Here is a 57671-nt window from a genome sequence, read left to right as displayed (position 1 = left end):
AAAAAGCAAAATATGAGAAACCATAAGAGAGGCGTGGCGCGCATATCGATTTTCAACGCGCCGTAGGCTGCCCAAGCATTGAATGCGGAAACGTTGCCGCGCGTCCCTAACCGAACGCGGCACGCGCGAATGCGAACGCTCGCGCAGGCCAGCGCTCGCGCCGCGGGATGCGGCTGGCCGGGCCCGGTGAGAATGGCTTCGCACGCCGCGTGAGCGGGCATCTCGCCGAAGGCCAACGGACGTCGACCGGAATTTTTACTGTTTGCGCCGGCATATTGTCGGTAAAGACAACATGAGCATTCTTGGGGCGTTCTTTAATGGGCGTTTCGTATCAAATATAAATGATCGAAAAGATCATGAAACGCAGCGGCGTCCGAACGGTGTCGGCCGCCTTTCCGATGGCTCCCGAAGAAGCTCACCTTCGGCGCCCGCAAGCGTTAAAAGTGAGACTTTTCGGGAGTCCTGCGAACAGCCGCGTTCGAACGCATGCCGACCCACCTGAACGGGGAATGTCATCGGGGGAAGGGACGCTGGACTAGGAAAATAGTCGAACGTCACTTTACTTTTGCTCTTACGCCTGCGGCGAGGCCAACGTGCCATCGCCGACTTTCCCGCAAACGCTCACCTATTGCCGCTGAGCGCTCCCGCAAAAGCTCACTCTTGCGGCTGGAGATGAATGGCGTCACGGTATGGCATCGTCGCAGTTCGAACAGGGCTACCAACCGAATCGCCGATTCTTGTCCGACGAGATCGAACCGGCGTTTCCCGGAAAAGCTCACCTTTTGGCTGCCGCGGATAGCATGGCGGGAAATACGCGGATTCGGAAGATCCCGAAGACACTCACCGTTGAGCCTCGCGTCGGAACCTCCCGCATCACGGCCGACAACGGGATGGGCGTAATGTGCCACTCCGGATCCGCACATCGGCACTCTGGCGCACCCCTGAAAAGGCTCACCTATTCCTGTGCGGACCGCAGCGCGAGACGTGGTCCCGAAAACGCTCACCGTAGCTTACCGAGGTGAGCTTTTCCGGGACCAAGGTCGAGCTGAGCGTTACTGAGAGTCGATGCGGGCGGAGCTTGCGAACCCGAGCTCCCGAAAACACTCACCTGCCGGCAAGAACGAGGCCTCGACAGGAGGGGCAATCGAGAAGATTTCGGCCGGCGTAGCACGAGCACTGCGAGCCGATCTGGGCTCCCGAAAACCCTCACCGTCGAGCGATTCTTGCGCCAGCGCCTAGCCTGCTAGAAGCGCACTCTTAGCTGGAATCCGACCGTAAAGGGCAGGTTGTCCGAGGGAATTGGCGGGACCAGGATGAAATTGACGCCCACGCGCTTGTAGCTCGTCATCAGGATCGGCGCGGCAACGGGGCCGATCGAATGGTCATGTCCGAAGCCCCAACGGCCGTAGTTGTACCCGGAAATAAGCCCGCCCATCACCGCCAGCCGCACGAATCCCCAATGCGCGAATTCAGGCGCCCATACGCCGCCGCCATACCAGGACGGATGCGCCAGCGAATTGCGAAACCCACCCGCCGTCAAGGCCCATTGGCCGTTGAGCCAGCATTCCACGCCGAGCCCGGGGTTGAAATCCTCGAACGATTCTTTCGGATGGATATGATAGGAGCCGAGCATCGCGTCGACCCACAGCCCGCCGCTGCACCAATCGGCATGAGCGCTCGTCGAAGCGCTCATGCCCGACAAGGTCGCGAGCAGCAGCGACGCGGCACGCACCGCTTTGCCATACCGATTCCCGGTACCCATCCACGAAAGACGCATATGCTCTCCGCCCACCGGCACGGAGCCGGCACTCTGTCATTGCCTTCGCGGCTCGGTGCCGCTCGCCGCGCACTGTACAGCAATGCCACCACATCATGCGAGGAGGAAATTCTCGGACGGATAAGCCGGCCGCCACGAACCGGGCGGGCGCGACGCTGAATGGATACCGCCAACGGTGTGGGATCGCTCAGAGCCCGAGATCCGACAGCCCCGGATGATCGTCGGGACGGCGACCGAGCGGCCAGTGATAGAGACGCTCGCTTTCTTGTATCGGAAGATCGTTGATACAGGCGAAGCGCCGCGCCATCAAACCATGCTCGTCGAATTCCCAGTTCTCGTTGCCGTACGAGCGAAACCAATTGCCCGAATCGTCGTGCCACTCGTAGGCGAACCGAACGGCAATGCGATTGCCGTCATGCGCCCATAGTTCTTTGATGAGTCGATAATCGAGCTCCTTCGCCCATTTGCGGCGAAGGAATGCGACGATCTCCGGACGCCCCGTAACGAATTCGGCACGATTGCGCCAGAAGCTTTGCGGCGTATAGGCCAGTGCAACGCGCTCGGGGTCGCGAGTGTTCCATCCGTCTTCGGCTGCACGAACTTTACGCATCGCGGTTTCGCGCGTGAACGGCGGTAACGGTGGGCGGACTTGCTCTTGCTGGTTCGTCGTGGACATCGGCATCTCCTTGCGAGTTGGGATGGTCGGTCAGACATTCTTCCGATTGGAGGTTCGCCCTGTCTTCGGGCGGGCGCCCCCGGTTCGCGGTGCCACGGCGCTCGTTGCGTCGAGCAAGCGCTCAGCCGCGGCGCGTGCGTCGCGCGCCGCGCTCGGCGCACCGGTGACCAACGCGACGCCGATCGCACCGTCTATGAGAATCAACCATTGCCGAGCGAGCGCGGCCGCCTCACGTGCATTGCCGCCCCTCTCGGCGATGTGCGCCTCGAATAGCGCCTGAACGAAATGCAACAACTGCGCCTTATGCTCGCGCGCCACGATGCGGATCGGATCGTCGGGCGCGGCGATCTCGCCGGACGCATTGAGAAAAGCGCAGCCATGAAAGGCGGGCGACGAAAACCATTCGCGCAGTACATCGAAGAGGCCCAGCAACTGCGCACGCGGTGTACGCCCGCTTCGCCGCGTGCCCTCGACGAACCAGTTCATCCAGCGTTCGTGCCGCCGCTCGAGCGCCGCGGCGACGAGCGCGTCCTTCGATTCGAAGTACGTATAAAAGCTCTTGCGCGTTGCCGCGGACTGCCGAACGATCGCGTCGACGCCCGTTGCGTGGATTCCGCCAGCATAGACAAGCGCCTCCGCCGCTTCGAGCAAGCGTTCGCGTACGGGCAAAGCGGACGAAGCGGACTCGTCGGGACTGCTAAGTGGATGATCGAGCGTTTTCATGGCGATGAAGGTAGAACGATCATTCTCCCTTGTCAAGTTCAAAGCAGAACGATCGTTCTCCTTCTTCGTCTTTTCGCTCCTTCTCGCACGTTCTCATTCATTCCGCGACCGTTCGCCGCGATCGGCGCTTTATCGGCGAAGCGCGCGCGTATAAGCTACGATTCGCACAACTTCATGGCGGTGGTGAGATGAGAATGTATTGCACGGTGAGGAGACTGATTCCGCGCGTCCTCGTTGCGCTAACGGTCGCCGCGACGTCGGCGCTCATGCCTGCCTGCACGCCGCTGCGTGTCGTCACCCATACCGTAGGTACTGACGAAACGCGCGTACCACCCGGGCAATATTCATTGGACACTCACCACTGGAGCGTCATCTTCGATGTGGACCATCTGAAGTACTCACGTTTCGTGATTCGATTCGATCGGGCGCATGCCATGCTCATCTGGAAAGAAGGCGGGCTCGCGGCAAGCACCGTCGATGCTTCGATCGACGCCTCGAGCGTCGACACGAATGTTCCTTTGCTCGACAAGCTAGTGAAAGGGAAGGACATGCTCGACGCCGAAACCTATCCGACGATTCGCTTCGTCAGCACGCGCTTTACCCCCACGGGGGCCGCCGCAGGTACATTGGAAGGAGAGTTGACTATCCGAGGCGTCACGCGCCCCGTGACGCTGGACGTGACTTTCCATGGCTATGGGCCCAACCCGCTCACGAAGGAGGACACGCTCGGGTTTTCGGCCAGCGGCAGATTCAGCCGCGCGCAGTTCGGCCTCTCCACCTGGTACCCCGCGGTCGGCGACGAGGTGCGCGTGAGGATCGAAGCCGAGTTTGCGAAAAAGAAGGCGGGCGCGGCACAGGTGGACAGCGACGCGCAATGATCGCCTGCGCCGCGTTTCGGCATAGCCGCGCGGCGATCAGGCGGCAGTCCAGTCGAGAATGACCTTGCCGCTCTCGCCCGAGAGCATCGTCGAGAACGCCGTCTGATACTCGTCGACCGGGAAGCGATGCGTCAGTATCGGGGACAAGTCGAGCCCGCTTTGCAGCATGGCGACCATCTTGTACCAGGTCTCGAACATCTCGCGCCCGTAAATGCCCTTGATTTCGAGACCCTTGAAGATGACCTGATTCCAATCGATCGCTGTCTGGGCGGGCGGAATACCGAGCAGCGCGACCTTGCCGCCGTGGTTCATCGCTTCGAGCAGGCTCGTAAATGCACTCGGAACGCCCGACATTTCGAGGCCGACGTCGAAGCCTTCCGTCATATGCAACTCGCTCATGACATCGCGCAGCGATTCGCGGGCGACGTTGACCGCGCGCGTCGCACCCATTTTGCGCGCAAGCGCGAGCCGGTAATCGTTGACGTCCGTGATGACGACGTTGCGCGCACCGACGTGCTTCGCGATCGCCGCCGCCATGATGCCGATTGGCCCGGCCCCGGTAATCAGCACATCCTCGCCGACGAGATTGAACGACAGCGCCGTATGCGTCGCGTTGCCGAACGGATCGAATATCGAGGCGAGGTCGTCCGAAATTTCGTCTGGAATCCTGAATGCATTGAACGCCGGAATGACCAGATATTCGGCGAACGCGCCCTCGCGATTGACGCCGACGCCCACCGTGTTGCGGCATAGATGGCGCCGCCCCGCGCGGCAGTTCCGGCAAAAGCCGCAAGTGATATGCCCTTCGCCCGACACGCGATCGCCGATCGAAAAGCCCCGCACTTCCTGTCCCATGTCGACGATCTCGCCGACATACTCGTGGCCGACGTGCATCGGCACGGGAATCGTCTTTTGCGCCCAGTCGTCCCACTTCCAGATATGAATGTCGGTACCGCAAATCGCCGTCTTCCTGATGCGGATCAGGACATCGTTGTGGCCGACCTCGGGCTTCGCCACGTCGGTCAGCGTGAGGCCTGGTGCGCGTTCGAGCTTTGCAAGTGCTCTCATTTCTTTGTCTCCTCCGTCAACCGATCAAATGACGCCGAGCGTTGCGCCCACGCGCTCGAATGCGTCGACGGCCCGGTCGATCTGCTCCGGCGTATGCGCCGCGCTCATTTGCGTGCGAATGCGCGCACGTCCCTTGGGGACGACGGGATACGAGAAGCCGATCACATAGATGCCCTCGTGTAGCAGCGCATCGGCCATGCGTGAGGCGACGAGCGCATCGCCGAGCATCACTGGAATGATCGGGTGCTCGCCCGGTACGAGCGTAAAACCGGCGGCGCTCATCGCCTCCCGAAAACGCTCACCATTGGCGCGGACACGCTTGCGCAGATGCGCACCTTCTTCGCTTTGCAATAGCTCGAGCACTTTCAGGGAAGCGGCGGCGATACTCGGCGCGAGCGTGTTCGAGAAGAGATAGGGCCGCGAGCGCTGGCGCAACAGCTCGACGATTTCGCGGCGCGCGGCGACGTATCCGCCCGATGCGCCCCCCAGCGCCTTGCCGAGCGTTCCCGTCAGGATGTCGATACGCCCTTCGACGCCGCAATATTCCGGCGTGCCTCGGCCATGCTCGCCAACGAAGCCGACGGCGTGCGAATCGTCGACCATCACGAGCGCGCCGTACCGATCGGCGAGATCGCAGATGCCGGCGAGGTTCGCGATGATGCCGTCCATCGAGAATACGCCGTCCGTCGCGATTAGCTTAAAACGCGCACCGGCGGCATCCGCTTCGCGCAGCTTCGCTTCGAGGTCGGCAAGGTCGTTATTCTTGTAGCGATAGCGCTTCGCTTTCGAGAGCCGGACGCCGTCGATGATGCTCGCATGGTTGAGCTCGTCGCTGATGATCGCGTCGTTTTCATCGGTCAACGTCTCGAAGAGGCCGCCGTTCGCGTCGAAACAGCTCGAATAAAGAATCGAGTCATCGGTACCGAGGAACGCTGCGAGTGCGCGCTCGAGTTGTTTGTGCACAGATTGCGTGCCGCAGATGAACCGCACCGATGCCATACCGAACCCATCGTTGTCGAGCCCTTCTTTCGCCGCCGCGATCAGCCTCGAGTCATCGGCGAGACCCAGATAGTTATTCGCACAGAAATTCAGCAAATCCGCGCCGCTCGCGAGGCGCACCGCGGCCGACTGCGGGCTCGCAATCACACGTTCGGACTTGTAAAAACCGTCTGCGCGAATCTGATCGATCGTGCTGCGCAGATGGGCGAGATAGGTTTCGCGCATCGGAGAGGCTCCTGTAAGAGTCGGATTGCACCGCGTCACTCACCGGGATCTCCGGCGAAAGGCGGCCCTGTTGCTGTTATAGTCGCTTATCGCATCCAGCGGACAATTTCGTTTTGTCGAACGTTAGTTCGATATATCGAACAACTTTAAGCGATCGGAAACCAAATGGCAAGCACCGCCAGCCGGCGTGGCCCGCGCGCGCCGTCGTCCCCGCCCACTATGTCGCCTACGTCGGCGCTCGCCGCGCCGCCGCGCGTCGGCGAACAGATCCAGCGGCTGCGCACCGAGCGCAACATGACACTCGACGATCTCTCGCGGTCAGCCGGCGTCTCAAAATCGATGCTTTCGGAAATCGAGCGCGACAAGGCGAATCCGACGATCGCCGTCGCGTGGCGGCTGACGAATGCGCTGGGGGTGAGCCTCGATCAACTCTTCGCGGCGCAAAAGGCGCCCGAGACGATCAGCGTGGCGGGGCCGCACGACATCCCGACACTCGATGGCCACGACGCCAAATATCAGCTTCGCGTCTGGGGACCCATCGAGCTCGCCGGGAAATTCGAATGGTATGAGCTTACGCTGCAGGCCGGCGGCGCGCTCGTCTCGAATGCGCACGAACCGGGTACACGTGAGCACCTGACCGTATTGCAGGGGACGGTCGAAGTCGAAGCGAACGGCATCGCGAGGCGTCTTAAAGCCGCCGATACGGCGCGGTACGTCGCCGACGTGCCGCATGCCATTCGTAACGCCGGCAAAGGCGACGCGAAAGCGCTGCTCGTCGTCATCCACGGCTGATCCGGCGCACGAATCCGAGGTTTGCCATCGCCCCGAGATGCTGTATATTTGTACAGTACTTCATCTCAAAAACAGGCGCGGGCCATGAAAGAACAAGACCTTGCCGCGCTGCGCTTTCAAGCGGCGGCGCGCGACCTCGAGCAGATCGTCCGGAATATCGCGGCGCGGTACATCGTGCAGGGCGTGCCGTTGACATGGCGCCTCCTGCACGCCATCGAAGCAGAGGCGCTCGCCGACCTGGGCTTCGCCAGCCGGCACGACGGGTTCATTGCCGAGCTTTTCAAACGTCCGGCCGATATGAACTATCCGGAAACGGACGACCCGGCGACGTTCGGGCGATCCAATGCTTTACCCGCGGCGTTCGCATTCGTCGTATCGGCCTATGAGGAGGCCGAGCGAGCCGAGCGATCACGCCAGGCCGCCGAACGCCCGCATCGACTCGTGCGGAGACCGGAGCGGCGCGGCTAGGCGGAGGCGGCGCGGCCGGGCACGTCGCATCGCGGAAACAGCAGGCCACGCCTGCCTGCGATGCCGTTCACACTATCCCCCGCTCCCGAAAAGGCTCACTTTTCAGCTCCCGGGAAAGCTCACCATTAGACGACGCGGAGGAGCCAAAACAGCGACGAGTCCTCCTGCTTCCGGATCGCCTCAGCCAGGCGAGGCGCCCGCCGCATTCAGGAAGCGTGCAACCGCCTCGAGCCGCGAGCAGCCCATGCCCGAGCTGTGCTCGCATTCGGGACACGATAGTTCGTATCGTCCGTCGACCTGAGCGAGCTCGGGTTCCCCGTCGTCGCATTTGGGGCAACGCGAAGGAACGTCGACATGATTGTCGAGGGCCGTTCCCAGTTCGTCGAAATCATGCGCGCCGAGCCGACCCGACCGAGCCAGCGCACAGACAACCGAGGCAACTTCCGGGGACACTGCGGCTCGCGCGCGCAATGCGTTGAGCTCGCGTGTCAGCGCGTCGATCTCGTCGGATTGGTCGCGAACCTGCGCATCCAGTCGGTCGGAGCGGGTTTTGGCGGCACTCAGCTGCTGGATGAAGTCGAATTCCTTGCGGCTCGCGTCGCGAATGCCAGCCTGATAGGTCGATGCCATGCCGCGCAGCGAATCGAGCTCGACGAGCATCGGCTTCACGCGACGCTCCGCTTCGGCAATCGCATCTTTGATCTGGGCGGCATAGTGTTCGGCGTTCTGCCGCATTTCCGCCTGTAGCCCGTCGATGCGTTCGCGCAGCGCGGCATTCGCGGCCGTTTCGGTCTTTAGATGCTCGGTCAGCTTTTTGTTGTCGGCTTCGAGCCGCGTGAGCGCGGCCTGCAACGTCTCTTGAGTCGAGGCGCCTCGCGTGGCAGAGGAGGCCAGTTCCGCTTCCAGCTCGCGAACGCGTGCCCACGCTGCCTCCGCTCGCGCTTCGCTGCGCTGCAAAGCTTCGTCTGACGCCTGACGGCGGATTTCCGCTTCGCGCAGGCGCCGCTCGGTGTCATCCGTCAGGGCATGCAAATCTCGACGTTCCGATTCGAGCGAATCCCGAGCGACGACCAGTGCTTGGCGGAAAAGCTCGCCAAGCAGTTCGCCCGCTTTCTCCTCGAGAGCGGGCGGGATGGCGCCCGATCCGATTCGAACCTTCGATGCCGCGCGAATTCGTTCCCAGAAATGGTCGATGTCTTTCGGGATATCGCTAGCACTGCCGGTTTGCGTCAAGTCTCGGACAGCCGCCATCGATGGTCGTATGCCAAGATCGAAAAAGAGCCGTTTGCAAGCGTGGAGCGAAAGGTCCCGCCGATGAGCGCCGCTCGCCTTCATCGATTCGAGTTCCAGGCGAATCGCTCGCCGCTCGTCGTCTATAGTCACGGAGATGTACCTCGGCGATTTGAATCGTAGCGATCATAACGCATTACGTAACGTACACTACCGACGAGACCATTGGCGTTGCGTTTTGGCGAATCTGTGGACCTTGAACTCCGTTGGGGCGGCTTTCGACAAAGCCGGGGTGTCAACTTCGTGAAACAAAACTAAAAAACGCACCTAATGCCTTGTTGTATAAGGAGTTTGTGTGCCTGCGGGCTGTTCGTTCACTTGTTTCACGGCGACCTTCGCAAGCAGTGGAACGGCTTTTTGGGAAGACACACGGCCTTTGCTTGAGAGTCATTGAAGTAAACACCCTTGAACCTTGTTAAAAGAAGTTAACGACTCCGGGGGGCCTTGCTGGATAAGGGTTTGCCGGCGCCAAGGTGAAGCCTTCCGGGAAAGATCGTGAGCATTTGCGGGACGCATCAGTGATGAGGTTCAGGGATGCGCGTGAGCGTTTGCGGGACAGGACGTGAGCGGATTCAGGACTCGTCGCCGATCTGATGTGATGGCGAGGTGAGCGACTTCGGGAATTATGGGCCTGGCAGGCTTATGCGGGCGACCTGTTCTGAGTCGCTTCGATCTGGTCATCGGTGAGGTTTTGCGGGACTTCTCGGAATAGGCTCTCGCAGTGCCAATTCCGCCTGTTGAGCCGGCATGGTGAAAGCATTCGGGAGCCAAAGCCCAATTTCGGTGAGCTTTTGCGGGCGACGGAGACGGTCGGTGAAGGCATTGAACGTTAAAGGTGAGGTTATCCGGGAACGCGGCTGGTCTCGAGCGGCGACGACGTGTTGTTCGGCCCGAGAAGGTGCGCGCGGCGTCAAAGGTGAGGTAATTCGGGGCGCGGCTGTCGGGCATCGGTGCAGCTTTGCGGGAAGCAAGCCCGTTACCTTAAGGTGAGCGCTTTCGGGACATGCCGCGAAGTACCGTTGCAACTCACATTGGTAAGTTAGTCATTACTTTCGCTGAATCGCGCGTCTGCGTTGTTAGGTGAGTCATCGAACGTATGTCGATTGCCATCTAAGGTGAGGCTTTTCAGGGAGCTGCGATCGGTGAGATGCGGCGGGTCCGTGAAACTCTCCTCTCCGCTAAAGGTGAGGCTCTTCGGGAGCATACTGAAACGTAAGTGATGCGCGAGATTCTCGACGTAAGTGGCCGAAGCAACAGCGAATTTCGCGACGGCTGCGAAGTTGCGGTGAGGGTTTTCGGGAATCGATTGCGACGATGCTTCGGCGGCCGTATCGGCGTCGCTGAAAAGCAATGGTGAGCCTCTGCGGGAGCCGTCAGAGGGGCAACCGCGCGCATCATGACGGAGCTACCCCATGCCGTCTGCGGTTCAGAGACTTCGTAGGTGAGGCTTTTCGGGACCGAGACGCCCTGCCTGTGCATCTACCGTCTTGAGCGGCGCGCTGAGCGGTCCGCAATCGGGCGACGGGCTGGGTATGTCTGGCCTGTGGTGGCCGACGAGAACGCGGGCTCGCTGACTGCCACTCTATTCGTCGCGAAATTGCGACAGCGCCCCTCGGTGAGGGAGTTCGGGAGCCGATGCGACGCGTTCGACGGCACGCTTGCCGGCCGATTCGAACAGGGATCCACGACGGACAACGAATACGGACCGGTGGGACGTGGGCAGCGAGGTGAGCCTTTCCGGGAGCGCTGCAGGTGAGTGGATGCCGAGAAACGACGATCACCCGGAAACGGTGAGAGTGCCGCTATAGACGTGCTTCACCGCACTAGGTATCCTCTTGCGAAAATCCCTTCCGGATCCGATGCATGGTAACGAAGCGCGCAAAGAAAACCGATGTCGTGGGTCCAAGCTCCGCGGAACTGCGCAAGGCCGTCGAAGCGATTGCCATCCAGCCGAAGAGCGGCAAGATCACGCTGCTCACACGCAAGTTGTTCAATGTGTTGTTGGCCGTCGCCCAGCAGGCGGACGAGTCCGGCGACACCTACCGCGCGCTCCTGTCGGACATCGTCGCCAACTCCGCGTTCGATTCGAACGATACCGCGCTCGTCAAAGAGCATCTGCGACGGATGGTGTCCGTGCAGGTCGAATGGAGTCAAGGGACGTCGAGCCAGAAGCCGGGCCGCAAGTGGGGCATCTCGACGCTGATCGCCGATGCCGAAATTCTCGAGGATCCGGCTACGCGCCGCGTATGGGTCGAATTCTCGTTTGCGCCGAAGATCAAGAAGAAGTTGCTGGACCCGGTGCAGTATGCACGCCTGAGTCTTCAGTTCCAAAGTCAGCTGCGCAGCAGCGCAGGTCTTGCGCTCTACGAAATCTGCGTACGTTATCTGACGAATCCGAGCCACCTGACGATGCGTGAGTCGTGGGCCTGGTGGCGGCCGATCCTCTCGGGCACGCCCGACAACGAGGCCGGAGACGAAGCGAAGCGCGAATACAAATATTTCAAGCGCGATTACCTGCGGCCGGCAATCGCTGAAGTGAACGCGGTCACGAACATCTTCGTCGAATTGATCGAGCATCGCGAAGGGCGGCGTGTCGCTGAAATCCAGTTCCGCGTCACCGAGCGTAAGCAGCCGATGCTTGCGCTCGACGAGCATCCGAATGTATTCGACAGCACGCTCGTCGATCGCATGGTGAAGATCGGCATTCCGCTCAAGGAAGCGCAAACGCTCTATGCCGATAGCGAGGAGAACCGGATTCGCGCGGCGCTTCAGATGACCGAGCAGCGCATGCGTAGTACGACGCTGCCCCCCGTGCGCAGCGCGGCCGCCTTGTTCAAGGATGCCTTGAAGAAGGGCTACGCGCCGGCGGTCGAAGTCGTCCAGTCCGGCGGTAACGCCGCGAAGGGCCCGGCTATCGCCGCGCCGGCCGACGAATTGAAGGCCCGCCTGCTCGACGAGTACGCCGCATATCGCCGCAATGAAGCGAGGGCTCTGTACGAGGAGCAAGGCGAATCGGAACAGGAACTCGCGCGGCGCTCATTCGAGGAAGACGCCTTGCCGGCGTTGGGGCCGCATCTGCGCGAGGACTGGCGTCGCCGGGGACTCAATTCGAAACTCGTCGAAACAGCGTTTTTTGACTGGCTCGCTCGCAAAACGTGGGGCGAACCGACCGACGGCGATCTGTTAGCTTTCACGCTGAGCCATTCGCGGGCGGCCTGAGACGCACGCTCGTCGCAAGTTTTCGGCGCGCTGCGCTCCCCTCCCCTTCCCGCTCGCGGACGCAGCCGGCGAATCGTGCCAAAGAGGCACGACCCACATGCGGTTATTTCCGCTCGGATTGCAGGATCTGTTCGATCTGCCGAAGGATGTCGTCGCGCTTTTCGCGCGATAGTCCGCGCAACCGCAACTCGAGCCGATCGTCGCCATATGATTTCAGGTCGCCGACCGAGACGCCGTCGAGCTTGATTTCCATTCGCTGCGCGTAGCGCTGACGGGTCGCGGGCTTCGCACTTTCCTGCGGGCCCGTGCGTCCTTTGACGATGTCGGCCACCTGGCGCGTGCTCAAGTCGTCCGACACAATTTTGTTGATCAAGCGAAGCGTCGCATCGACGCCTCGGGCCGAATGATACCGGCCGACCTGGTAGGCCATGTTCGAGCCGAAGCGATCGGGTCTCGCCACCATTTCCTGCATGATCGTCTCCGGCAGCTTCGATAGTGAAAGCGCCACCGCCACCGTTGACTCGTCGAGTCCGAGATGTTCGGCGAGTTCCTTCTGGCTCTGGAAGTGCTTTTCGTCGAGGAAGCGTCTCCAGACGACGGCATTGTCGAACACCGTCTGCGAATCACGCTGAACGTTGAGATCGTAGCCGAGCTTGTAGCTTTCGATGCCGACTGAAATATCGACGACGACAGCTTTTACCGTCTCCTTGTTGGCTTCTTTCAGTGCTCGGACGCGTCGGCCACCGTCGCTGACGAAGTAGGTCCCCGGGTTGGCGTAATCGGGAATGACGTGTATTGCCTGCTGCTGGCCCTGCTTGGCGAGATTGACGGCGAGCTCGGCGATCGACGATTTCAGATAGAAATGCCGCGGGTTGAACGGGCTTGGTTTGATCGCTTTGAGATCCAGCTCGATGATTTGACCGGGCCTATATCCATGTGCCCGGCGCCACGCGCGGTATTCGGGCGATTCGTTCGACGCTTGTTCGTCATCGGCAGCTGGCGCGATCGGTACTTCATGGAGAGACGCCGCCGGCTTGGCCGCCGCGGGCGCGTCATTCTTCACGAGGTTGTCGATGGCATTGAGGCGATCGAGCGCGGTTCGCTTCTCGCTACTCGTCGTGTCGGGGCGCGTTTGAAAGCCTTTGGCGAACTGGGAAGGTTTCATGGGGGTGTCCTTTATGCGCATAAACTCATGGGAGCAAGGCGGCGATCTCGTCGGCGCACGCTCGAATTTCGGCGGCGGCGAGCTTCGCACCGCGATCGCTCATTTGCAGCACGGTTTGTCCAAGCGCCATCGCCTGCTTGTAGGCTTCACGGGTGGGAATCTGTGTCTTCAACAGCGGGAATCCGAGGTCCTCGAGTGCGCGCTTCAACTCGCGCGTCAGCATTCGCTTTTCTTCCGTCTTGTTGAGGAGGAAGACGGCGCGGAGATCCTCGTTCATCACCTTTGCTTGCTGAACGAGCTTGACGAGGCCGACGCTCGACCAGTAATCAGCCGGCGATGACGACGTAGGGATCACTGCGATCGAAGCCGCCAACAAGACGACGCCCGAGACCTTCTCGGTAATGGAGGGCGGACAGTCAACGACGATGACGTCGTAGTCGCCGATGAACTTCTTGATCTCGCGATGGATCTGCCCGCCTGCTTCGGAGAGATTGACGACCGGAAACGGAATGCCCGCTTCTCCATCGTTCGATGCGCTGGCCCAATGGATCAGCGTGTTTTGACCATCGGCATCGACCACGAGAACCCGCTTCCCTTTTTCGTGGAAGGCCGCGCCGAGGTGCATGGCGATCGTGCTTTTCCCGACTCCGCCCTTTTGTTGAGTTACCGCGACGATTTCCGCTGCCAATTTATTCACTCCTTAAGAGGTCGAGGAATTCTACCTTGAAGGATTTCTATTTCAACGTTTTTCTGTGGCGAGCTGACGACACTCGGCCATTCGGCAGTGGTTTATGCGCATAAACCGAGGGCGACGGAACGCTGGGTGGCCGGCGGGCACTTCGACAGTCAGGTCTTCATCGATAGACGGCGAATCGCCGTCCAAAGACAACGACCCGCGATCGGCGTCAAGAGCCGATCGCCGGAATGCGGTTTTTGGGTGCGGGCACACCGGAGGCAGTCTCAAGATGAGGTTCATCGACGAGACGCGCTTGCCACAGCAAGATCATCCAAGCAACCGAACCTTGCCGCGGTCAATTGCCGGTAGCAGTCGGGCCGGACAGTTCGCGGACGGTACCTTCCGCGGAACAGTGTCTGGCCTTCGCATCTGCCTCGGGGGCAAAGATGGTCAGTCAGCGCATCCGTGCGTCGGTAATCTGCTCCGGAGGGAGCTGCTCGTCGCGCTGGTTTATGCGCATAAAGACGGTTGCTGCAACCGTGGACATGCCACCGGGCCAGTAGGATTGCGGCGACGTCAGACTAGTCGACGAGGTAACTCGGACACGTTGGAGCGATAGTTTCATCGCGCGTCATTCGCGAATGCGGACAAAGGCGCGAAATTGCATGCTAACCATCACATCGCACTACTGACCAACGTTGAAAAAGGAACCTCAAAACGGATTGAACTTTTTATATTTCCAATACCAATGTCATCGAGTGCAACACAGGGTAGGCCAATAGACGAGAAGTGAAATGAATTTGTCGCCCGGCGCGGGTTCGCCGTTACGCCGGCGGAGAGAATTGACGCTGTTTCCCAAACGCGTCCTCATCCGCGCGTGGCTTTCTCAGAGCTCTTGCAGCCCGTAGAATCGAGTTGCTCGAACATCGAAGCAGACATCCAAGAACCGCAATACACGATGATCACGATTTATCACAACGCCCGCTGTTCGAAGTCGAGAGCGGCATGCGATCTCATCCGCGATGCGCTCGCCGCATCCAGCGAGTCAGTCCGTATCGTCGAATATCTCAAAGAGCCGCCGACCGTCGCGGACCTCGAGCAACTGCATCGCATGCTCGGTGGTCCGGTGCGCGACATGATGAGAGACACCGAGTCGGTGTACCTTGACCTGGGTCTTGCCGACCCCGCCTTGTCGGATGCCGCGCTCTATGAGGCGATCGCCGAGCATCCGATTCTGCTGCAGCGCCCGATTGTCGTCCGCGATGGGCGAGGCGTGATCGGTCGCCCTCCCGAGGCGATCCGAGCGTTGCTCGATTGAAGCGGTCGCGCGCGCCTCGTACGAAGATGGACGCATGCGCATCCATCCCGCTCGCCGCGCGGGCAAGCGGGGTACGCTCGTTGCGCCTTCGCGCCATGCTGTCAAACCAATGACACACATGTGACCATTGGTAAGCGCCAACAGCGGGAGACAAGTTATCCACAGTTTCTGTGGAAAAGCTTGTGGAAAGTCGGATCAAAACCCGCAACGGGCCGACGCCGGACTGGTCTGCGCGAGAAAAGGGCCGCAGGTGCGGACGGCCTTCGGACTATGATCGAAGGGCAGCACATGTCGTCAAACAGTTCTCAGCGAATAGGAGCGACAGCAATGGCCTATCAAATCGAAGTCGTCGTCGGCAGCCTGCGCCGCGACTCGTACAACAAGCAACTGGCGCACGCCCTGACAAAGCTTGCGAGCGCGGACTTCAACTTCTCGTTCCTCGATATCGGCGTATTGCCTCTTTACAGCCAGGACTATGATCCCGACTTCCCCGACGTCGCGCGAAAATTCAAGCAAGAAATCGAAAGCGCGGACGGGCTGCTTTTTGTCACGCCCGAGTACAACCGGTCGATGCCGGGCGTTTTGAAGAATGCGCTCGATTGGGGGTCGCGGCCGTGGGGCACGAACTCGTGGAAGGACAAGCCGGCCGGCGTCTGCGGCATTTCAGTGGGCGCGACGGGCACCGCACTGGCTCAGCAACATCTGCGCAACGTGCTGGCATACCTCGACGTGCCGGCGCTCGGTCAACCCGAAATTTTCCTCAAGTACAGCGACGGCTTCTTCGACGAGCAGGGCGCCATCGCGAACGAAGACACGCGCAAGTTCCTGCAAGGCTTCATTGGCCGCTACGAGGCCTGGATCAAGCGGCACGTCGCCAAGCAGTGAGGGCAGTCAATCCTCGTGCCTGGCTTCCCGCCGCACCGGGAAAATGAGCAATCGCCCGACGAGAGCCGCGTCACGGGCGGTTGCTTTCGTTGCGATGGGCTTTGTCCTCGAATTCCTCTTCGTCTTGGAGGTATTCGTCGGGAACCGACTTGGGCGGCACGAGCGGAGGTTCCTCTGGCGCTTTCCGCCGTGCCGGCTCCGCGCTAGTGTGGGCGAAGCTGCGCACCGGTCCGCCCGGTTGCGCCTTCGGAGCACTCCGGCGAAGGCCTAGCTCTTCGAGCGGCGAGCGCTCATGCAGCGCTTGCTCGCTCGGAGCGGACCAGGTCGCCGCCCGTTCCTCGATGTCGATGGGGCTCGTCCGCTCGAGCGTGGTCTTCGCGAGCTGGCAATGCGCATCGGTCGCCGCATCGACGCTCAGCATGACAGCGCCGCGCCTTATAGCCTCCGCGTATTGCGCGGTTTCATGCCGGGGCGGCTGCGTCGTAAACAGAGATTCGAAGAACCGCTCGATGCTCGCGAGCAGCCCCTCGTCCTCACGTGCCGTTCCGGCGCCCATCGTCGCGTCGGTCGCATAGGTCGGCTCGCACCGCGTCTGCAGCGAAATCGACTCGGCCGTGAGCCCCGCGGCGATAAGCATGTCCCGTGCCCGTTCGGCTTCATCGTACGTATCGAAAAATGCGATAACCGTGTGTTGCATGATGCTCCTCCCCTTACTTTCGTTCTGCTTCGTCTGGCTGCGCTGCAAGTCGCGCGCCGGCTTTTGTCAACTCGTCCTGCCCGCCGCCTGCGCGCGTTGCTCGCGTTCTCGCTGAACTCCCTCGAGCATCGTCTCCAGCAATGCGATGTCAAAAGGTTTTGACAGCACGCGCACCTTGACATTCCTCGCGCGCTCCAATTCCTGCGCATAACCGGTGATGAGGATCACGGGCAGCGGCGTCGTGAGGGCTTGCGCGGCCTCGGCCAGATCGATGCCGTTCTTCGCGCCGGGCATATGGATGTCCGAGATGACGACATCGAACCGGGGCGGCGCCGTGTCGAAGAGCAGAGGTATCGCCGCGTCGGCGTTGTACGCGCAATTGACTTCGTGGCCCATCATTCGCAGCAGCGCTTCCGTGCCGGCGGCGACCTCCTCGTTGTCCTCGACGAGCAGTACACGCAAGCCGCTCGTCATCGCGATCGATTCAGGCTTGCGCTCGACCGCTGGCGCTTCGGAAGGCTCGGCGCTCGTGCGGGGCAGGTAAAGTCGCACCGCCGTGCCTTCGCCGAGCTTGCTTTCGATCGTGGCCAGTCCCCCCGAGCGTTCGCAGAAAGCGTAGACCTGCGGCAAACCGAGGCCCGTCCCCATGCCCTTCGCCTTTGTGGTGTAAAGCGGTTCGAATGCATGCGCGAGCACGTCGGGCGGCATGCCCGCGCCGGTATCTTCCAACGAGATCTGAACGAATTCGCCGGCCAGTGCGAAGCCGCTCTCTCGCTCGAGCTTGACGTTGTTTGCGCGAAGGGTGAATCGTCCGCCATTGGGCATCGCGTCGCGCGCATTGACGGCGATGTTGATGAGGGCGAGCTCGAGCTCCGCGATGTCGACTTCGATGGGCCATACGTCCGGCCCCACGTCGAGGACGAGGCTGGCCTTCGCGCCGAGCGAAGCGTTCAGGAGCTCCCGGCTTGCCGAGATCCAGCGGGCGAGATCGATCGTCTCGTTGCGCAGCGGCTGCTTGCGCGCAACGCCCAGCAACTGACGTGTCAGCGACTGCCCGCTTTTTACGGCGCGCTCGACGGCGCCGAGTTCGCGCTCCAAATTCGACGCGCCGCGCCGACGCGCGATCTGGATGTTCGTCGCGATGATCATCAACAGGTTATTGAAGTCGTGCGCAACGCTGCCGACGAGGTTGCCGAGCGCTTCCATCTTGCGCGACTGCCGGTACGCCGTTTCGATCGAGCGGCGCATCGAAGCCTCCACCTGCCAGCGCGACCAGGCTTGCTGTTCGGCGGCGAGGCGCTTCAACGACAATGCGAGCACCACCCAGAGCACGATCGACGGCGCGAACAATGAGACGACGAGCACCGTCGCCCGGCGATACCAGTCTCCCCAGATGACGGCCCCGCTGTACGCGCACGAGACGTAAACCGGATACGAGCCGACGCGCCGATAGGCGAGGATTTCGCCGCGTCCCGTTTCGGGCGAAGAGCCGATGCGCAGCACGCCGGCGGTCGCATTGGCCGCGAGCGCTGACGACAATGCGGATGGCAGCGCTTGCTCGCCGCCGGGCCGCGGCGGGTACGAGGCGAGCACGGCGCCGTCCGCGCGCATCAGCGAAATGGTCATGGCGCGGCTTTCCTGACCGAGCAGCTCACGATAGAACGACTCGAAATACGAGCGCCGCAGCGCGACGGAAATGAGGCCGGCGAACGAACCGTCCGCCTTGCGCCGGGCGGCCCCCGTGTTGAAGATAGCTTCGCCGGCGCCGGCGTGCCATGTCATCGTCCTTGAAACGTGCTCAAGTATCCGGCCCCCGCGAATTCCGATGAAATCCTCCCGGTCGGCGATCGAGGCGTGCGGCGCGGGAAAGTAGCGGCTGTTCGCGAGAAGCATGCCCCCGGCGCCGAAAATCGAAATCGACGCAACCTGCGGGTAGCCGCCGCCGATCGCCTGCAGCTTCTCGTGGATATCGGCTTCACGAGCACGTATGCGACTGTCGTCGAGGCCGCGCACGAGATCGTCGACACGCGCGTTCAGCGTTTCGTTCAGGTCGAACACCTTCAGCGCATGCTCGTCGGCAATGCGCACGGTGCGCACGGTCACGTCGGACGCGGCGGCAACGCGCGCTCGAAAATCCGAGTAGGCCATCGTCGCCGCATAGATGAAAGGCAGCACGATCGCCGCGGCCAACAGTGCGATCAACGTCGCGCGGCGCACGCCGAAATCGGGTTCCGGTACGGCCGGATACGACGGCTCTTCGTGCCAGCTGGCGGGAGCGTCGTTCTCTGTGGGCCTGTCCACCCGGTGGCGCGTCATGTCGATTCTGGTCCAATGAGGGTACGGTGGGCAGGCACCATCATAAGCGACTTGTCCCTCCGCTTGAGGCGGGGTTCCCCCGAAGCCGCACCGCGTGAAATGGCCCCGGTTTTGTCGCCGTGCTCATATGTCGACGCAAAACAGCGACGAAATCTGAAGCGCAAACGTACACAAAAGAACAATATTCTAAGTTTTGCGCAACGAAACCGTTTTTCTTTCCTCATATCTCAAGATGGAATGATGTCCTATCTCTCGACGGAAAATCGAGGAGTTGATTTTTCGCCTGTTTGCCAACAGAATTTTGCTTCACTTCTACGCGAAAGATGCGCCCACGAGTCTCGTGCGCACTGTGAAGCCCAAGCTTCGCGACGAGACGATGCGCGCGCCGCGCCTTGCGTCTGTCCCCTGATGCACCTTGAGGGCGACCGCTTCCAAAGCGGCCGTGGTCTGTCGACACAAGCTCGCTTCTCGCTAAAGAAAGGGTTTCGGGCCGCCGTTAACTCGGCATAGATTGTTTCGTTCTTCGTCACGCTTGCCATGCCTTTGCCGATTGTGATCGCCGATGACTCCCTGCTTGCTCGCAAGGTTTTGACGAAAGCCTTGCCGCAGGACTGGGACGTCGACGTCGCATATGCGTCGAACGGACGAGAGGCGCTCGCGTTGTATCGCGCCGGTAGGGCCTCAGTGATGTTCCTCGATTTGACGATGCCTGACATGAACGGCTATCAGGTTCTCGAGGCGCTGCAACATGAGGATCTCAATACCTTCGTGATCGTCGTATCAGCCGACATCCAACCCCTCGCGCAAGAGCGTGTGCGCGCCCTCGGCGCCGCCGCCTTCGTCGCCAAGCCCGTGACTACCGAGGCATTGCTGCCCATCCTCAAGGAGTACGGGTTGTATGCGTGATCACGTCCTGACCGAAGACCAGCGCGACGCCTTGCAGGAAATTGCCAACCTGGCGATGGGGCAGGCCGCGACACGGCTCGCCCGTTTGCTCGATACGTTCATCGAGCTGTCGGTGCCGCGGGTGCGCGTCGTGCGTGTCGAAGAAGCGGCTCAGGCACTGCGCGAGATGACGGGTATCGACGAAACCGTCACCGCCGTGCGACAAGGTTTTCGGTCGGACATCAAGGGCGAAGCGCTCGTCATCTGCCGCAGCAGCGGCGTCGGCAATCTCTGCTCGCTCGTCAACGATCCGTACATCCATTCGGCTTACGAATCCGTGAGCCAGACCGAGTTGATGTTCGATGTCGCCAACGTCCTCACCGGCGCCTGCGTGTCGTGCATCATGAACCAGCTCGACCGTACGCCGATCTTTTCCGCGCCGGGACTGCTCGGCGAGAAGATCGCGCTCGAAGACGTTTTTCAGGCGGATGTTCTGGCGTGGAAATTGGCGCTCTTGCTCGAAGTCAACTTCGCGCTCGAGGACCAGACGTTCCGCGCGCATCTCGTGATGCTGATGGCCGAGGATTCGATCCGCCGCGTGCATGAAGCGCTCAACGCGCTGTTGTCGAGCTTATGAATCAGTCGATGGATCAGTCTCTCAGTGATTTGGTGCTCGAACGGGTCGGCTTCGGCATTTTCGTGCTCGACCGCTCGATGAAGGTCTTGATGTGGAATCGCTTCATGCAGGACCACAGCGGACTGACCGCGCAGCAGGTCGTCGGCAAGTCAATCTTCGAAAGCTTTCCCGAGTTGCCGCGCGTCTGGCTCACGCGCAAGGTCGAGAGTGTCTTTCAGCTCGGCAGCTTCGCGTTCAGCTCGTGGGAGCAGCGGCCTTACCTGTTCAAGTTCGATCACGACAGGCCCATCACGGGCGGCGTCGACTTCATGCAGCAGGATTGCACGTTCATGCCGCTCACGCGCGAGCGAGACGTCATCGCCGTCTGCGTGACGATCTCCGATGTGACGCACGTGAGCGTCGTGCAGCGCGAGCGCGAGGAAGCCGTCGTGAAGCTGCGCGAATACGCGAACCGCGACGGCCTGACGGGCATCGCCAACCGGCGGTATTTCGAAGCGCGCCTGCGCGACGAGTTCTCGCGCTGGGAACGTTACGGCGGCGAATTGTCGGTGCTCCTTTTCGATCTCGATCACTTCAAGAACATCAACGATCGTTTCGGCCATGCGGTCGGCGATACCGTCCTGCGCGTCATGGCGCAGCGCGTGGCCGAGGCGGTTCGCGTGCAAGATATCTTCGGCCGCTTCGGCGGCGAGGAATTCGCGCTGCTGCTGCCTTGCACGCCGCTTGCCGATGCCATGGTCGTTGCCGAGAAGATCCGCATGACGATCGGCGATACGCCTGTCGAAGCCGAGGGGGTACGCGTGCCCGTGACGGCGAGCGTCGGCTGCGCGGCCGCCCGGATCGGTCTGCCGACCTATGAGGTGCTCATCAACGAGGCGGACGCCGCCCTCTACAGCGCCAAGCGTCAAGGACGCAATCGCTGCGTCGCGCTGACCTGACGCGCCTCGCGTTTTCCGCCTTTCGCATCGCCGCAGTTCGCGCTTTGCGCCTGACGCTTGACGGCTGGCGCGGCCCTTGCTGTGGCACCGATTAAAAGATTGCTATACTTTTGCCGGTTTCCGGCGCCGCCGGCGGACCGCGCCCGGGAAAACGGGCGCGGCGAGTCGATGCGGCGCGCTTGCGGCACGCCGCCTGGAGAGTATCGATTTTCATTCGCCCACTATGGGCGCCACAGCGGAGTTCGCTTTGTCCGTTTCAAATCCCGTCGCAGACGAACCCGATATCGACGCTGCCGCCGTGACTTCCGGCAGCTCGTTCTATCTGGCAATGCGCATATTGCCGGCGGCTCAACGCGACGCGATGTTTCAGATCTACGCGTTTTGCCGAGCCGTGGACGACATTGCCGACAGCGATGCGCCACGCGCCGAGCGCAGCGCGGCGCTCGACCGCTGGCGCGAGGACATCGACGCTTGCTATGGCGGCGCGCCACGGCCGGCGCTTGCGGCCCTTGCTCGTCATATCCGCACGTTCGATCTGAAACGTGAAGATTTTCACGCCATGATCGATGGAATGGCGATGGACGTGGCCGAGGATATCTGCGCGCCGGACGAAGCGACGCTCGACTTGTATTGCGATCGCGTCGCGAGTTCGGCGGGCCGCCTATCGGTGAGAATCTTCGGGATGGAGGAAGAGCCGGGAACTCGGCTCGCCCATCATCTCGGCCGGGCCCTGCAGTTGACGAATATTCTGCGCGATATCGACGAAGACGCGGCGATCAACCGTTCCTATCTGCCGCGCGAGTTGCTTGCCCGCGAAGGCATTGCCGCGACGAACCCGGTGACGATCGCGGACGATCCCTCGTTGCCGCGCGTTTGCGCGACGCTTGCCGAGCGGGCGATGAACCATTTCCGCGAAGCTGACGCGATCATGGACGCCGCGCCCAGAAAGGCCGTGCGCGCGCCTCGCATCATGTCGGGCGTTTATCGGTGTCTGCTCGAGCGCACGCTCGAACGCGGGTTCGATCTGCCTCGCACACCTACGCCCAAGCCGCGCGCGCGCCTTTTGTGGATCGTCGCGCGCTATGCGCTCTTCTGAGCCCAGCAAAAAAAATGAACGATTTCTCCGCACCTTCCGCCGCTCTCGCGGCGGCTTCCGACACGAACGAATCCCATGCGACGGGCGCCGCGCTGGACGCGTCCATCGCTCGCGCGACCGATGCCATTCTCGCCGCGCAACGTCCCGATGGACACTGGGTATACGAGCTCGAGGCCGATTCGACGATCCCAGCCGAATACGTGCTGCTCGTCCATTATCTCGGTGAGTCGCCCAATGTCGAGCTCGAGCAGAAAATCGGCCGCTACCTGCGCCGCATTCAGCTGCCCGGTGGCGGCTGGCCGCTTTTCACGGATGGAGCGCTCGATGTGAGCGCGAGCGTCAAGGCGTACTTCGCGCTGAAGATGATCGGCGATTCCGAGAATGCCGAGCATATGGTGCGCGCCCGCCGCGCGATCATCGAGGCCGGCGGCGCCGAAGCCGCCAACGTATTCACGCGGATTCTGCTTGCGCTCTACGGGATCATTCCGTGGCGGGCCGTGCCGATGATGCCCGTCGAAATCACGCTGTTGCCGGCATGGTTTCCGTTCCATCTGTCCAAGGTGTCCTATTGGGCGCGCACGGTCATCGTGCCGCTGCTGGTGCTTAATGCACGGCGCCCCGTGGCGAGGAATCCGCGCGGGGTGCGCATCGACGAGTTATTCGTGGGCAAGCCTTCCGAGACGAGAATGCTGCCGCGCGCGCCGCATCAAAGCCGCGGTTGGTTCGCGCTTTTTCGCGTCGCGGATATCGTGCTGCGCGCGGTCGACGGCCTCTTTCCGAAGGCGACGCGCGAGCGCGCGATCGAGGCCGCCGTCGCCTTTGTCGATGAGCGCCTGAACGGTGAAGACGGGCTCGGCGCGATCTTTCCGGCGATGGCGAACTCCGTGATGATGTACGACACGCTCGGTTACGCGCCCAACCATCCGAACCGCGCGATCGCGCGCGCATCGATCGACAAGCTGCTCGTGGTGGGCGACGAGGAAGCCTATTGCCAGCCGTGCCTCTCGCCCGTCTGGGATACGTCGTTGGCGGCTCATGCGCTGCTCGAAACGCGCTTGCCGCGCGCGGAGCAGGCTGCCGGCAGGGGGCTTCAATGGCTGCGCCCGCTGCAGATCCTCGACGTCCGCGGCGACTGGATTTCGCGTCGCCCCGACGTGCGTCCCGGCGGTTGGGCGTTTCAGTATGCGAACCCCCATTACCCCGACGTCGACGATACGGCCGTCGTTGCGATGGCGATGGACCGCGCGGCTCGACTCACGGGCTCGAACGTCGATCGCGAGGCGATTGCGCGCGCGCGCGAATGGATCGTCGGCATGCAAAGCAGCGATGGCGGATGGGGCGCATTCGAGCCCGAAAACACGCATTACCACCTCAACAACATTCCGTTCTCCGACCACGGCGCGTTGCTCGATCCGCCGACGGCCGACGTCTCCGGCCGCTGCCTTTCGATGCTCGCGCAACTCGGCGAACTGCCCGGCAATAGCGAGCCGGCTCGTCGCGCGTACGACTATCTGCTCAACGAGCAGGAGACCGACGGTAGCTGGTATGGGCGTTGGGGGATGAACTACATCTATGGCACCTGGTCGGTCCTGTGCGCGTTGAATGCGGTCGGGATGCCGCATGACGATCCGCGGATCCGCCGCGCCGCGCAGTGGCTGATTTCCATACAGAACGACGATGGCGGCTGGGGCGAGGACGGTGCGAGCTACAAGCTCGACTACCGCGGATACGAGCGCGCGCCGAGCACCGCGTCGCAAACGGCCTGGGCTGTGCTCGGCCTGATGGCGTGCGGAATCGTCGATCATCCGGCCATCGAGCGCGGCATCGCCTATCTGACGCGCACACAGTGCGCGCATGGGCTATGGGACGAGACGCGATTTACGGCAACGGGCTTTCCGCGCGTCTTCTATTTGCGCTATCACGGCTATCGAAAGTTCTTCCCGCTATGGGCGCTCGCTCGCTATCGAAACATGATGCGCGATGGTGAGACGCGCGTTGCGGTCGGCATGTGACGATGGGGCAGAGGGCGACGGCACCGGTCGTCGCGGTCACGGGCATGGCTTTCGAAGCTCGCATCGCGCGCGGCGAAGGTGTCGAGGCGGTATTCGCCGCCCGCGCCGATTTGCTCGAGGATGCGCTTGCCGAGGCGCTGGCGCGCGGCGCCTCGGGCGTCGTGAGCTTCGGGACGGCGGGCGGACTCGGCGCCGACCTGAAGCCCGGAACACTGATCATCGCCGACTCAATTGAAGGTCCGTTTGGCCGCGCGCGCACGGATTCGTCGTGGAGCGCGCGGATCGCCGCGGCGCTCGCCGCGTCGCCGCTTGCGCCGCGTGTCCGGTTCGGTACGCTCGCTGCCGTGACGGCTCCACTCGTCACCGTCGAGCAAAAGGCCGCATTGCATCGCGACGCGGGAGCGCTTGCGGTCGACATGGAATCACATATCGCCGCTGCGATGGCCGAGGCGCGCGGCCTGCCGTTCGTGGCCTGCCGGGCCATCGTCGATCCCGCCTGGCGCTCGTTGCCGAGCGCAGCAACGGCCGGTCTGCGCGACGACGGCACGACTGCGCTGATGCCAATCCTCACAGAGCTTCTGAAGGCGCCCTGGCAGCTCGCCGCGATGATTCAGCTCGCGGCGGACGCGAGCGCTGCTCGCGCGGCGCTCACCGGCGCGCGACGCGTACTGGGCCGCGCGTTCGGATTGCCGGCATAGGCCCGCGACAGGTCTACTTGCCGGCGGCCGAGCTTGCCGGCGCGGCCGGCGTAGCAGGCGTAGCAGGCGCCGGAGCGGGCAGGGGTGCCGTCGGCACCGGAGGGCTGGTGGGCGTGGTCGTCGCCGGCTCGCTTCCGCTCGCGGGCGCCGCCGGCGCCGCGCCCGAGCTTTCTTCGTCGCCATAATTTGGCAGCGCAGGTGCCGTGCCCGTCTCGGCGCCCAAGCGCGAGCGCCGCTGCTGCAAGTAGGCGTCTCGGACGAACGAGTATTTGTCGAGCGCCGCTTGCTCGAGGATGTTCGTCGCCCCGAGCAGGTCGGAGCGCGCGCTGACGAATTGAAGGACGTAGAGCTGCGTGCGCGTGGACGGCTCCGCATAGTTCAGCGGATTGAAGCGGACATCGACGGCGAGCCCGACGCCGTCCCGGAATGTGCTCGGTCCGAAAACCGGCAGCACGAGGTAAGGCCCTGAAGGCACGCCCCAGCGCCCGAGGGTGAGCCCGAAGTCCTGATGGTGCTTGGGCAGTCTCGCAAGCGTCGCGAAATCGATGAGGCCGCCGATGCCGAACACCGTGTTCATCGAGAAGCGGATCATGTCCGACGTCGCATCGGTGATCTTCAGCTGCAGCAACTCGTTGGCGATATTGCTGAGATCGCCGAGATTCGAGAAGAAGTTGCTGATCGCCGTGCGCAACGGGTGCGGCGTCACTTTCTGATAGCCCTTCGCAACCGGTATCGCAACAGCGTGGTCCACGGCGTCGTTGAACCTGAAGATCGCGCGGTTCATCGGCTCGAGCGGGTCCCCCGGCGTGCGGTTCGGACTTGTTGCGCAGCCCGCGAGTATTGCCGCGGCTGCGAGAGTGGCAGCAAAGGTTCGCATCTTATCTATCGATTCCTTCTAGTTCTTTGCGGGGCGCTTGTGCTTTGCGCGGCTTGCCCATCAATATCGGCTGAAACACGACCGCACCGACGAGCGTGCATGAAAGCGCGAGTGCGAGCAGCCGTCCCATGCTGGCGGTGCCCGGATGATGCGAGAGCCAAAGACTGCCGAACGCGGTTGCCGTCGTTGCGGCACTGAACAGCACTGCGTGAGTGAGACTGGACGAAAGCAGGCTTGTCTGACCGGCTCGCCATGCCATCACGAAATACACCTTGAATGCTACGCCGACGCCGAGCATCAAAGGCAGTGCGATGATATTGGCGAAATTGAGCGGCATGCCGAATACCACGCAAAGCTCGAGTGTGACGAGGGCCGAGGCCAGCAGCGGAATCATCGTTCGCAGCACGTCGCCGAAGCGGCCGAGCGCAAGCCACAGCAAGACCGTGATCGAGATCACGGCGAGCACGGCGGCCTGAAGGAATGCCTTGATGATGACGCGCGCCGAATAGAGGATCGAGATCGTCCCGCCGATCGCTGCCGGATCCGCGTGTTTCACCGCGTTGGCGAAGCGGCGCAACATTGCGTCGTCGTTGGGATCGACGCCGGGCGGCACGCGCGGCGCAATCTGGACGAGCGCCGCGCCGCTTGGCGCGACCCATTGGCGAACCAATCCGGGCGGCAGTGCTTCACGCGTAATCGTGGCCGGCTGCAGGAGCATCGTCAGTTGCCGCAGCGCGAGTCGGAGCGGCGTCGAGAACGCCGCCTCGGCACGGTCGCGCGCCGCGGGAGCTGCCGAGGCCAATTTTGAAATCGATGCCGACAGGCGTCGCGCCTCGCTCGCGCCCGGCCCCGGATGATCCTCCGCCGCGTATTCGAGCAGGTTCGACGCGCGCTTCAGCGCGGCGACGCGTTGAGCGTCCGTGGCCGGCGGGGCAGTCGGCTGTGTCAGCGCGGGCAGCAGCGCATCGGCGGCCTGCTTGATCGACGCGAGCTTCTCGGGCTGATCGGCGGGAATAAACGTCGACAGTGTCGTGGCGCTGCCCACCTCCGGTAGCCGGGCGAGACGCTGCGCCGTGGCATCGGCGGCGGTAAGCGACGGCGCGAGCACGACCACATCGTTGACGCCCGCCTCCGGCGAATCCTTCAGCGAAAGCAACGTAGCCATCGATTCCGTCGTCGGGTCCTTCAGATGCAACGGGTTGAAGTCGAACTGCAGATGCGTAAGCAGGGGCAGCCCGCAGACGATGACAGCCAGCGTGCCGATCAATATCGGCTTGCGGTGCGCCTGAAGAAAATCGTCGATGGGTGCGAGCCGCGGAAAGCCGGGACTCGCCGGCTCGCCGGGAGGCGCGAGCAATTTCAGCAACGCTGGAAGCACCGTCATCGTGCTCAAGTAAGCCACGATCATGCCGACGCCGGCGATGAGCCCGAGCTCGGAGACGCCGCGGTAGGCCGTCGGCAGGAATGAAAAGAAGCTCGTTGCGACGGCCGCGGCCGCGAGCGTCAGGGGCAGGCCCATCGAGTGCACCGCGCCGACGAGCGCATGATCGAGCCGCGCATCGCGAAAATGCTCTTCGCGGTATTTGACGCCGTACTGGATCGCGAAGTCCGCGCCGAGCCCGATGAAGAGCACCATGAACGCGACCGAAATCATGTTCAGCGAGCCGACCATCAGGAGCCCGAGCGCCGTCGTTATCGGCAGCCCCACGGCAAGCGTGACGAAAACCGCGCCGATGATGCGCATCGAGCGCAGCGCGAGCCAGAGGATCGCGAGCACGACCACCAGCGTAATGATGCCGTTCACGGCCGCTCCGTCTTCGACGGAGGCAAATTCCTCGTCGGCGAGCGGCTGCTGTCCGGTCAGCCGGACCACCGCGCCAAACCGCTTTTGCAAGTCGAGCGAGATGGCGGCGGCGCGGATCGCCGCCGACGCCTTTGCGCCTGCCTGCAACGCTCCGTAGTGGAGCACCGGAGTGACGGTGACGAACGCGCGTGCGGGCTGGCGGGCCGCGTCGGCGTCGACGAGCGCGCGCCATGAGAACGCCGCCGGCTTGCCCGCCAGCACCGCGTCGACGGTATCGGCGCTGCGCGAGAATAGCGTCGCGAGGCTCGGCAGTGCGACTTGCCCTGATTGCAACGGCAAGCCGAGCATCGTCGAAAGCGTCGTGGCAAGCCCCGTCAAGCTGGGATCGTGAGCGAGGGCGTTGATGAGCGGCTTTGCGGTCGCCAGTTGCGACGTCGTGCCGGCCACCTCGCGCGTCGACAGGAAAAGCAAACCGTTGTGCTCGAAGAGCGGGCCGCCGGCGGGCTGAGTGACGTCGCCGATCTCACTTGCGTAAACGGGCGTTTTAAGACCGGCGGCGAGCGCATCGGCCGCTGCATCGGCGAGCTCGGGGGCCGGGGCCTCGATGACGGCGAGGATCGTCTGGTCGCGTTGCGGAAAGGCACGGTCGAGCGCCGCGCCGAGCGCGGCCCACTGGGGCTCGTTCTCGATCAGCTTGCTTACGTCCGTATTGATCTGGAAGTGTCGCGCGACGTAGACGCCGCTTGCCGCAGCCAGCGCCAACGCGAGCGCGACGACCCAGATCGGGCGGCGCACCGACCAGTCAACGAGTCGGACGATTAGGGACGTCAGCATGGGAGGGTTGGCAACGGGTACGGGGTAAGCAAAAAGAATCTAAGTATACCGGCTGCGCGAGCGACACCCGGATTGCATGTACGGCAAATCGCGGGCCACGGATGCGGCTTGGGGGATGCGCTCGGATGTCCTACGTGGGCACGTGCCATGCGCGCGACGCATGAATGGGTGCCTGCCGTATCCGCTTCCAGGGAGCGGAGGGCGGGAAGGCGCGGCGCCGGCGGCTGTATCGGATTGAAAACGTCTGTATCAAACAAGATGCCACCGGGCCAATGGTCGGTATACTGCCAGCGGCTGCTTGGCGATCTGGCCGCGTGGACGCTCGGCCCAGGGACGCCGGACTTGCCGGTCGGCACTTTTTTCACTTGAAGCGTAATTCATGAAACGTCAACTGTTCGCTTTTCTCTTGGCCTCGTTCGTCGGCGTTGCCGCCCATGCGCAGACCACGCCCGTCGACGTCGTCAAGCACGCGGTCGTCGGCACCGTGGACGCGATGAAGAAAGACCCCAGCGCGCGCACCGGCGATTTGACGAAGATCACGCAGATCGTGCACGAGGACTTCATTCCCTCGACGAACTTCGAGCGCACCGTGCGCATTGCCGTCGGCCAGGCCGCGTTCAATCAGGCGACCCCCGAGCAGCAAAAGGAGTTGACCGACCAGTTCAGCACGCTGATGACGCGCACCTACGCCGCCTCGCTTGCGCAACTCGGCTCGCAAGACGCAAGGTTCGCGTTCAAGGAAGGTACGGCGACGGCCAATGACGCGCTCGTCATGTCGACCGTCACCACGCCCGGCGATAGTCAGACAGTCGGCTATCGGCTCGGCAAAGTCGGCAGCGATTGGAAGATATACGACATCGACATGTCGGGCGCCTGGCTGATCCAGGTGTATCAGGGGCAGTTCAAGACTCAACTGCAGCAAGGCGGCGTGCCTGCGCTTATCGATTACCTCAAGAAGCACAACGCGCGCACCGAATGAGGGGCCAGGGTCGGCTACCGCCGGTGGCGCCGGACTCGCCCGGCGCCGGCCCTTCAGCGATGCCGGCGCTCCACGGCAAACTTGATCAGCTCCGCCTGGCCTTCGATATCGAGCTTGCGCTTGAGGTTGAGCCGGTGCGTTTCCACGGTCCGCACCGATAGCCCGTACCGCTCGGCGATCTGCTTGCTCGACAAGCCGTCGGCGAGCGCGTCGAGGATTTCGAGCTCGCGCGGCGTCAGCCGCTCGGCGGGCGTCTGCAGCCCGCTCGCCTGAATCATTCGCGCCGCGATGTCGGCACTGAAGAATGTCCGGTTCTCGAGAACAGTCGCTATCGCGTGAACGATCTCGGTGGCCGGCGAGTCCTTGAGCACATAGCCGCTTGCGCCTGCACGCACGGCTTGCGTGACGTACTCGATGTTGTCGTGCATCGAAAGCATCAGGACTCGCACCGCCGGAAAGCGCTCATGAAAGATGCCGGCGAGCGTAATGCCGTTCATGCCGTTCATGCCGACGTCCATCAGCGCGAGGTCGGGGCCGAGCTTCTCCGCAAGCGCGAGCGCCTCGTCCGCATTGCCCGCTTCGCCGGCGACTTCGAGCCCCGGCACGCCTTCGAGACGCAGGCGCAGGCCGTCCCGTACGAGCGGATGGTCATCGACGAGGATGATTTTGGCGGGACGAGGGGCGGGGGCGGACGTACTCATGCGCTGCGAGCCTGTTGCTCCGGTTGGATAGGCGCGTCGGGTTCGATGCTGCTCGCGAGCGGCACATGCGCGGTGACGACGGTGCGGCCCGGCTGCGATGCGAGCAAGAGCGTACCACCGAGCGCGTCGAGCCGCTCGCGCATATTGCGCAGGCCGATGCCGCGGCGCGCGTCGGCCTGCACGCACTCGATATCGAAACCGCAACCGTCGTCGGTGATCGATAGCGTCACCGCATGTTCGGATAGGCGAAGCTCGAGCGTCGCATGCGCGGCATGTGCGTGGTGCACGATGTTCGTCAGCGCTTCTTGCGCGATTCTGAAGAGGGCAGTGTTGAGCGCATCGGGCAGCATACGCGCGGGTCCGTGCGCGTGGCGCGTGAATACGACTTCGAGACCTGTCTCGTCGCCGAGCTCGTGCGCCAGTTGCTCCAGCGCGGCGGCAAGGCCGAGATCGTCGAGCATCGCCGGGCGCAGCGCATGAGAGATGCCGCGCACCTCGCGCAATGCGTCCGAAAGGCGGGCAAGGCCCGTCGAAAGCGCCGCTTCCGCGCTCGGCACTCGCGCATCGCGCCCACCGGCCGATTCGAGCCGCGCCAGCGCCGATTCGAGCAGCAGCTTGACCGACACCATCTTCTGACAGATGCCGTCGTGCAACTCTCGCGAAAGCCGCGCGCGCTCCTCCTCCTGCGATTCGACGACCTGCTGGGCGAGCCGCTTCAACTTCGCGTCGGCGCTGCGATGCTCGGTGACGTTGACGATCAACGCACACGCGGCGATGACGACGAAGCCGGCCAAGGCGATGGCGCCGATCCACGTCAGCGTCCGGCCGATATTCGAGGACGCGCTTTCGTCGATGTGGGCGAGCGCTTCGTGGACGCCGTCCAGATAGATGCCCGTGCCCATCATCCAGCCCCAGCGCGGCAGCGGCACCACATAGCCGAGCTTCGCTTCGAGCTGGTTCGTCGACGGCCGATGCCAGACGTAGCGGACGTAGCCGCCGCCTCTCGAGGCGGCCGCGATGAGCTCCTGAATCGGGAGCGCGCCGTCGGGGTCGCGCAACGACCACAGATTGCGGCCGACGAGATCGGGCTCGCGCGGATGCATCAGCGAGTTGCCGTGCATGTCGTAGACGAAGAAGTAGCCGTCGGGGCCGAAATCCATCTTCTCGAGCACGGCCAGCGCCTGGCGACGCAGCGCCGCATCGTCACTCGCGGGATCGGCGCTCGCCTCGTACAGCGGCGCGATGGCGCTGGTCGCCAGCTCGACATAGTGCTTGAGCTCGAGTTGCTTGCTCGACATGTAGGCCGCTTCGACGCTCGCATGCTGCGCCTTTGCGAGCGCTGTCGCCTGCAGGCGCACGCCGATGCCGATTCCCGCGATGGCAACGAGGAACGGCACGATCGCAAGCAGAAAGATTTTCGTCTTGAGCTTCATGTCGACGGACTGCCGCGCCTTAAGCCCCTTCAAAGCGAAAGCGCGACGAATCGCTTCGCCGCGCTTTCTTCGGTCGTTCGAACGAGTGGACTGCCGAAACAGCCGCTCAGTGCGCGGCAGCCGTCCGCGTCTTGTTCGCGCCGCCCGAGCGCTTGATTTCCTCGAGCTTGATTTCGACGTGGCGCGAGAAGACATATTCGGCCGGACGTTGCTTGTCGAGCGGAATGTCCTTCGCGAATGCGCCTTCGATCTTCGGCCCGCGCATGCTGACGCCGAGCGCCTTCAGCGGATGCGCGACCGTATCCATCACGGCCGTCGCTTCGAAGCCGCTATGCACCATGCAATCGGCGCACTTTTCGTAATTGCCGGTTCCGTAAGCGTCCCAGTCGGTCTCTTCCATCAGCTCCTTGAACGTCTTCGCATAGCCTTCGCCGACGAGATAGCAGGGCCGCTGCCAACCGAACACGGTACGCGCGGGATTGCCCCACGGCGTGCAATGGTAGGTCTGGTTGCCGGCCAGGAAGTCGAGGAACAGCGCCGACTGGCTGAACGACCAGTTCTTGCCGCGCGCGCCGCGCTTGAAGATCTCGCGGAAGAGCTGCTTCGTCTTGTCGCGATTGAGGAAGTGCTGCTGATCGGGCGCGCGCTCATAGGCGTAACCCGGCGAGACGGTGATGCCGTCGACGCCCATCGGATGCAGCGTATCGAAGAACGCCGCGACGCGCTCCGGTTGGGCATCGTTGAAGAGCGTGCAGTTGATGTTGACGCGGAAGCCGCGGCGCTTCGCTTCACGAATCGCGGCGACAGCCTTGTCGTAGACGCCGTCCTGCGACACCGAGTGGTCGTGCATCGCCTTGTCGCCATCGAGATGGACCGACCAGACGAAGTACGGGCTCGGCTCGTAGTCGTCCATCTTCTTTTCCATCAGGAGCGCGTTCGTGCAGAGATAGACGAAGCGCTTGCGCTTGATGATGCCGCGCACGATCTCGGGCATCTCCTTGTGCAGCAGCGGCTCGCCGCCCGCGATCGAGACGACGGGTGCGCCACACTCATCGACGGCGCCGAGGCACTCTTCGACGGAAAGGCGCTGATTCAGGATCGGGTCCGGGTAATCGATCTTGCCGCAGCCATTGCATGCAAGGTTGCAGCGAAAGAGCGGCTCGAGCATCAGCGCGAGCGGATAGCGTTTATTACCCGAGAAGTGTTGGCGCGCGATATAGGCGCCGACACGGACTTTCTGCAACAGTGGGATCGACAAAGCGTCCTCCTTGAACTTATCGTGCGGCGACGGGCTCGGCGAGCTTCGACGGCAGCTTGAATTCCACTTTCTCTTCGCGGCCGTCCATCGTCTCGACCTCGACAGGACCGAGCGCGCGCAGCGCGTCGATGACGTTTTCGACCATTTCCTCAGGCGCCGACGCGCCCGCCGTGATACCGACAGTCTGCGCATTGGCGAACCATTCACGCTTCACTTCCGAACCGTCCGCGACGAGATAGCTGGGTACGCCGCTTTCGGCGCCGATCTCGCGCAGGCGGTTCGAGTTCGAGCTGTTCGTCGCACCGACGACCAGCAGCACATCGACATGCGCGCTCAACTCGCGCACCGCCGCCTGGCGGTTCTGCGTCGCGTAGCAGATATCGCGCGTGTCCGGACCGACGATGTCCGAGAAGCGCCGCATGAGCGCATCGATGATGCCGCGCGTGTCGTCGACCGAGAGGGTCGTCTGCGTGACATAGGCGAGCGGCGTATTGTCGGGCAGATCGAGCTGCGCGACTTCGGCTTCGCTCTGCACGAGCAGCACTTTGCCCGGGATCTGGCCGATCGTGCCTTCGACTTCGGGGTGCCCCGCATGACCGATCAGGATCAACGTGCGGCCGGCGGCCACGTACTGGCGCCCCTGCACATGGACTTTCGTCACGAGCGGGCAGGTGGCGTCGAGCACGTCGAGGCCGCGCGCCTGCGCGTCGCGCTCGACGCTTTGAGCGACGCCATGCGCGCTGAACACGGTGACGGCCCCGTGCGGCACTTCGTTCAGCTCTTCGACGAAACGCGCTCCCTTGCTGCGCAGATTCTCGACGACGTGCCGGTTATGCACGATCTCATGGCGCACATAGACAGGTGCGCCGTGCCGCTGCAACGCGCGATCGACGATCTCGATCGCACGGACGACTCCCGCACAAAAACCGCGCGGCTGAGCAAGGATGACTCGCATGTTCTGGCGAACTCCGACTGGATCGGGGTATCGAATAAGCCGACTTGTTGCGGCCCGTTGATCGCCCTGATCCAACTATTATTAAAAGCGGGCGTGAAGCCGGCAGACTGAATCCAAACGCGCATTCTATCGCGATCGGGCCGCAAGCGCTTCAAAGCGCCTTTCGAGCGTTGCAGGCAGGGCAATAGCGCTTCTATCGTGCTTGCGCATTGCGCGTGCCTATGAGCTGCGAAGGGGGCGCCGGCGCGCTCGCGCCGCCTTCGCGGTAAACCCCATTAAACTACGGGTCTCGCCGTCAACCTTACATTTTCATTACCGGATGCACTCGTCCCTTTCGCTTCGTTCCCTGGTCCGCTCGATGAACTTCGATTGCTCCGAGCATTCGCGCGCCGGCGGCCGCGATGCCTTTTTTATGCCGGCGAGGACGCGGGTATGGTGACGACCCTGCTCTTCAGCGCGTCGCTCGTCTCGCTCATCATCTGGTGCGTGCTGCTCTTCGCGCGCGGCGGCTTCTGGCGCGCGCGACCGCCGGTGCCCGTTCTCTTCGAGCCGAGATCAACGTGGCCCGCGGTCGTGGCGGTCGTTCCCGCGCGCAACGAGGCCGACGTGATCGGCGACGCGCTCGCGTCGCTGCTCGCCCAGGACTACGCGGGCCGCTTCCACGTGATCGTCGTCGACGATCACAGCACCGATGGCACGGCCGATGCGGCGCGCGCCGCGGCGCTCGCGCTCGGGCGCGCGGAGCGGCTCAGCGTCGTGGCGGCGAAACCCCTGCCCGCGGGGTGGTCGGGCAAGGTATGGGCGCAAGCGCAAGGCATCGCGGCAGTGGCCTCGCTCGGTCTCGAAGCCGACTACTTGTTGCTGACCGACGCCGATATCGGTCATCCGGCCGACGCCGTGACGCAACTCGTTGTGCGCGCAACGAATGAGGAGCGCGACCTGGTCTCGCTGATGGTGCGGCTGCGCTGCGACTCCTTCTGGGAAAAAGCGTTGATTCCCGCGTTCGTGTTCTTCTTCGCGAAGCTGTATCCGTTCGCCTGGGTCAACGATGCGGGCAACAAGACGGCGGCCGCGGCGGGTGGGTGCATGCTCGTGAAGCGTTCGGCGCTCGAGGAGGCCGGCGGGATCGAATCGATCCGCGCGGAACTCATCGACGATTGCAGCCTCGCGGCGCGCATCAAGCATCGCGGCTCGGGCGGCCATGCGATTCGGCTCGACGTCGCGGCCGAGAGCGTCTCGCTGCGTCCGTACGATAGCCCGCGGGAGATCTGGAACATGATCGCGCGCACGGCTTTTACCCAGCTGCGCTATTCGCCGTGGCTGCTCGCGGGCACGCTCGCGGGCATGACGGTGATCTATCTTGTGCCTCCCGTCGTCGCGCTCGTGCTCGGCGCACCGGGGTGGCCCGCCTGGATCGCATGGGCCGCGATGTGCTGCGCCTACACGCCGATGCTTCGTTATTACGGTCGTTCGCCGTATTGGGCGCCGGCGCTGCCGCTCGTCGCGGTCTTTTACGTCGGCGCGACGTTGGCGTCCGCCATCCGTTATTGGCGCGGCAAGGGCGGCCAATGGAAGGCACGCGTGCAGGCGCCCGTGCAAGATCGTTGACGTTGCCTAGTGCCCCGGCGGGGCTGCTTCATGGCTCACACCTACTGCCGCGAAGGCGCAAGCGCTGCGGCAGAGGCGGGCGAATGAAGGAGGGGGCGAGCCGCGGCCGCTACTTCGACAACATCATATAGAGCTGGATGACCATATCGGGCGAGAAAGTAAACGGCACCCAGCCGTGCCCGGTGTGGCGAGCGACGAGCAACCGGTCGCCATTCGCCTGTTTTTGCACGGCGACGATCGGGTTCTTCGTCGATACGAATTGCCACCCCTGCGCAATCGTAGTCGGCACCTCGGGCAACATCGATGCTCGAGCATTGGCGAACTCTTCGACGAGTTGACCGATCTGCTCGGGACGCAGCGTGACGCTCTGCGAGCCGATCGTGAGCGTCAACTCGTTTTGCGATGGCCGCCCAACGCGCAGCGTAGGTTTATCGTCGTGAGTGCCCGGCGTTTCAGGGGCTTCGGGCATCTTGGCCGTCGAGTCGGCCGCGTCGGGCTTCTCCGGTTCACGCTGTGCGGCGGCCGCGAGCGCCGCTTGCGCGGCCCGGTTGAGCTCATTGATCTGATCGATGCTTGCTTCCAGCGCCCCGATCTGTTCGTGAAGGTTCATGCGCGTTCTCGTTCGCGAGAAGAGTCCGCGATTTTAACGGCGCGCGGACGCATTTCCGGCGCGATGCCGATCAAGGTTGTAACAAAATGCACGAGGCGGGCCTTCGCTCGTGCCTGCGCCTATCCCTTTGCCTCAAGCTTTCAAATAGCCGGCCTCGCGGAACCAGTCGAGCGCGTCGTGCAGCCCTTCGAGATAGGGGCGGGCGCGATACCCGAGCTCGCGCTCTGCCTTTGCCGAACTGAAATACATCTTGTTCTTCGCCATCTTGAGTCCGTCGATGGTCACGAACGGTTCGCGCTTCGTGATCTTGGCGACGCATTCGGCGCCGAATGCGATGGGATAGAGCGGCAAGCGCGGCAGGCTGATCGTGGGCGGTTTGCGGCCGGTTCGCGTCGCGATGTCGGCGAGCATTTGCTGCAGCGGCAGGTTTTCGCCGCCGAGGATGTAACGCTCGCCGATGCGCCCGCGCTCGAGCGCGAGCAAGTGGCCCGCGGCGACGTCGTCGACGTGCACGAGATTGAGTCCCGTATCGACGAATGCCGGGATCTTGCCGAGCGCCGCTTCGACGATGATGCGTCCGGTCGGCGTCGGTCGCACGTCGCGCGGACCGATCGGCGTGGACGGATTGACGATGACGGCCGGCAGGTGCTTTTCGGCGATCATGCGCTCGACGGCGCGCTCGGCGAGCACTTTGCTGCGCTTGTAGACGCCGATGGCTTGTTCCGGCGCGAGCGGCATCGTTTCGTCGGCGACACGGCCTTCGCTCGTGACTTTCAGCGTGGCGACGCTGCTCGTGTAGACGATGCGCTCCACGCCCTCGGCGAGTGCGGCCCGCATCGTTGCCTCGGCGCCTTCGAGGTTCGCGCGCTCGATCTCGCTCGGGTTCGGCGCCCAGAGGCGGTAATCCGCGGCCACATGAAAGAGATAGCGCACGCCGCGCAAGGCAACTCGCATCGAGGTCTCGTCGCGCATATCGCCGACGACGACTTGCGCATCGAGCGATTCGAGGTTTGTGCGCGGGCTCGTCGCACGCACCAGAACGCGCACGGCAAAGCCACGCTCGAGCGCTACGCGTGCGACGGCCGAGCCGACGAAGCCCGATGCGCCCGTGACGAGCACGAGATCGCGTGATGTGGCGGTCATCTGAGGGGTTCCTTATTCGTTGCGAAGCGACGCGACGAACCTGTCGCATCGCGGGCGATTCCAAGCGTGTTGCGATTCTAAACGCGGCACGCGCGCGGCGTTGGTTCGAACCGGGAATGAGGGCGGTGTTTCAGCCTGGCACGAGCGAGCCCGCGTTGAAGTGGCGGATAAACGTATGCGCGTCTACCGCGGGCATCGGCCGTGCGAACCGGTAACCCTGCACGACGTCGCAACCGTGGCGGCGTAAGAAGGCGAGCTGGAGGTCGGTCTCGACGCCCTCCGCGACGACGCTGAAGCCGAGCGCATGCCCGAGCGACAGAATGGCCCGCGTAATGACTTCGTCTTCGCGATGCACGCCGATGCCGCGCACGAACGACATGTCGAGTTTCAGACGCTCGGCCCGGAAGCGGCGCAGCCGAGAGAGACTGGAATAGCCGGTGCCGAAATCGTCTATGGCGATGTCGACGTTCATCGCGCGCAGCGCTTCGAGGAGTTCCACCGACCCGGCATTCAGGAGCGCCCCTTCCGTGATCTCGACTTCGAGCAGTTGCGGCGCGAGTTGCGCGCGCGCCAACGCCCGCTGAATTATGCACACGATGTCGCCGCGCGCGAGCTGACGCGGTGACAAATTGACCGACATGCGCAAGCCAGGCAGGCTCTCCTGCCACGTCTGTGCTTGAAAGCAGGCCTGTTGTACGACCCATTCGCCGATCGGCGCGATGAGCCCGTTTTCCTCCGCGATCGGAATGAATGTGGCCGGACTGACGGAGCCGTGCTCGGCATCGTGCCAGCGCAGCAGCGCTTCGACGCCGGTCACGCGGTGTGTCTGCAGATCGACCTGCGGTTGATATTCGAGCCTGAATTCGCCGTTCGAAAGCGCGACGCGCATCCGTCGAGAAAGCGAAAGCCTTTCGTCCGCCTGCTTGCCGAGCGCGGGCGTGAAGCGCTGCAGACCGTTGCGCCCGTTGGATTTGGCGCGGAACATCGCGAGATCGGCGCGGCGCAGCAAGGTCTCGGCATCGTCGCCGTCGGCAGGGAAGCAGGCGACGCCGATGCTCGTTTCGACATAGAACTCCGTATCGTCGATCGCGATCGGAGAAGCGAACACACGCATGACGCGCGCGATGACCTCGCTCTGACGGTCGCATTGGCAAGCACCGCGGGCCTCGCTATCGAAGTTTGCGCCGTTTTCGAGCACGACTATGACGAACTCGTCGCCGCCGTAACGCGCGACGGTATCGGATGGGCCGACGCATGACGAGAGCCGCGAGGCAATTTCTTGGAGTAGACGGTCTCCGACTCCATGCCCCAAGCTGTCGTTGACGTCCTTGAAGTGATCGACGTCCATGAACACGAGCGCCACGCTGGTGTTGTTGCGCCGCGCGTCGTCGATCGCATGCTCGAGCCGTTCGTTGAAACGTTTGCGGTTCGGCAACGACGTAAGCGAGTCCACGTCGGCCTGCCGGCTCAACAATTCGCGCGACTGCTCTTTTTCGGTGACGTCGGTGACGACGACGAAACAGCCTCGGCGGCCTGCATACCTCATCATGTGATAGGTGGGCTCGACGCTGAACCGCGTGCCGTCCTTGCGGATATGCCGGCGTACGCCCGTGGTACCGCTGGCTGGCCCGTCGCGGGAAACCAGCGCATCGAAGTCTTCGAGAAAGGACGCGCGGTCTTCGGGCGGACGCAGTTCGGTGATCGGCAAGCCAGCGAACTCTTCGCGCGAGTAGCCATATAGGTGTATCGCCGCCTTGTTTGCGGCGGCGACGGTGCGGGTCGCAACATCGTAGACCAGCATCGGAAGGGGATGGCCTTCGAAATAGCGGCGAAAGAACGCGCCCCCTTGTTCGCTCGCGAAAGGCGCGCGAGCTCGCGCAGCCAGGCGCCGACCGACGATTTTCTCGCGACTGATCTTTACGTTTGCTGCGCGGCGTCGCTGACTCACCGTGGGGTCTCCTCTCGCGTTAATGAGTTATCGCGCTTACGCAATCAGTGCATTAACGGCGCTCGCGTCGGCTTTCTTTAGATGTTTTGCACATGCATGAATCGCGCGGTTGCCGGACCGCGAGCGTCGACGGCGACTAAAATGCCCGCTTGGAAAGAAAGCATTGGAGCGATGGCTATGACAGCCCCAGATTTGAATACGAGGATCGAAACGTACTACGTGCATCTGCGCGGTGCCGTGCAAGGCGTCGGGTTCCGGCACGCTACGGTGCGACGTGCCCACGAGCTCGGCGTTACTGGCTGGGTGGCGAACCTCCCCGACGGATCCGTGGAGGCGATGGTGCAAGGGTCCGCCAATCAAGTCGACCGAATGCTCGAATGGCTGCGCCGTGGGCCACCCGCGGCGCGCGTGACCGATTTCGCGAGTGAAGAGCGGGCAGTGGAGAAGCGTTTTGCCCGTTTCGAGCAGCATTGAACGACTCACTCATAGTTGAGTGTCAACACGATGACATTGCGCTGAGGTGACGCGCGAAGAATGGCGGGCCCACGCTGTGCGGCATCGCACTGCGGACACGGTCTTCTCTGACCGCGCGGCGTGTGAGTTTGCTTCCGTTTACTCCGCGATCTCTCAATCGGCTTGGCCGCGCCGCGCGTTGACGACGGTCGGGCCGCTATGCTTTTCGATCGCGGCACGCAGTCCTGGCCTCCATCCGAGCCCGAACAATGCTTCGGCGAGCACGAAAAGCGGGCCGATCAGAAGACCGATCAAGTCGTCGGCGAACGCGGGCTTCCTGTGCTCATAGGCGGCGTGGCCGACGAACTGAAAGATCCAGCCGACGACGAAGAGCGCCGCGCCCGACGCGAGCCAAAGGGCAAACGAGTCTTGCGCGGCCCAATGGCCGATCGAAACGCAGATGGCCGAGAAGGCCGCCATGGCCAGGCCCAGCGAAATGTCGAGCCGGAGGTAATAAAGCGTCGCTCCGATGAACAACGCCCAAGCCGGCGAGACGACGAACGGCAGCACGCCGAAGGTCGATGCAGGGCGACTCAGCAGTATGGCCACCGCGAGCACGATCATCGGAATGCCGATGAAATGCGTGGCGATGTTGCGCCGATCCCGGTGGTAGGCCGCGTAGTGCGAGAGCTGGTCGGTCAGGGTTTTCATTTCGACGGCGCTTCGAGCCAAGCGCGGGATGATTGCCGATGACCGCACCATCGCATGAATCGCACGGCGATTTCAAGCGATTGAATGTTTCCTTCGCTGAATACGGAGTTGCGAACCGCCGCGGCAACGAGCTCTCGACGCGGCGCTACTTGCAGTCCCGCCCATCAAGCGGCGGCGCCGTCCGTGAGGTTCGTGCGCAACGCATCGACGAAGCGCATGAACGCGGTCAACGAGCCGGCGACGCTTTGATATTTTTCTCGTCCGATCTGGCCGTCGAGCGTAATCAGCAGCCCGGCGCTCCGAGCAAGCGCCAGGACGTGGTCGGCGTCGGTCGCATGATCGAGATTCGGATCGTGGCTCATCGCGGTTCTCCTCGGCGCAGCGGCATCGTGCTGTCATCCGTTGCGGCCTTGCTGCCCAACCAACGGATAACCAGATCTCCATGTCTGCAGTATCGGCCGCCCGCCGCGTTTTGGAAATCAGGCGGCACTGAACCTTCCGTAGGCCAGGTGATACCTATGTCAGCCTCGTCCTACAAAGAGCCGGGCATTTTCATCGGGCAGCCGCGCGTCTCGTCATCGCGCGCGCAGCCGCGCGATGGTGCTCAGGAGCGCATCGAGCATGACCGGCTTCGTGAGATGCGCGTCGAAGCCTGCATGCAGCGCGTCTTCCACATCGCCTTGCCTTCCAAAGCCGCTCAACGCGACCGCCTTGATATGGGCCAGTTCGGGGCGCCGCCTCACAGCCTCGATAAACTCGAATCCGCTCATGCCGGGCATGCCGAGATCGGACAAGATCAATGAAGGCGGTGTGCTGTCGAGCATCTCGAGCGCCTGCTCGCCGTTTGTCGCGACGGCGACACTCGCGCCCTCCATTTCGAGCAGCAGCTTGAAGGTCTCGACCGTTTCAGTGTCGTCGTCGACGAGCAGGATGTCTGCGCCGTTGAGGAAGGTAGATGGGTACGCGGCGCCCCCCGCATCCGTCGCCGCGCCGACGATGCGCGGCAACTCCACGGTGAACGTGGCGCCGAGACCGAGGCCATCGGAGTGCGCGTCCACTCGCCCGCCATGCACGGCAACGAGTTCCTTGACGAGAGACAGGCCGATGCCGAGTCCGCCGCGCTTGGCCGCCGTATTGGTGCGGCCTTGCTGGAACATGTTGAAAATTTGCGGGAGCATGCCCGCATCGATGCCAATGCCGGTATCGCTGACGGAAAGTCTTGCCGCGTGCTCATCGAGCGTAAGCTCGACGGAGATCTTGCCGTTTGCGTCCGTGAATTTCATCGCATTGCTGACGAGATTCCAGACGATCTGCTCGATGCGCGTGAGGTCCGCATTGATGGCTACTGGCTCGTCAGGCAAGGAAAGGCGGAAATCGATGTTGTTGCGTTGCGCCTCTTCCTGCACGGTGTGCGAGATGCGCTGAACGACTTCCTTCAGATCGACGGCGCTGCGCGTGATCGAGAGCTTGCCCGTGCGCAGCCGTGACATATCGAGCAGGTCGTCGATAATCTGCGCTTGCCCCATGACGGTACGTCGTATTGTGTTCGCAGCACGCGCAATCGCGCCGTTTTGCCGCGCATCGGGCGCGCGCGCGATCAGCTCGGCGCTCGCGCTGATGAGATTGAGCGGATGCTTGAGCTCATGCGAGACAACGGCGAGAAACTCGTCGCGGCGGCGCTCGACTTCGTCGAGGCCTGCTTGCCCCGCCTCGCGTAGCTGCTCCTCGGCGGCGCGGCGCGAGGTGATGTCGACGAACGAGAGCACGGCGCCGTCGATGCGGTCCTCCGTCGTGCGATAGGGCAGGAAGCGCGCGAGATACCAGCGCCCGTCAGTGCTTTTCAATTCGCGTTCGATGAGGCGCAGCGAATCGAACGCCTCGGCGGCATCGTCCGCGAGCCTGTCGTATTCGAGCCGGTGCGTGATGTCGAGCAGCGAGCGTCCGACGTCGGACGAGATGATGCTGAAAACGTCCGTCGCCCGTGGCGTGAAGCGCTTGATCCGCATGTTGCGGTCGACGAAGATCGTGCCGATGTCGTTGGCCGTGATGAGATTTTGCAGATCGTCGTTGATCTTGCTCGTTTCTTCGACTTTTGCTTTGAGCTCGGCGTTGACGGTCGTGAGTTCCTCGTTGATGGACTGCAACTCCTCCTTGCTCGTCTCGAGTTCCTCCGTCGCGGACCGCAGCTCTTCGTTGATCGCCTGCAACTCCTCGTTCGATGCCTTGAGTTCCTCTGTCGACGTCTCGGACTGCTCGATCGTCGCCTGCAGCTGCTCTTTCGTCCGCTGCAGTTCGCGCTCGAGTTGGGCGATGATCGGATCCCGCTGATCGTCCGCTTGTCCACCGTTCGAGCCGACCATGCTGTCCTCGACTTCGTCGAAGAGGACGAGGATGAAATCGGCATTCGCTTCGTCGTCATGAACGGGGCGCGCGATCATATTGACGAAGAAAGACCGCCCTTCGCGGTCCATCCGCACGCGTCGCGCCTCGACGCTGCGTTGCGTCTGCAACGCCTGATAGATGGCGGTCCTGAGCTCGAGCCTGAGCTCGGGCCTCACCGCCGCAAGAATGTTGTGCGACGGCTCGCCTCCCGCGTAATGAAGGAACCGGCCCGCGCGGTCGGACAGATGGACGATCTCCGACTCGCGGTTCACGAGTACGCTTGGCGGCGCGTATTGCTCGACGAGCCGCTGATGGAGGTCGCCGAACGAGAACTTGCGCTTGCCCGGCGGCTGCAGCACCGACAACGTGGGGCGCACGCCGTGCGCACCCGATGCCGCGATCGGCAAAGGCGTGTCCGTACGGACAGCGACGTTCGCGCGAAAGATGCGCGCCTTTTTGTCGACGACGGCAAAAAGACCGCCGACCGTATCGGCCGCCTCCGATGTGCCCAGGAAGAGATGACCGCCGGGCCGCAACGCGAAATGGAACGTGCGCAGGATGTCGATCTGCGCTTCGCGATCCAGGTAGATCAGCAGATTGCGGCAGCAGACGAGATCGAGCCGGGAGAACGGCGGATCGCTGAGCACGTTGTGCAATGCGAACAGCACGCGCTCGCGGAGTTCTTTCTTGATCCGGAAATGGGCGCCTTCCTTGGAGAAGAATTGCTTCATGCGCGTGGCATCGACATCGGCGGCGATCGATTCGGGGTAAAGGCCGTCGCGTGCGATATTGATCGCGCGTTCGTCGATGTCGGTGGCGAACACCTGGAACGGCACATGTTCCGATGTCTGCGCCGACGCCTCCTGCAGCAGCATGGCGATCGAATAGGCTTCTTCTCCCGTCGCGCATCCTGCCGCCCAGACTCGTACCGGTTCCTCGGCCGTGCGATTGCGAAAGACGATCGGCAGCACCTCTTTGCGCAGCGCCTCGTAGGCTTCTTTATCGCGGAAAAAGTTAGTCACGCTGATGAGCATATCCTGCAGCAGCGCGGCAGTTTCCTCGGGATGCACGTGGAGGTAGTCGCGGTACTGCTGCAAATCGGTGAACCCGTTGACTTGCAAGCGCCGCTCGATCCGGCGCAGGACGGTGGCGCGCTTGTAATGCCGGAAGTCGTGAGCGGTGCGCGTACGCAAGATGATCATGATCTCGCGCAACGCTCGTTCATTACTTTCCGAGAACGCGCGATTCGTCTCGGTGTCCTCGTCGGCTCCTTCCGGCTCGGCCGGAAGCCGGATCTGCTTTGCGTTCTTCCAGAAGTCGAGCAGGCGCTGCGGCATTTCGCTGGCCGGCAGCGTAAAGTCGATCATGCCCGTCGCGATGGCCGCGTGCGGCATGCTGCTATGTTCCGCCTCGGCCGGCGCTTGCGCGACCGTGATGCCCCCGAGCTCCTTGATGCGCGTGATGCCGACGGATCCGTCAGAGCCGGCGCCCGAGAGCACGATGCCGACCGCGCGTTCACGATGCGCCGCGGCGAGCGAGCGGAAAAAGAGATCGATGGAAGCGGCGGAGACGTCCGTCACTTCCTTTTTCTCGACATGCAGCTCGTCATCCGACATCGTCATCGCCAAGGCTGGCGCGATGACATAGACATGGTTCGGCTCGATCGTGACGGTTTCCGTCACCTGACTGACGGGCATTTCGGTGAGCGGCTGCAGCACGGCGCTCAGGTTGCTCGAATGTTCAGGCGAAAGATGCAGAACCACCACGAAGGCGGCTCCGCTGCGTGCGGGTAGCGCCTCGAGAAACACTTTTAGCGCTTCGATGCCGCCTGCGGAAGCACCGAGACCTACGACGGGAAAAGGCAACCTGCTGGGCGGCTTGCCACCACTCTGTTTGCGCATTGTCTGTTGATCGATCGAGGATATCGGCGGCTCGACCGGATCCGGCAACTCACTCCTCGCCGCGCAGAAGCTTCTCGAGCGCTCGTGCCGATGCTTCGGCACGGCGCGCCTCGCTGAGGCGGCGTTCGGCGTCAACGGTCTCACCTAAACGACTATGATACGCGGCGCGAAGCTTGCTTTGTGCACTCTTTTCATGCAATGCACGCAGCGCCTCCGAGATCGCGCCTTCGACGACTTGATCCGTCGCGGCACCGAGGCTTTCGAGGCTGAACGCATGCCCGGTATGGCAGCGGTAACGCGGAGGCCCGGCTTCGTCCATTCGCCATAACGTTCCGCCGCATTCGGGACAGGTCAGCGATGAAGGCTGAGCGACTTTCTCCGGCATTTTTTCGATCGATTCGGGTGCGAGGATCGCATGGTTTTCCGCAACAAGCCCAGCCGGACAGGGAGGGACGGATTCCGGTACCGGGCTGCCGGCCAGCGCGCCGAGCATCGCTCCGATTTCGTTCGCCGCCAGAATGTAATCCGGCGGCGTGTAGCGCATCGCGTTGCGAGGCATCTCGGGCGCGAATGCATCGGCCGGGTCTTGCGCGATCGTGAGCCCACCGCACGCTCGCACGGCGGCGAAGCCCGCCGTGCCGTCGTCGAGCTGGCCAGTCAGGATCGCCGCGATGACACGCGCGCCTCTTGCCACGGCCGCACTTCTAAATAGTGGATCGATAGCCGGCCGGGCGAAGTTTTCCTTCGGACCCCGAACCGTTTTTGCCACACCGTCGGTGACGACCAGATGCCGATCCGGCGGTGCCACATAGATTCTTCCGGGCTCGAGCGGCTCGCCGTCGCGGGCGTGGTCGGCGCGCAACGGGCCCGCCTTCTGGAGCATCGACGGCAGGATGCTGTCGTTGCTGCCGATATGCAGAACGACCAGCACCGCGGCGGGCAAATTCGCCGGTAGCCGCTTGGCGATCGCACATAGTGCGTCGACACCGCCAGACGATGTACCTACAACAATCGTATCCCTGCTTTTGCGCGGTTCCAACACGTGCCCCTTACCCCCGTGTTCATGTCCAGCAAGGCCTGTTCCCGCAATCGGTCCGTCGCGTTGCGTCATTGAAAGGCGCGTTATACTCGGTGCCGCATTTCAGTCGTCACCTTCACAAGGGGCAGACGTTGAATAGCTCTTTCGACCTCGGATATGGATAACAACGAAAGCGAGCGTTGCGAATCGTGCCTGACGCCGGCCGAGGGCCGTGGCCGGGCATGGCCGTACCGAACGGGATCGGCGTTTGCCATCGCGGCGCTTCTCACGGCGTGCGCGGTCGGGCCAGACTTCAAGACACCGGCGCCGCCTTTCGCGCGTGCCGTCACCGAAGAGCCGCTTCCTAAGGAAACGCGAGCCACTCCCGTGCCCGGCGGCGAAGCGCAGGCGTTCAGGCCCGACATCGGCCTCGACTCGCGTTGGTGGACGGCTTATGGCTCGCCCGAGCTCGACCGTCTCGTCGAGGAGGCGTTGCGCAACAGTCCGAACGTCGCATCGGCGCAAGCTGCGTTGCGCGCCGCCGAGCAGCAAGTCGTCGCGCAACGGGGCGCGCTCTTTCCGTCGTTGAGCGGCAGCTTCAACGCGACCCGGCAGAAGATAAACGGCGCGACCGAAGGTTTTCCGCAAGCGGGCAGTTTCGTCTTCACCCTCTACAACGCATCGGTCAATCTGTCGTACAACTTCGACGTATTCGGCGGCGTGCGGCGTGGCATCGAAGCGCAAGAGGGCGCGCGCGACGCTCAGCGGGAAGAGCTGCAGGCGACTTATCAGACGCTGGCAGCCAACGTCGTGACCACGGCGCTCCTTGAAGCGTCGCTGCGCGCGCAGATCGATGCGACGGACGGACTCATCGCATCGGCACAGCATCAAGTCGATCTGAGCCGCAAGCAATTCGAGCTCGGCGGCGCGGCGCGCTCCGACGTCCTCTCGGCCGAATCGAATCTTGCGACGCTCGAGGCCACGTTGCCGCCCTTGCGGCAGCAACTGGCGATGGCGCGCAGCCAGTTGGCCGTCTATCTCGGCAAGCCGCCGGCCGAATACGGCGAAACAGGGTTCGACCTCGCATCGCTGACCCTGCCACGCGACATACCCGTGATGCTGCCCTCCGACATCGTGCGACAACGGCCGGACATTCGCCGCGCGCAGGCGCAACTGCATCAGGCAAGCGCTCAAATCGGCGTCGCGACGGCCAACATGTTGCCGCAATTCGGCCTCTCCGCGAGCTATGGGGACTCGGCGCAGTCGCTCGGATCGCTGCTGTCGAATTCGGTGTTTTCTCTCGCAGGCAACCTCGCGCAACCGCTGTTTCAAGGCGGCGCATTGAATGCGAAGCGGCGCGCGGCCATCGCGCTCTACGACCAATCGCTCGCCCAATACCGGCAGACGGTGCTGCTCGCCTTCAAGAACGTTGCCGACACGCTGCGCGCGCTCGACAACGACGCCGAAACGCTCAACGCGCAATACCGTGCGCAGCTCGCCGCCGCCGACAGCCTCCATCTGATCGAGCAGCGGTTCGGCCTCGGCGGGGCCAACGATCTCGATCTGCTCGTTGCGCAGCAGCAGTACGATCGATCGCGCATCGCCTACGTGCAGGCGCTGGCGGCGCGCTATCAAGACACCGCCGCGCTCTTTCTCGCGCTCGGCGGCGATTGGGAGAGGGGCGCGGACGGCAGCGCGCTACGGTCGCTGGAACCACCGCCGCGGCAATAGGAAGCATGGAAGATACGGAAGGTACACAAACGACTATTCGACCGGAAGCCAACATGACCGACAAGTCGGACTTGCTGCGGCAATTGCGCATCGATCGCGACCAGCGTGCGCCTGAACGAACGGGGCTTCGCCGCCGGTGGTGGGTGGCTGGAATCATCGCTTTGCTGATCGTGGGCGGGGCCGGCTCGCTCGTCTGGCTTCGCTCCGGCGTACCGCAGGTGAAAGTCGCGATCGCGCGGCCCGTCTCGACGGGCACCGGCACGGCGGGCGCATCGATCCTCGACGCATCGGGCTACGTCGTGGCACGCCGGCAGGCGACCGTGTCGGCCAAAATCACCGGCAAGCTCGATCAGGTCTTCATCGAAGAGGGCCAGCACGTCAAGGAAAACGAGATCGTGGCGAAGCTCGACGACACGAACGCGGCGGCGGCGCTTTTGCAGGCGAAGGCCGGCGTCACGCAAGCGGAAGCGACGCTTGCACAGGCGAAGGCGGCCGCCGACGACATCGCGCCGATTTATCGACGGAATCAGCAGCTCGCCGCGGCGGGCGTGATCAGCAAGGAGGCGCTCGATTCGAGCAAAGCCGACTACGATGCGAAGCAAACGGACTTGGCGGTGGCGCAGGGCAACCTGGCCGTGCGCCGGGCAGCGCTCGCGGTCGCGCAGCGCGAAGAAGACGACACCATCGTTCGTGCGCCTTTTACGGGGGTCGTCACGACGAAGAACGCGCAGCCGGGCGAAATCGTCTCGCCGTTGTCGGCCGGCGGCGGCTTTACGCGCACGGGCATTTGCACGCTCGTCGACATGGATTCGCTCGAAGTCGAGGTCGACGTAAGCGAAAACTTCATCGGTCGCGTTCATGCGAACGAGCCCGCCGTATTAAAACTGAACGCCTATCCTGATTGGCAGATTCCGGCATATGTGATCGCCGTGATACCCACAGCCGATCGGAGCAAGGCGACGGTGAAAGTGCGCGTCGGTTTCAAGTCGCGCGATTCGCGTATTCTTCCCGAGATGGGCGCGCGCGTATCGTTTCTCGGCGAAGCCGGCAAGTCGGCCGGCGGCGCCTCGGAGGCGGGCGTCGTGTTGCCGCCCGAAGCTGTACGGCAAAGCGCCGATGCGGGGCAGAACGCCGGTGTCGTGTTCGTGCTGCACGACGACACGGTAGAGCGGCGCGTAGTCAAGCTGGGCGCGCGCAACGACGACGGCCAGGCGGTGTTGTCGGGACTGGCGCCCGGCGAGCGCGTCGCTATCGGCGATTTCTCGAAGCTTGCCGACGGCGTGCACGTGAAGGTCGTGGAGCGCTAAGCGCTAAGTTCGTTCCGAATTTGCGCAGGGCACTAGCTTCAATCAGGATGCGGGACCGCTCGAACACCTCAACGAGGAGCACTCATGAGCGCAATCGTTTCTCTGCAGAACGTCGTCAAAACCTATACGCGGGGCAAGCAGACCGTCGAGGTCCTGCACCACCTGAATCTCGAGGTCGACGAAGGGGACTTCGTTGCATTGATGGGGCCGTCCGGGTCGGGCAAGACAACCGTGCTCAATATGATCGGGGGCATCGATCATCCAAGCTCGGGCGAAGTCGTCGTGGCGGGCGAGCGGATCGATCGACTGAGAGGCAGCCGGCTTGCGCGCTGGCGCGCGAACAACGTCGGATTCGTCTTCCAGTTCTACAACTTGATGCCGATGCTGAGCGCCGAGCGTAACGTCGAGTTGCCGCTGCTGCTCACGTCGTTGAATCGCCAGGAACGCAAGCGCAACGTGCAAGTCGCGCTGTCGGTGGTCGGGCTCGAGGACCGCATGAAACACAAGCCGGCCGAGCTTTCCGGCGGGCAGGCGCAACGCGTCGCGATTGCGCGTGCGCTCGTTTCGGATCCCAAGCTGCTCGTTTGCGACGAGCCGACCGGCGATCTCGATCGGGCCACGGCCGATGAGATCCTCCATTTACTGCAGGTGCTGAACCGGGATTACGGCAAATCGATCGTGATGGTCACGCACGACCAGAAAGCAGCCGATTTCGCGACGCATACGCTGCATCTCGACAAGGGCAGGCTTGTCGAAGAGCCCGTCAGGACCGAGGCGTGACACGAGGAGCGGCGCGATGAAATTCGTTCCCCTGATGTGGGCGATGCTTTGGCGCAAGAAGCTGCGCACGTGGCTCACGCTGTTTTCGATCGTCATTGCGTTTCTGCTCTTCGGGATGCTGCAAGGTATCAATGCGGCGTTTCAGGAAACGATCGAGCGATCGAACGTCAACCGTCTCATCGTCACGAACAGGATCTCGCTGACCGAGAGCCTGCCGTACTCGTATATGTCGCAGATCGAATCGCTCCCAGGGGTTGCCATCGTTTCGCATGAGTCGTGGTTCGGGCCGTACTACCAGGATCCGAAAAACCTGATTGCCGCATTTCCGGTCGAGCCCGAACGCGAATTTGCGGCGCACCCCGAGGTCGTCATTCCCAAAGAGCAGATCGCCGCGCTCGAGCATACCCGCGCGGGCGCCGTCGTGGGGGCGGGGCTTGCCAGGAAATATGGCTGGAAGATCGGCGATCACATTCCGCTGCATTCGACGATCTGGGTCAAGGCGTCCGACGGCAACTCCGATTGGGACTTCGACATCGTCGGCATTTACGAGGAGCCGTCGAACCGCACGCGCGAAGATGGTCTGTTTTTCAATTACAAATATTTCGACGAGGCGCGCAGCTTTGGCAAGGGCACCGTCGGATGGTACGTCGTGCAGTTGAAGGATCCTCGCCAATCGGCGCAGATCGCTGCAACGATCGACAAGCTCTTCGCCAATTCGCCGAACGAAACGAAAACGCAGACGGAGAAGGAGTTCCAGCAGTCCTTCCTCAAGCAGATCGCCGATATCAGCCTGATTGTCACCTACATCCTTTTTGCCGTCTTCTTCGCGCTGCTGTTCGCGGTCGGCAGTACGGCAATGCAGGCGGTTCGCGAGCAGGTGCCCGAGCTCGCCGTGCTGAAAACGCTCGGATTCAGCGATACACGCGTGCTCGTTCTTGTGCTGCTGCAGGCGCTCGTGCTTTGCATTGTCGCGGCGCTACTCGGGCTTGCGATCGCCAACCTGCTGTTCCCGCTGCTGAGGGATACGCTCGGCGTCGTCAAGATGCCGGTCGCCGTCATTATCGAAGGCGTCGTCATCGCCGCCGTGCTCGCCGCTGCCACGGGTGTCATTCCGGCCTGGCGCGCGAAGCGGCTCGTCATCGTGGAGGCGTTGCGCTCATGATCAAGCAGATTGTCGCCGTGACAGCCATGAATCTGCGCAGCCTGCCGCAGCGCATTGGCACGGCCTGGGTCATCGTCATCGGGATTGCCGTGACCGTCGCGGTCATGGTGTCGGTGCTCGCGATGGCACAGGGCTTCACGAAGACCGTGAAGGGCACCGCCCGCCTCGATCGCGCGATCGTGCTGCGCGCCGGCTCCGAGGCCGAGCTGGCGAGCACCATCTCGCGCGAGAACACGCAAACGATCATGGACGCGCCCGGCGTGCGCAAGGACGAAGCGGGCCGGCCGATCGCATCGGCGGAAGCGGTCGTCATCGTCGCCTTGCCGCAGAAGAAGGATGGCGTCGACGCGAACGTGACTCTACGCGGAATCGGCGCGAACGCGATGAAGCTGCGGCCCGAGGTGCATCTCATAGCAGGCCGGATGTTCCGGCCGGCCGTGCGCGAGATCATCGTCGGTAAATCGGCCTTGGCTCAATTCAAGGGATTGGAGCTCGGCAGCCATATCGCGTTTCGCGATTCCGAATGGACCGTCGTCGGCATCTTCGAAAGCGGCGGCGATGCGCATGAGTCGGAATTGCAGGGCGACGTCGAGACCGTGTTGTCGGCGTACCGGCGCAACCTCTTTCAGTCGGTGTCGCTGCTGCTCGAGTCGCCGCAGGCGTTCGATCGTTTCAAGGCTGCTTTGACCACGGATCCGACGCTGAAAGTCAGTGTCGAGCGCGAAACCGAATACTACGCGGCGCAGTCGCGCAATCTGGCGAAGCTCCTGAACCTGCTTGCCTACTTCGTCGGCGGCATCATGGCGCTCGGTGCCTGTTTCGGCGCGGTCAATACCATGTACACGGCCGTCTCGACTCGTACGCGCGAGATCGCCACGTTGCGCGCGATCGGCTTCGGCGGGTTGCCGATCGTCGTTTCAGTAATTGTGGAATCGCTGCTGCTTGCATTGATCGGCAGCGCGATCGGTTCGGCGGCGGCGTGGGTATTCTTCGATGGCAACACGGTCAATACGCTGGGCGCGGGGTTTACACAGGTTGTGTTTCACCTGACCGTGACCGCTTCGCTATTCGTCTCCGGCGTGTTCGTCGCCTGCACGGTTGGCATGCTGGGCGGGATGCTGCCCGCGATTCGGGCCGCGCGGCTGCCGATCGCGACGGCATTACGCGCGAGTTGAGCCTATCGGGAAGACCATCTTCGGGATTGTCTATGGCTGGGCGCGATTCGCCATAGACAGTTGCGCGGCGTCTCGCCGAGCCATTTGGCCGAATCCGATGGCGCTATTTGGACTTCTTGGCCGCTTCGGCAAGCATCGCGTCGCCGATTCGTGCGTTGCCGCTCGCCCTCAGCGCTTCGCCAGCACCGCGAATATCGCGCACTTCCTTGTTTTGGCCGAGCTTGCTCTTACCGACCAGTCTAGTGATGTCGACCTGCAGACCGACGATGGCTTTGAGCAAGGTATCGATGTAGTCCGCCGGCGCGTCCGCCATTTTCCAGGGCTCGGGTTGCGATGCTTCGTGCTTGCGGGTCAGCCGCGCGACCACGCCGCGCACGAACTTCTCGTCGTCGCGAACGGTAATGCGCCCGTATGCGTGGACGACCATGTAGTTCCAAGTCGGCACCTGCTTGTGGAGCTCGTGCTTGCTCGGATACCAGTTGGGCGAGATATAGGCATCTCCCGCCTGAAAGATAACGAGCACCTCGTCGCCGTTCGCGACATCCTGCCATACGGGATTTGCCCGCGCGACATGCGCGCGCAGCACGCCCAGCTCGCCTTCATCGGCTGCCAGTTCGAAGGGAATGTGGTTTGCGTCGAGCCCGCTCTTCCCATGCGTGATCAGCGTGCCGAAAGGATTTTGCACCATCCGTTCGTGCAGAATGTCTGTGCGAGGTTCGTTGAAATCGGCTGGGATGTACATATCGGTTCCGCGCGCTGGCTGAAGTGAAGGTTATCGGCTTGAACTTGCTTGAACGTATTGTCGGAGAAAACGGGCTTATCCTAAAGATCCAGTTCGGATGATTTTGCTAGAACCACAATGCGTGACGGGAACGCCTCGGGTCGCGGACATCGCATTCAGTAGCCCGGGGGCATCTCGACGAGCGCGTCTCGCCGCAGTCATCGCGCACGCGGTGAGGCACGCATACGAAGGCCCGGTTCAAAACGGCGATTGGACGGAGACGACGATGAGTGAAATACACGACGCTTTTCCTTACTTGCGCGTTCGTGGAGCAGCGCAAGCAATCGACTTTTATTCACGCGCGTTCGGCGGGGTGGAGCTCTTTCGCCTGACCGAGCCCAGCGGGCGCATCGGACACGCCGAAGTCAAGATTGGGCCTGCAACGATCATGCTCTCCGACGAGTTTCCCGAAGATGGGCTGCTTGGACCTGCGCCTTCTGGGTGAACCAGCTTCGCGGTTCATCTCCATGTCGCCGATGTGGACGAAGTATTCGAGCGCGCCGTCCGCGAGGGTGCGTCCGTCATCCGTCCGCTGGAGAATCATTTCTATGGCGAGCGTTCCGGTACCATTCGGGATCCGTTCGGACACGAGTGGCTGCTCGGGGGCCAGATAGAAGCGCTTACGCCGGAGGAAATGCAGCGCCGTTATACGGCCTTGTTCCAGCAGTAGGCCAACATCGCCGATCAGTCGGTCCCAACTCCAGGCGTGTACGGAGGCGGGTGGCTTGCCCGGCTCAATGTCATAGGCACCCGAAAGGGACGACTCGCCGGCGAAACGTGACCCGGCGAGCGGCGTCAATGCAGTTTCTCTAAACATGACATAGCAAAACTTCGTTTGTCGAGCGTGGCGGTCCGTTGACAAACTGTGGGTTACGGAGCGGACCGAGACGCTCGTGCGTCGCCCGCGGAATTGAAATCACCGAGCAAAGCCAACATGAACGCTGTTCAACTGATCGTCCTGGCTGCCATATGGGGAGCCTCTTTTCTGTTCCTGCGAATGGGCGCGCCCGATTTCGGGGTCGTGCCGTTGATCGCGCTGCGCGTCGGCATCGCGGCGATACTGCTGTTGCCTGTCATGCGCACTGCCGCCGCACGTGCCGAGTTCAAGAGCAATGTCGGCCCGCTCTTCGTCGTCGGAATAACGAACTCTGCCTTGCCGTTTTGTCTTTTAACCTACGCCGCGCTCTACGTGTCCGCCGGAGTCGATTCCATTCTCAACGCCACGACGCCTTTGTGGACCGCTGTCATCGGGTTCCTCTGGTTCGGCGCGCCGCTCAAGCGCATGCAGGTCTTGGGATTGCTGACCGGCTTTGCCGGCGTCGTGGTTCTCGCGTGGGATGCCGTCGGAGCAGGCGGCGAGGACGCGCTGATCGCAGTGGCGTCGGCCGTGCTCGGTGCGCTCTCGTACGGTTTCGCTGCCAATTACTCGAGGCGAAAGCTGGGCGGCGTTCGCCCGTTCGTTTCGGCATTCGGAAGCCAGGCGTTGGCGGCGGTCGTGCTTGCGCCCGCGGCGCTCGTGCTTTGGCCGCATACGCCGATCCATACCATCAATTGGGTAGCGGTGGTTCTGCTGGGTGTGCTCTGTACCGCGATCGCGTATCTTCTCTACTTCGCCCTTATCCGAAACGCTGGCGCGCAGTACGCTGCGTCGGTGACATTTTTGATTCCGGTCTTCGGCGTAGTATGGGGTGCGGTATTCCTTCATGAAACGATCACGCCGCAAGCGGGGCTTGGCTGCCTCGTCATTCTGCTGGGGACAGCGCTCGCCTCGGGCAAGCTCAGCGGCTTGCCGCGAGTGCTCGGCCTGGGGAAGCAGAACTGATCGGCACCTCGAGCGAGTCCTTGTCCATTTCCTTGCGGACCCAGTCGCGAAAGGCCGCGATTCTCCACTCGTTCTTTCGTTGCGAGCTGGAAACGACGTAGTAGGCGAATTGTGTGGGCCACGGCAGGTTCAGCGCGCGAACGAGCTGGCCCGCCGCGATTTCGTCTCGGGCGTAAATGTCGCGCACGAGCGCGATCCCTTGCCCTGCGATCGCGGCTTTGACGAGCAGGGACTCGTCGCTGAAACTCGTGCCGCGCTGCGCTCGCTTGTCGTCGATGCCATGCGCTTTGAGCCAGAGCACCCAGTCCGCGCGATCGATGTCCTGCAAAAGCGGGTAGGCGAGGCAATGCTCGGGCTGTGTGATTGGTTTATCCGGTGAAAGAAGGGCAGGGCTGCACACCGGGATCATTTCGGGGGCCCATATTTTGACGGCGTCATGCCCGGGGTAGTCACCCAGGCCATGCCGGATGGCGACATCGACGTACTCGCGGCGAAGGTCAAGCACGCGTTGGCTGCTATCGATCTCCACCTCGATATCGGGGTGCAGCGCCTTGAATTGCCCGAGTCGCGGAACGAGCCAGGCGCTCGCGAAAGACGCCGTGGTGCTGACCGTCAAGCGCGTGAGATGACGGCTCATGCCCGGTGCGTTCGACCAGATTTCCTCGACTTCCTCGAAGACGGGCGAGAGTCGATCGAACAGCGCGCGGCCGGCGTCCGTCAGCTCGACTTCGCGGTTCGTGCGCGTGAAGAGCCGAACCGCCAGCCGATCTTCGAGATTCTTTATCTGTTGGCTGATCGCGCCAGGGGAAACGTATAGCGCCTCGGCCGCGCGCTTCATGCTGCCGAGCTTTCCGACTTCGACGAAGATATGCAGTGCGGCCAGAGGCAGGGTCTTGCTCATGATCGTTGCTGATGCGGCTGCGGTGTTTAGTCACGGGATCGGAATAGTATGAACCGATCCGCATCGCATGTCGGACGTTATGTGGGCGTCATGGTTTCCGATGCGCCGAAGCGGCGCACGTAGGCATCGATGTAGGCGTCGCGGGACGGCGCCAGATGGTTTCGGCATAACTCGACAAGCGCTTGCCGATCCCGCGACACGAGCGCTTCGAGCATTTGATGATGTTCGGAGCCCGCCCTCTCAACGTAGTGAGGAAACAATAAGGACGCCGAACGAATTGCATGGGTGCGGCGTGCATATTCGCCGATCGCTTCCGTCAGCGCTGCGTTGTCACACAGCGCAAACAATGCACGATGAAACGCAATGTTCGCGCGGAACAGAGCGCGAGAGTCGCCAGCCATCGCGGCCGCATCGTGTGCACCCTGGATATCAGTGAGCTCACGGAGTCGCTCGGGCGAAACCGGCAGCGCAATGCGCGCGGCCGCATTTGCTTCGAGGATCTCACGCACGGCGTACAACTCGTGCACTTCGCGCGGCGAGTACGACTTGACGAGCGCACCGACATTCTTGCGCCGATCGACGAGGCCGCGTCGCTCGAGTTCGACGAGCACCTGGCGCACGACGTGCCGCTTCAGCGTGAAACGTTCGCACAGGTCGTCTTCGACGAGCCGTTCGCGTGGATGCAGCACGCCGAGCACGATCTCTTCCTCAAGAAGGTTGGAGACGCGTTCGATGTTCGATGCGACATCGCGATCGCGTACTGCGGCTGGGTCCGAGGCCGCGCTCGTCGAACGATTTGATCGCGCAGGGATGGGAGGGCTGTCCATGGTTCTCGGGCGGTTCGCTGATCTCACCCGCGTGGCCTCGGTACCTTTGCGGTCGTTTCAGGCGCCCGCAGGAAGTCGAAGTCGCAACCTTTGTCCGCTTGCAATATCGACGTCAGAAACAACTTGCGATAGCCGCGCTCGTCAGGTGCGACGACATACGGCGATGCCTCTTCGGCGCGGCGCCGCAACTCGGCATCGTCGACGAGCATCTCGATCGAGCGGCGGGAGACGCTGAGCCGGATCCTGTCGCCCGATTGCACGAGCGCGAGCGGGCCGCCGATCGCTGATTCCGGCGTCACGTGCAGCACGATCGTGCCGGCGGCAGTCCCGCTCATGCGGCCATCCGAGATGCGCACCATGTCCTTCACACCAAGCTTCGCGAGCTTCTTCGGGATCGGTATGTACCCCGCTTCGGGCATGCCAGGCGCGCCGACGGGCCCGATGTTCTTGAGGACCAACACATCGTCGGCTTCCACATCGAGCGCCGGATCGTCGATGCGGCGCGCCAGATCTTCGGCGTTCTCGAAGACGACGGCGCGTCCCTCGTGCTCCATCAGTGCCGGGTTCGCGGCCGATTGCTTGATGATCGCGCCGCCCGGCGCGAGATTGCCGCGCAGCACCGCGATCCCGCCTTGCGGATAGATCGGCCGATCGAAGGGGCGCACGACGCGTTGCGCAAAGCACGCCGGCGCGGCCTCGAGCTCTTCGCCGAGCGTACGCCCCGTTACGGTCAACGCATCGAGCTTGAGAAGAGGTTTCAGCTCGCGCAGCACGGTCGTCAAACCGCCCGCTTTATGCAGGTCCTCCATGTAGTGCTCGCCGGACGGCTTCAGATCGACGAGCACGGGCGTCTCCCGTGCCATCCGGTCCACTTCGTCGAGGTCGATCTCGATGCCGAGGCGCCCTGCGATCGCCGTCAGGTGAATGATGCCGTTCGTCGAGCCGCCGACGGCCAGGAGCACGCGCAATGCATTCTCGAACGCATCGGGCGTGAGAATTCGCTCGGGCGTCAGCTTCCTTTCGATCATCGCGACGGCTGTCGCGCCGGTGCGCTCGGCGATGCGGATGCGGTCAGCCGTCACGGCGGGTGCGCTTGCGCCGCCCGGCAACATGATGCCTAGCGTCTCCGCGA

Annotated in this window: 49 protein-coding genes and 1 pseudogene (1 of these 50 running past the window's edge); 22 read left to right on the top strand and 28 right to left on the bottom strand. The window is 62.9% G+C overall.

Annotated elements, in window-relative coordinates:
• Nucleotides 1-1243: 1243 nt before the first annotated feature.
• The 3 genes from C9I57_RS02525 to C9I57_RS02515 all read right to left on the bottom strand — a co-directional run bounded on the left by C9I57_RS02525 (nt 1244) and on the right by C9I57_RS02515 (nt 3176).
• Nucleotides 1244-1693: a hypothetical protein gene (locus tag C9I57_RS02525; RefSeq protein WP_440130174.1), complete on the bottom strand. Its 450-nt coding sequence runs from the start codon at nt 1691-1693 to the stop codon at nt 1244-1246.
• A 271-nt stretch (nt 1694-1964) separates the two neighbouring features.
• Entirely contained in the window at nt 1965-2453 is a 489-nt protein-coding gene (locus tag C9I57_RS02520; protein WP_107149044.1) for a nuclear transport factor 2 family protein, read from the bottom strand.
• Between the two features lie 30 nt (nt 2454-2483).
• Nucleotides 2484-3176, bottom strand: coding sequence for a TetR/AcrR family transcriptional regulator (locus C9I57_RS02515; RefSeq protein ID WP_107149043.1), 693 nt, complete (start codon nt 3174-3176; stop codon nt 2484-2486).
• Nucleotides 3177-3442: 266 nt separating this feature from the next.
• Between C9I57_RS02515 and C9I57_RS02510 the strand changes: the two genes are divergently transcribed.
• Complete coding sequence (locus C9I57_RS02510; RefSeq protein WP_258187477.1) at nt 3443-4054, top strand: YceI family protein; 612 nt, start codon at nt 3443-3445, stop codon at nt 4052-4054.
• A 36-nt stretch (nt 4055-4090) separates the two neighbouring features.
• Here C9I57_RS02510 and tdh read toward each other — a convergent pair whose 3' ends face one another.
• Nucleotides 4091-5122 (bottom strand): L-threonine 3-dehydrogenase, encoded by a 1032-nt coding sequence (tdh, locus tag C9I57_RS02505; RefSeq protein ID WP_107149041.1) that lies wholly within the window; start codon nt 5120-5122, stop codon nt 4091-4093.
• Nucleotides 5123-5146: 24 nt separating this feature from the next.
• Entirely contained in the window at nt 5147-6346 is a 1200-nt protein-coding gene (locus tag C9I57_RS02500; RefSeq protein ID WP_107149040.1) for a glycine C-acetyltransferase, read from the bottom strand.
• Nucleotides 6347-6511: 165 nt separating this feature from the next.
• Between C9I57_RS02500 and C9I57_RS02495 the strand changes: the two genes are divergently transcribed.
• Together C9I57_RS02495 and C9I57_RS02490 are read left to right on the top strand one after the other, a co-directional pair.
• Entirely contained in the window at nt 6512-7138 is a 627-nt protein-coding gene (locus tag C9I57_RS02495) for a helix-turn-helix domain-containing protein (protein ID WP_107149039.1), read from the top strand.
• Nucleotides 7139-7222: 84 nt separating this feature from the next.
• Entirely contained in the window at nt 7223-7606 is a 384-nt protein-coding gene (locus tag C9I57_RS02490; protein WP_107149038.1) for a DUF2471 family protein, read from the top strand.
• Nucleotides 7607-7786: 180 nt separating this feature from the next.
• Here the strand turns inward: C9I57_RS02490 and C9I57_RS02485 are convergent, their stop codons facing one another.
• Entirely contained in the window at nt 7787-8989 is a 1203-nt protein-coding gene (locus tag C9I57_RS02485; protein WP_107149037.1) for a DNA-binding protein, read from the bottom strand.
• 946 nt (nt 8990-9935) lie between these two features.
• Complete coding sequence (locus C9I57_RS02480; protein WP_107149036.1) at nt 9936-10247, bottom strand: hypothetical protein; 312 nt, start codon at nt 10245-10247, stop codon at nt 9936-9938.
• Nucleotides 10248-10759: 512 nt separating this feature from the next.
• On the opposite strand from C9I57_RS02480, the gene C9I57_RS02475 reads away from it, so the two are divergent.
• Entirely contained in the window at nt 10760-12115 is a 1356-nt protein-coding gene (locus tag C9I57_RS02475) for a replication initiation protein (RefSeq protein WP_107149035.1), read from the top strand.
• Nucleotides 12116-12218: 103 nt separating this feature from the next.
• On the opposite strand, the gene C9I57_RS02470 is transcribed toward C9I57_RS02475, so the two are convergent.
• Both C9I57_RS02470 and parA read right to left on the bottom strand, forming a co-directional pair.
• Nucleotides 12219-13280, bottom strand: a complete 1062-nt coding sequence (locus tag C9I57_RS02470; protein ID WP_107149034.1) for a ParB/RepB/Spo0J family partition protein — start codon at nt 13278-13280, stop codon at nt 12219-12221.
• A gap of 25 nt (nt 13281-13305) precedes the next feature.
• Entirely contained in the window at nt 13306-13968 is a 663-nt protein-coding gene (gene parA / locus C9I57_RS02465) for a ParA family partition ATPase (protein WP_107149033.1), read from the bottom strand.
• Nucleotides 13969-14914: 946 nt separating this feature from the next.
• Here parA and arsC point away from each other — a divergent pair.
• Both arsC and C9I57_RS02455 read left to right on the top strand, forming a co-directional pair.
• Complete coding sequence (gene arsC / locus C9I57_RS02460; RefSeq protein ID WP_107149259.1) at nt 14915-15274, top strand: arsenate reductase (glutaredoxin); 360 nt, start codon at nt 14915-14917, stop codon at nt 15272-15274.
• Between the two features lie 327 nt (nt 15275-15601).
• Nucleotides 15602-16159 carry an NADPH-dependent FMN reductase gene (locus C9I57_RS02455; protein ID WP_107149032.1) on the top strand — a complete coding sequence of 186 codons (558 nt, stop codon included), beginning with the start codon at nt 15602-15604 and terminating at the stop codon, nt 16157-16159.
• Between the two features lie 70 nt (nt 16160-16229).
• On the opposite strand, the gene C9I57_RS02450 is transcribed toward C9I57_RS02455, so the two are convergent.
• Together C9I57_RS02450 and C9I57_RS02445 are read right to left on the bottom strand one after the other, a co-directional pair.
• Nucleotides 16230-16856: a hypothetical protein gene (locus C9I57_RS02450; protein ID WP_107149031.1), complete on the bottom strand. Its 627-nt coding sequence runs from the start codon at nt 16854-16856 to the stop codon at nt 16230-16232.
• A 66-nt stretch (nt 16857-16922) separates the two neighbouring features.
• Nucleotides 16923-19172, bottom strand: a complete 2250-nt coding sequence (locus tag C9I57_RS02445; RefSeq protein WP_107149030.1) for a hybrid sensor histidine kinase/response regulator — start codon at nt 19170-19172, stop codon at nt 16923-16925.
• Between the two features lie 537 nt (nt 19173-19709).
• Here C9I57_RS02445 and C9I57_RS02440 point away from each other — a divergent pair.
• The 6 genes from C9I57_RS02440 to C9I57_RS02410 all read left to right on the top strand — a co-directional run bounded on the left by C9I57_RS02440 (nt 19710) and on the right by C9I57_RS02410 (nt 25438).
• Entirely contained in the window at nt 19710-20078 is a 369-nt protein-coding gene (locus C9I57_RS02440; protein WP_107149029.1) for a response regulator, read from the top strand.
• Nucleotides 20071-20694: a chemotaxis protein CheC gene (locus tag C9I57_RS02435; protein ID WP_107149028.1), complete on the top strand. Its 624-nt coding sequence runs from the start codon at nt 20071-20073 to the stop codon at nt 20692-20694. Before C9I57_RS02440 ends, C9I57_RS02435 begins: the two co-directional genes overlap by 8 nt.
• Entirely contained in the window at nt 20691-21632 is a 942-nt protein-coding gene (locus tag C9I57_RS02430) for a sensor domain-containing diguanylate cyclase (protein WP_107149027.1), read from the top strand. The genes C9I57_RS02435 and C9I57_RS02430 overlap by 4 nt, the downstream gene beginning before the upstream one ends.
• Nucleotides 21633-21879: 247 nt before the next feature.
• Entirely contained in the window at nt 21880-22728 is an 849-nt protein-coding gene (gene hpnD, locus C9I57_RS02420; RefSeq protein WP_107149258.1) for a presqualene diphosphate synthase HpnD, read from the top strand.
• Nucleotides 22729-22742: 14 nt separating this feature from the next.
• Nucleotides 22743-24740 carry a squalene--hopene cyclase gene (gene shc, locus C9I57_RS02415; protein ID WP_107149025.1) on the top strand — a complete coding sequence of 666 codons (1998 nt, stop codon included), beginning with the start codon at nt 22743-22745 and terminating at the stop codon, nt 24738-24740.
• Nucleotides 24741-24742: 2 nt separating this feature from the next.
• A complete protein-coding gene (locus tag C9I57_RS02410) occupies nt 24743-25438 on the top strand; it encodes a phosphorylase (RefSeq protein ID WP_107149024.1) in 696 nt (231 codons plus the stop codon).
• 13 nt (nt 25439-25451) lie between these two features.
• On the opposite strand, the gene C9I57_RS02405 is transcribed toward C9I57_RS02410, so the two are convergent.
• Nucleotides 25452-26315 carry an MlaA family lipoprotein gene (locus C9I57_RS02405; RefSeq protein ID WP_107149023.1) on the bottom strand — a complete coding sequence of 288 codons (864 nt, stop codon included), beginning with the start codon at nt 26313-26315 and terminating at the stop codon, nt 25452-25454.
• Nucleotide 26316: 1 nt separating this feature from the next.
• Nucleotides 26317-28953 (bottom strand): MMPL family transporter, encoded by a 2637-nt coding sequence (locus C9I57_RS02400; RefSeq protein ID WP_107149022.1) that lies wholly within the window; start codon nt 28951-28953, stop codon nt 26317-26319.
• Between the two features lie 379 nt (nt 28954-29332).
• Here C9I57_RS02400 and C9I57_RS02395 point away from each other — a divergent pair, with 379 nt between their 5' ends.
• On the top strand, nt 29333-29932 hold the full coding sequence (locus tag C9I57_RS02395) for an MlaC/ttg2D family ABC transporter substrate-binding protein (protein ID WP_107149021.1): 600 nt from the start codon (nt 29333-29335) through the stop codon (nt 29930-29932).
• Between the two features lie 53 nt (nt 29933-29985).
• On the opposite strand, the gene C9I57_RS02390 is transcribed toward C9I57_RS02395, so the two are convergent.
• From C9I57_RS02390 to ispH, 4 genes are all read right to left on the bottom strand, one after another.
• Entirely contained in the window at nt 29986-30633 is a 648-nt protein-coding gene (locus C9I57_RS02390; RefSeq protein WP_107149020.1) for a response regulator, read from the bottom strand.
• Entirely contained in the window at nt 30630-32066 is a 1437-nt protein-coding gene (locus tag C9I57_RS02385; protein WP_107149019.1) for a cache domain-containing protein, read from the bottom strand. The genes C9I57_RS02390 and C9I57_RS02385 overlap by 4 nt, the downstream gene beginning before the upstream one ends.
• A gap of 106 nt (nt 32067-32172) precedes the next feature.
• Nucleotides 32173-33324 (bottom strand): adenosyl-hopene transferase HpnH, encoded by a 1152-nt coding sequence (hpnH, locus tag C9I57_RS02380; protein WP_107149018.1) that lies wholly within the window; start codon nt 33322-33324, stop codon nt 32173-32175.
• 16 nt (nt 33325-33340) lie between these two features.
• Nucleotides 33341-34279 (bottom strand): 4-hydroxy-3-methylbut-2-enyl diphosphate reductase, encoded by a 939-nt coding sequence (gene ispH / locus C9I57_RS02375; RefSeq protein ID WP_107149017.1) that lies wholly within the window; start codon nt 34277-34279, stop codon nt 33341-33343.
• 432 nt (nt 34280-34711) lie between these two features.
• Here ispH and C9I57_RS02370 point away from each other — a divergent pair, with 432 nt between their 5' ends.
• Nucleotides 34712-35887, top strand: a complete 1176-nt coding sequence (locus C9I57_RS02370) for a glycosyltransferase (RefSeq protein WP_107149257.1) — start codon at nt 34712-34714, stop codon at nt 35885-35887.
• A 109-nt stretch (nt 35888-35996) separates the two neighbouring features.
• Here the strand turns inward: C9I57_RS02370 and C9I57_RS02365 are convergent, their stop codons facing one another.
• The 3 genes from C9I57_RS02365 to C9I57_RS02355 all read right to left on the bottom strand — a co-directional run bounded on the left by C9I57_RS02365 (nt 35997) and on the right by C9I57_RS02355 (nt 39588).
• Entirely contained in the window at nt 35997-36497 is a 501-nt protein-coding gene (locus C9I57_RS02365; RefSeq protein ID WP_107149016.1) for a hypothetical protein, read from the bottom strand.
• Nucleotides 36498-36629: 132 nt separating this feature from the next.
• Nucleotides 36630-37640 (bottom strand): hopanoid-associated sugar epimerase, encoded by a 1011-nt coding sequence (hpnA, locus tag C9I57_RS02360; protein ID WP_107149015.1) that lies wholly within the window; start codon nt 37638-37640, stop codon nt 36630-36632.
• Between the two features lie 130 nt (nt 37641-37770).
• Nucleotides 37771-39588 carry a putative bifunctional diguanylate cyclase/phosphodiesterase gene (locus C9I57_RS02355; protein ID WP_107149014.1) on the bottom strand — a complete coding sequence of 606 codons (1818 nt, stop codon included), beginning with the start codon at nt 39586-39588 and terminating at the stop codon, nt 37771-37773.
• A gap of 177 nt (nt 39589-39765) precedes the next feature.
• On the opposite strand from C9I57_RS02355, the gene C9I57_RS02350 reads away from it, so the two are divergent.
• Entirely contained in the window at nt 39766-40062 is a 297-nt protein-coding gene (locus C9I57_RS02350) for an acylphosphatase (protein ID WP_107149013.1), read from the top strand.
• 153 nt (nt 40063-40215) lie between these two features.
• Here the strand turns inward: C9I57_RS02350 and C9I57_RS02345 are convergent, their stop codons facing one another.
• The 4 genes from C9I57_RS02345 to C9I57_RS02330 all read right to left on the bottom strand — a co-directional run bounded on the left by C9I57_RS02345 (nt 40216) and on the right by C9I57_RS02330 (nt 46074).
• Nucleotides 40216-40752 carry an Mpo1 family 2-hydroxy fatty acid dioxygenase gene (locus tag C9I57_RS02345; RefSeq protein WP_107149256.1) on the bottom strand — a complete coding sequence of 179 codons (537 nt, stop codon included), beginning with the start codon at nt 40750-40752 and terminating at the stop codon, nt 40216-40218.
• A 164-nt stretch (nt 40753-40916) separates the two neighbouring features.
• A complete protein-coding gene (locus tag C9I57_RS02340; protein ID WP_107149012.1) occupies nt 40917-41114 on the bottom strand; it encodes a hypothetical protein in 198 nt (65 codons plus the stop codon).
• 213 nt (nt 41115-41327) lie between these two features.
• Nucleotides 41328-45035, bottom strand: a complete 3708-nt coding sequence (locus tag C9I57_RS02335; RefSeq protein ID WP_107149255.1) for a CheR family methyltransferase — start codon at nt 45033-45035, stop codon at nt 41328-41330.
• A 49-nt stretch (nt 45036-45084) separates the two neighbouring features.
• On the bottom strand, nt 45085-46074 hold the full coding sequence (locus C9I57_RS02330) for a chemotaxis protein CheB (protein ID WP_258187456.1): 990 nt from the start codon (nt 46072-46074) through the stop codon (nt 45085-45087).
• A gap of 156 nt (nt 46075-46230) precedes the next feature.
• Between C9I57_RS02330 and C9I57_RS02325 the strand changes: the two genes are divergently transcribed.
• The 5 genes from C9I57_RS02325 (at nt 46231) to C9I57_RS02305 (ending at nt 52208) form a co-directional block, all read left to right on the top strand.
• Nucleotides 46231-47784: an efflux transporter outer membrane subunit gene (locus C9I57_RS02325; RefSeq protein WP_107149010.1), complete on the top strand. Its 1554-nt coding sequence runs from the start codon at nt 46231-46233 to the stop codon at nt 47782-47784.
• A 53-nt stretch (nt 47785-47837) separates the two neighbouring features.
• Complete coding sequence (locus C9I57_RS02320; RefSeq protein WP_107149254.1) at nt 47838-49091, top strand: efflux RND transporter periplasmic adaptor subunit; 1254 nt, start codon at nt 47838-47840, stop codon at nt 49089-49091.
• Between the two features lie 84 nt (nt 49092-49175).
• Nucleotides 49176-49871, top strand: coding sequence for an ABC transporter ATP-binding protein (locus C9I57_RS02315; protein WP_107149009.1), 696 nt, complete (start codon nt 49176-49178; stop codon nt 49869-49871).
• A 16-nt stretch (nt 49872-49887) separates the two neighbouring features.
• Nucleotides 49888-51033, top strand: a complete 1146-nt coding sequence (locus C9I57_RS02310; RefSeq protein ID WP_107149008.1) for an ABC transporter permease — start codon at nt 49888-49890, stop codon at nt 51031-51033.
• Entirely contained in the window at nt 51030-52208 is a 1179-nt protein-coding gene (locus C9I57_RS02305) for an ABC transporter permease (RefSeq protein WP_107149007.1), read from the top strand. Before C9I57_RS02310 ends, C9I57_RS02305 begins: the two co-directional genes overlap by 4 nt.
• Nucleotides 52209-52311: 103 nt before the next feature.
• Here the strand turns inward: C9I57_RS02305 and C9I57_RS02300 are convergent, their stop codons facing one another.
• Nucleotides 52312-52950 carry an FMN-binding negative transcriptional regulator gene (locus C9I57_RS02300; protein WP_107149006.1) on the bottom strand — a complete coding sequence of 213 codons (639 nt, stop codon included), beginning with the start codon at nt 52948-52950 and terminating at the stop codon, nt 52312-52314.
• A 265-nt stretch (nt 52951-53215) separates the two neighbouring features.
• Between C9I57_RS02300 and C9I57_RS02295 the strand changes: the two are divergent.
• A pseudogene (locus C9I57_RS02295) lies at nt 53216-53659 on the top strand (VOC family protein).
• A gap of 264 nt (nt 53660-53923) precedes the next feature.
• Nucleotides 53924-54811, top strand: a complete 888-nt coding sequence (locus tag C9I57_RS02290; RefSeq protein ID WP_107149005.1) for a DMT family transporter — start codon at nt 53924-53926, stop codon at nt 54809-54811.
• Here C9I57_RS02290 and gcvA read toward each other — a convergent pair.
• The 3 genes from gcvA to C9I57_RS02275 form a co-directional block, all read right to left on the bottom strand.
• The gene (gcvA, locus tag C9I57_RS02285; protein ID WP_107149004.1) at nt 54768-55712 is read right to left on the bottom strand and encodes a transcriptional regulator GcvA; all 945 of its coding nucleotides are present in this window, start codon (nt 55710-55712) and stop codon (nt 54768-54770) included. The two genes, C9I57_RS02290 and gcvA, sit on opposite strands and share 44 nt — an antisense overlap.
• A 77-nt stretch (nt 55713-55789) precedes the next feature.
• A complete protein-coding gene (locus tag C9I57_RS02280; RefSeq protein WP_258187455.1) occupies nt 55790-56539 on the bottom strand; it encodes a GntR family transcriptional regulator in 750 nt (249 codons plus the stop codon).
• 23 nt (nt 56540-56562) lie between these two features.
• Nucleotides 56563-57671 carry the 3' portion of an IlvD/Edd family dehydratase gene (locus C9I57_RS02275; RefSeq protein WP_107149003.1) on the bottom strand. 631 nt of this gene lie beyond the right edge of the window, so only the last 1109 of its 1740 coding nucleotides appear in the window; its start codon lies off the right edge, out of view; the stop codon is at nt 56563-56565.

The organism is Trinickia symbiotica, assembly GCF_003028655.1.
GTDB lineage: Bacteria > Pseudomonadota > Gammaproteobacteria > Burkholderiales > Burkholderiaceae > Trinickia > Trinickia symbiotica_A.
This window is presented reverse-complemented; position numbering and strand designations above follow the sequence as displayed.

Coding starts and splice junctions, on each gene's coding strand:
- C9I57_RS02525 (WP_440130174.1), bottom strand. CDS start 1,693: ATGAGCGCTTCGACGAGCGCTCATGCCGATTGGTGCAGCGGCGGGCTG.
- C9I57_RS02520 (WP_107149044.1), bottom strand. CDS start 2,453: ATGTCCACGACGAACCAGCAAGAGCAAGTCCGCCCACCGTTACCGCCG.
- C9I57_RS02515 (WP_107149043.1), bottom strand. CDS start 3,176: ATGAAAACGCTCGATCATCCACTTAGCAGTCCCGACGAGTCCGCTTCG.
- C9I57_RS02510 (WP_258187477.1), top strand. CDS start 3,443: ATGCCTGCCTGCACGCCGCTGCGTGTCGTCACCCATACCGTAGGTACT.
- tdh (WP_107149041.1), bottom strand. CDS start 5,122: ATGAGAGCACTTGCAAAGCTCGAACGCGCACCAGGCCTCACGCTGACC.
- C9I57_RS02500 (WP_107149040.1), bottom strand. CDS start 6,346: ATGCGCGAAACCTATCTCGCCCATCTGCGCAGCACGATCGATCAGATT.
- C9I57_RS02495 (WP_107149039.1), top strand. CDS start 6,512: ATGGCAAGCACCGCCAGCCGGCGTGGCCCGCGCGCGCCGTCGTCCCCG.
- C9I57_RS02490 (WP_107149038.1), top strand. CDS start 7,223: ATGAAAGAACAAGACCTTGCCGCGCTGCGCTTTCAAGCGGCGGCGCGC.
- C9I57_RS02475 (WP_107149035.1), top strand. CDS start 10,760: ATGGTAACGAAGCGCGCAAAGAAAACCGATGTCGTGGGTCCAAGCTCC.
- C9I57_RS02470 (WP_107149034.1), bottom strand. CDS start 13,280: ATGAAACCTTCCCAGTTCGCCAAAGGCTTTCAAACGCGCCCCGACACG.
- arsC (WP_107149259.1), top strand. CDS start 14,915: ATGATCACGATTTATCACAACGCCCGCTGTTCGAAGTCGAGAGCGGCA.
- C9I57_RS02455 (WP_107149032.1), top strand. CDS start 15,602: ATGGCCTATCAAATCGAAGTCGTCGTCGGCAGCCTGCGCCGCGACTCG.
- C9I57_RS02450 (WP_107149031.1), bottom strand. CDS start 16,856: ATGCAACACACGGTTATCGCATTTTTCGATACGTACGATGAAGCCGAA.
- C9I57_RS02445 (WP_107149030.1), bottom strand. CDS start 19,172: ATGACGCGCCACCGGGTGGACAGGCCCACAGAGAACGACGCTCCCGCC.
- C9I57_RS02440 (WP_107149029.1), top strand. CDS start 19,710: ATGCCTTTGCCGATTGTGATCGCCGATGACTCCCTGCTTGCTCGCAAG.
- C9I57_RS02435 (WP_107149028.1), top strand. CDS start 20,071: ATGCGTGATCACGTCCTGACCGAAGACCAGCGCGACGCCTTGCAGGAA.
- C9I57_RS02430 (WP_107149027.1), top strand. CDS start 20,691: ATGAATCAGTCGATGGATCAGTCTCTCAGTGATTTGGTGCTCGAACGG.
- shc (WP_107149025.1), top strand. CDS start 22,743: ATGAACGATTTCTCCGCACCTTCCGCCGCTCTCGCGGCGGCTTCCGAC.
- C9I57_RS02410 (WP_107149024.1), top strand. CDS start 24,743: ATGGGGCAGAGGGCGACGGCACCGGTCGTCGCGGTCACGGGCATGGCT.
- C9I57_RS02405 (WP_107149023.1), bottom strand. CDS start 26,315: ATGCGAACCTTTGCTGCCACTCTCGCAGCCGCGGCAATACTCGCGGGC.
- C9I57_RS02400 (WP_107149022.1), bottom strand. CDS start 28,953: ATGCTGACGTCCCTAATCGTCCGACTCGTTGACTGGTCGGTGCGCCGC.
- C9I57_RS02395 (WP_107149021.1), top strand. CDS start 29,333: ATGAAACGTCAACTGTTCGCTTTTCTCTTGGCCTCGTTCGTCGGCGTT.
- C9I57_RS02390 (WP_107149020.1), bottom strand. CDS start 30,633: ATGAGTACGTCCGCCCCCGCCCCTCGTCCCGCCAAAATCATCCTCGTC.
- C9I57_RS02385 (WP_107149019.1), bottom strand. CDS start 32,066: ATGAAGCTCAAGACGAAAATCTTTCTGCTTGCGATCGTGCCGTTCCTC.
- ispH (WP_107149017.1), bottom strand. CDS start 34,279: ATGCGAGTCATCCTTGCTCAGCCGCGCGGTTTTTGTGCGGGAGTCGTC.
- C9I57_RS02370 (WP_107149257.1), top strand. CDS start 34,712: ATGGTGACGACCCTGCTCTTCAGCGCGTCGCTCGTCTCGCTCATCATC.
- C9I57_RS02365 (WP_107149016.1), bottom strand. CDS start 36,497: ATGAACCTTCACGAACAGATCGGGGCGCTGGAAGCAAGCATCGATCAG.
- hpnA (WP_107149015.1), bottom strand. CDS start 37,640: ATGACCGCCACATCACGCGATCTCGTGCTCGTCACGGGCGCATCGGGC.
- C9I57_RS02350 (WP_107149013.1), top strand. CDS start 39,766: ATGACAGCCCCAGATTTGAATACGAGGATCGAAACGTACTACGTGCAT.
- C9I57_RS02345 (WP_107149256.1), bottom strand. CDS start 40,752: ATGAAAACCCTGACCGACCAGCTCTCGCACTACGCGGCCTACCACCGG.
- C9I57_RS02340 (WP_107149012.1), bottom strand. CDS start 41,114: ATGAGCCACGATCCGAATCTCGATCATGCGACCGACGCCGACCACGTC.
- C9I57_RS02335 (WP_107149255.1), bottom strand. CDS start 45,035: ATGCGCAAACAGAGTGGTGGCAAGCCGCCCAGCAGGTTGCCTTTTCCC.
- C9I57_RS02325 (WP_107149010.1), top strand. CDS start 46,231: ATGGATAACAACGAAAGCGAGCGTTGCGAATCGTGCCTGACGCCGGCC.
- C9I57_RS02320 (WP_107149254.1), top strand. CDS start 47,838: ATGACCGACAAGTCGGACTTGCTGCGGCAATTGCGCATCGATCGCGAC.
- C9I57_RS02315 (WP_107149009.1), top strand. CDS start 49,176: ATGAGCGCAATCGTTTCTCTGCAGAACGTCGTCAAAACCTATACGCGG.
- C9I57_RS02310 (WP_107149008.1), top strand. CDS start 49,888: ATGAAATTCGTTCCCCTGATGTGGGCGATGCTTTGGCGCAAGAAGCTG.
- C9I57_RS02305 (WP_107149007.1), top strand. CDS start 51,030: ATGATCAAGCAGATTGTCGCCGTGACAGCCATGAATCTGCGCAGCCTG.
- C9I57_RS02300 (WP_107149006.1), bottom strand. CDS start 52,950: ATGTACATCCCAGCCGATTTCAACGAACCTCGCACAGACATTCTGCAC.
- C9I57_RS02290 (WP_107149005.1), top strand. CDS start 53,924: ATGAACGCTGTTCAACTGATCGTCCTGGCTGCCATATGGGGAGCCTCT.
- gcvA (WP_107149004.1), bottom strand. CDS start 55,712: ATGAGCAAGACCCTGCCTCTGGCCGCACTGCATATCTTCGTCGAAGTC.
- C9I57_RS02280 (WP_258187455.1), bottom strand. CDS start 56,539: ATGGACAGCCCTCCCATCCCTGCGCGATCAAATCGTTCGACGAGCGCG.